Source organism: Cyanobium sp. WAJ14-Wanaka, assembly GCF_024345375.1.
Classification (GTDB): Bacteria; Cyanobacteriota; Cyanobacteriia; order PCC-6307; family Cyanobiaceae; genus Cyanobium_A.
The window spans coordinates 336,938-394,608 of sequence record NZ_JAGQAZ010000002.1 but is presented as its reverse complement, the minus strand read 5'-3'; the positions used below and the strand labels follow the sequence as shown (position 1 = coordinate 394,608).

46 protein-coding genes (2 of these 46 running past the window's edge) are annotated in these 57,671 nt (G+C 60.0%); 16 read left to right on the top strand and 30 right to left on the bottom strand.

Going from position 1 to position 57,671, the window contains the following annotated elements; translation table 11 throughout:
* Nucleotides 1-834, top strand: the 3' portion of a protein-coding gene (locus KBY49_RS08680) for a glycosyltransferase family 4 protein (RefSeq protein WP_254934390.1). Its footprint begins 327 nt before the window's first position; only the last 834 of its 1,161 coding nucleotides appear in the window; its start codon lies beyond the left edge, outside the window; it ends in the stop codon at nucleotides 832-834.
* Here KBY49_RS08680 and KBY49_RS08675 read toward each other — a convergent pair.
* From KBY49_RS08675 to KBY49_RS08660, 4 genes are read right to left on the bottom strand one after another with little or no spacing between them, the layout of a single operon-like run.
* On the bottom strand, nucleotides 818-2,086 hold the full coding sequence (locus KBY49_RS08675; RefSeq protein WP_254934389.1) for an HlyD family secretion protein: 1,269 nt from the start codon (nucleotides 2,084-2,086) through the stop codon (nucleotides 818-820). The two genes, KBY49_RS08680 and KBY49_RS08675, sit on opposite strands and share 17 nt — an antisense overlap.
* Nucleotides 2,079-5,063, bottom strand: coding sequence for a peptidase domain-containing ABC transporter (locus tag KBY49_RS08670; RefSeq protein WP_254934388.1), 2,985 nt, complete (start codon nucleotides 5,061-5,063; stop codon nucleotides 2,079-2,081). Before KBY49_RS08670 ends, KBY49_RS08675 begins: the two co-directional genes overlap by 8 nt.
* Nucleotides 5,060-5,788, bottom strand: coding sequence for a peptidylprolyl isomerase (locus KBY49_RS08665; protein ID WP_254934387.1), 729 nt, complete (start codon nucleotides 5,786-5,788; stop codon nucleotides 5,060-5,062). The genes KBY49_RS08670 and KBY49_RS08665 overlap by 4 nt, the downstream gene beginning before the upstream one ends.
* Nucleotides 5,785-7,563 (bottom strand): tetratricopeptide repeat protein, encoded by a 1,779-nt coding sequence (locus KBY49_RS08660; RefSeq protein WP_254934386.1) that lies wholly within the window; start codon nucleotides 7,561-7,563, stop codon nucleotides 5,785-5,787. The genes KBY49_RS08665 and KBY49_RS08660 overlap by 4 nt, the downstream gene beginning before the upstream one ends.
* Here KBY49_RS08660 and KBY49_RS08655 point away from each other — a divergent pair.
* Nucleotides 7,553-9,724, top strand: a complete 2,172-nt coding sequence (locus KBY49_RS08655; RefSeq protein WP_254934385.1) for a tetratricopeptide repeat protein — start codon at nucleotides 7,553-7,555, stop codon at nucleotides 9,722-9,724. The two genes, KBY49_RS08660 and KBY49_RS08655, sit on opposite strands and share 11 nt — an antisense overlap.
* Here the strand turns inward: KBY49_RS08655 and KBY49_RS08650 are convergent.
* From KBY49_RS08650 to KBY49_RS08625, 6 genes are all read right to left on the bottom strand, one after another.
* Nucleotides 9,711-11,786, bottom strand: a complete 2,076-nt coding sequence (locus tag KBY49_RS08650) for a hypothetical protein (RefSeq protein ID WP_254934384.1) — start codon at nucleotides 11,784-11,786, stop codon at nucleotides 9,711-9,713. The two genes, KBY49_RS08655 and KBY49_RS08650, sit on opposite strands and share 14 nt — an antisense overlap.
* A 128-nt stretch (nucleotides 11,787-11,914) precedes the next feature.
* Nucleotides 11,915-14,161, bottom strand: coding sequence for a calcium-binding protein (locus tag KBY49_RS08645; RefSeq protein WP_254934383.1), 2,247 nt, complete (start codon nucleotides 14,159-14,161; stop codon nucleotides 11,915-11,917).
* A 125-nt stretch (nucleotides 14,162-14,286) separates the two neighbouring features.
* Nucleotides 14,287-15,528: a glycosyltransferase gene (locus KBY49_RS08640; protein WP_254934382.1), complete on the bottom strand. Its 1,242-nt coding sequence runs from the start codon at nucleotides 15,526-15,528 to the stop codon at nucleotides 14,287-14,289.
* A 17-nt stretch (nucleotides 15,529-15,545) separates the two neighbouring features.
* Complete coding sequence (locus KBY49_RS08635) at nucleotides 15,546-16,466, bottom strand: hypothetical protein (RefSeq protein WP_254934381.1); 921 nt, start codon at nucleotides 16,464-16,466, stop codon at nucleotides 15,546-15,548.
* A 29-nt stretch (nucleotides 16,467-16,495) separates the two neighbouring features.
* Nucleotides 16,496-16,735, bottom strand: coding sequence for a hypothetical protein (locus tag KBY49_RS08630; RefSeq protein WP_254934380.1), 240 nt, complete (start codon nucleotides 16,733-16,735; stop codon nucleotides 16,496-16,498).
* A complete protein-coding gene (locus KBY49_RS08625) occupies nucleotides 16,732-18,291 on the bottom strand; it encodes a glycosyltransferase (protein WP_254934379.1) in 1,560 nt (519 codons plus the stop codon). The genes KBY49_RS08630 and KBY49_RS08625 overlap by 4 nt, the downstream gene beginning before the upstream one ends.
* A 52-nt stretch (nucleotides 18,292-18,343) precedes the next feature.
* Here KBY49_RS08625 and KBY49_RS08620 point away from each other — a divergent pair, with 52 nt between their 5' ends.
* Nucleotides 18,344-19,552, top strand: a complete 1,209-nt coding sequence (locus KBY49_RS08620; protein WP_254934378.1) for a glycosyltransferase family 4 protein — start codon at nucleotides 18,344-18,346, stop codon at nucleotides 19,550-19,552.
* Here the strand turns inward: KBY49_RS08620 and KBY49_RS08615 are convergent.
* Nucleotides 19,492-20,691, bottom strand: coding sequence for a glycosyltransferase (locus tag KBY49_RS08615; protein ID WP_254934645.1), 1,200 nt, complete (start codon nucleotides 20,689-20,691; stop codon nucleotides 19,492-19,494). The genes KBY49_RS08620 and KBY49_RS08615 overlap by 61 nt on opposite strands.
* A gap of 26 nt (nucleotides 20,692-20,717) precedes the next feature.
* Here KBY49_RS08615 and KBY49_RS08610 point away from each other — a divergent pair, with 26 nt between their 5' ends.
* Entirely contained in the window at nucleotides 20,718-21,782 is a 1,065-nt protein-coding gene (locus KBY49_RS08610) for a hypothetical protein (RefSeq protein ID WP_254934377.1), read from the top strand.
* On the opposite strand, the gene KBY49_RS08605 is transcribed toward KBY49_RS08610, so the two are convergent.
* Nucleotides 21,725-22,651, bottom strand: coding sequence for a hypothetical protein (locus KBY49_RS08605; RefSeq protein WP_254934376.1), 927 nt, complete (start codon nucleotides 22,649-22,651; stop codon nucleotides 21,725-21,727). The two genes, KBY49_RS08610 and KBY49_RS08605, sit on opposite strands and share 58 nt — an antisense overlap.
* A 99-nt stretch (nucleotides 22,652-22,750) precedes the next feature.
* On the opposite strand from KBY49_RS08605, the gene KBY49_RS08600 reads away from it, so the two are divergent.
* Nucleotides 22,751-23,968 (top strand): glycosyltransferase family 9 protein, encoded by a 1,218-nt coding sequence (locus KBY49_RS08600; protein WP_254934375.1) that lies wholly within the window; start codon nucleotides 22,751-22,753, stop codon nucleotides 23,966-23,968.
* Here KBY49_RS08600 and KBY49_RS08595 read toward each other — a convergent pair.
* The 7 genes from KBY49_RS08595 to rfbD form a co-directional block, all read right to left on the bottom strand.
* Nucleotides 23,916-24,803, bottom strand: coding sequence for a glycosyltransferase (locus KBY49_RS08595; protein WP_254934374.1), 888 nt, complete (start codon nucleotides 24,801-24,803; stop codon nucleotides 23,916-23,918). The genes KBY49_RS08600 and KBY49_RS08595 overlap by 53 nt on opposite strands.
* Complete coding sequence (locus KBY49_RS08590) at nucleotides 24,797-25,924, bottom strand: glycosyltransferase (RefSeq protein WP_254934373.1); 1,128 nt, start codon at nucleotides 25,922-25,924, stop codon at nucleotides 24,797-24,799. Before KBY49_RS08590 ends, KBY49_RS08595 begins: the two co-directional genes overlap by 7 nt.
* A 42-nt stretch (nucleotides 25,925-25,966) precedes the next feature.
* Nucleotides 25,967-26,662 (bottom strand): bifunctional 2-polyprenyl-6-hydroxyphenol methylase/3-demethylubiquinol 3-O-methyltransferase UbiG, encoded by a 696-nt coding sequence (locus KBY49_RS08585; protein ID WP_254934372.1) that lies wholly within the window; start codon nucleotides 26,660-26,662, stop codon nucleotides 25,967-25,969.
* Between the two features lie 8 nt (nucleotides 26,663-26,670).
* Nucleotides 26,671-28,047, bottom strand: coding sequence for a glycosyltransferase family 4 protein (locus tag KBY49_RS08580; RefSeq protein WP_254934371.1), 1,377 nt, complete (start codon nucleotides 28,045-28,047; stop codon nucleotides 26,671-26,673).
* A 329-nt stretch (nucleotides 28,048-28,376) separates the two neighbouring features.
* Nucleotides 28,377-29,657 carry a sugar transferase gene (locus KBY49_RS08575; RefSeq protein WP_254934370.1) on the bottom strand — a complete coding sequence of 427 codons (1,281 nt, stop codon included), beginning with the start codon at nucleotides 29,655-29,657 and terminating at the stop codon, nucleotides 28,377-28,379.
* A 151-nt stretch (nucleotides 29,658-29,808) separates the two neighbouring features.
* Nucleotides 29,809-30,885: a dTDP-glucose 4,6-dehydratase gene (gene rfbB, locus KBY49_RS08570; RefSeq protein WP_254934369.1), complete on the bottom strand. Its 1,077-nt coding sequence runs from the start codon at nucleotides 30,883-30,885 to the stop codon at nucleotides 29,809-29,811.
* 155 nt (nucleotides 30,886-31,040) lie between these two features.
* A complete protein-coding gene (gene rfbD, locus KBY49_RS08565) occupies nucleotides 31,041-31,982 on the bottom strand; it encodes a dTDP-4-dehydrorhamnose reductase (protein WP_254934368.1) in 942 nt (313 codons plus the stop codon).
* 107 nt (nucleotides 31,983-32,089) lie between these two features.
* Here rfbD and KBY49_RS08560 point away from each other — a divergent pair, with 107 nt between their 5' ends.
* Nucleotides 32,090-33,238, top strand: coding sequence for an ATP-binding protein (locus KBY49_RS08560; RefSeq protein WP_254934367.1), 1,149 nt, complete (start codon nucleotides 32,090-32,092; stop codon nucleotides 33,236-33,238).
* On the opposite strand, the gene rfbC is transcribed toward KBY49_RS08560, so the two are convergent.
* Both rfbC and rfbA read right to left on the bottom strand, forming a co-directional pair.
* Entirely contained in the window at nucleotides 33,228-33,848 is a 621-nt protein-coding gene (gene rfbC / locus KBY49_RS08555; RefSeq protein ID WP_254934366.1) for a dTDP-4-dehydrorhamnose 3,5-epimerase, read from the bottom strand. The genes KBY49_RS08560 and rfbC overlap by 11 nt on opposite strands.
* Nucleotides 33,838-34,758 (bottom strand): glucose-1-phosphate thymidylyltransferase RfbA, encoded by a 921-nt coding sequence (rfbA, locus tag KBY49_RS08550; RefSeq protein WP_254934365.1) that lies wholly within the window; start codon nucleotides 34,756-34,758, stop codon nucleotides 33,838-33,840. Before rfbA ends, rfbC begins: the two co-directional genes overlap by 11 nt.
* On the opposite strand from rfbA, the gene KBY49_RS08545 reads away from it, so the two are divergent.
* Entirely contained in the window at nucleotides 34,757-35,224 is a 468-nt protein-coding gene (locus tag KBY49_RS08545) for a GNAT family N-acetyltransferase (protein ID WP_254934364.1), read from the top strand. The genes rfbA and KBY49_RS08545 overlap by 2 nt on opposite strands.
* 160 nt (nucleotides 35,225-35,384) lie before the next feature.
* Here KBY49_RS08545 and ribH read toward each other — a convergent pair whose 3' ends face one another.
* Nucleotides 35,385-35,864 carry a 6,7-dimethyl-8-ribityllumazine synthase gene (ribH, locus tag KBY49_RS08540; RefSeq protein ID WP_254934363.1) on the bottom strand — a complete coding sequence of 160 codons (480 nt, stop codon included), beginning with the start codon at nucleotides 35,862-35,864 and terminating at the stop codon, nucleotides 35,385-35,387.
* A gap of 82 nt (nucleotides 35,865-35,946) precedes the next feature.
* Nucleotides 35,947-36,135: a photosystem II reaction center protein PsbZ gene (gene psbZ, locus KBY49_RS08535; protein WP_254934362.1), complete on the bottom strand. Its 189-nt coding sequence runs from the start codon at nucleotides 36,133-36,135 to the stop codon at nucleotides 35,947-35,949.
* A gap of 191 nt (nucleotides 36,136-36,326) precedes the next feature.
* Here psbZ and mutS point away from each other — a divergent pair, with 191 nt between their 5' ends.
* Complete coding sequence (gene mutS / locus KBY49_RS08530) at nucleotides 36,327-39,167, top strand: DNA mismatch repair protein MutS (protein WP_254934644.1); 2,841 nt, start codon at nucleotides 36,327-36,329, stop codon at nucleotides 39,165-39,167.
* Nucleotides 39,168-39,185: 18 nt separating this feature from the next.
* Here mutS and KBY49_RS08525 read toward each other — a convergent pair whose 3' ends face one another.
* The gene (locus KBY49_RS08525) at nucleotides 39,186-39,860 is read right to left on the bottom strand and encodes a precorrin-8X methylmutase (protein ID WP_396099799.1); all 675 of its coding nucleotides are present in this window, start codon (nucleotides 39,858-39,860) and stop codon (nucleotides 39,186-39,188) included.
* A gap of 301 nt (nucleotides 39,861-40,161) precedes the next feature.
* On the opposite strand from KBY49_RS08525, the gene KBY49_RS08520 reads away from it, so the two are divergent.
* The 3 genes from KBY49_RS08520 to KBY49_RS08510 are packed head-to-tail and all read left to right on the top strand — an operon-like array spanning nucleotide 40,162 to nucleotide 43,835.
* Nucleotides 40,162-40,947, top strand: a complete 786-nt coding sequence (locus tag KBY49_RS08520; protein WP_254934360.1) for a type II toxin-antitoxin system Phd/YefM family antitoxin — start codon at nucleotides 40,162-40,164, stop codon at nucleotides 40,945-40,947.
* Between the two features lie 11 nt (nucleotides 40,948-40,958).
* A complete protein-coding gene (gene holA / locus KBY49_RS08515; RefSeq protein WP_254934359.1) occupies nucleotides 40,959-41,966 on the top strand; it encodes a DNA polymerase III subunit delta in 1,008 nt (335 codons plus the stop codon).
* Nucleotides 41,967-41,996: 30 nt separating this feature from the next.
* Nucleotides 41,997-43,835 carry an aspartate kinase gene (locus KBY49_RS08510; protein WP_254934358.1) on the top strand — a complete coding sequence of 613 codons (1,839 nt, stop codon included), beginning with the start codon at nucleotides 41,997-41,999 and terminating at the stop codon, nucleotides 43,833-43,835.
* A 10-nt stretch (nucleotides 43,836-43,845) separates the two neighbouring features.
* On the opposite strand, the gene KBY49_RS08505 is transcribed toward KBY49_RS08510, so the two are convergent.
* From KBY49_RS08505 to KBY49_RS08495, 3 genes are all read right to left on the bottom strand, one after another.
* On the bottom strand, nucleotides 43,846-45,399 hold the full coding sequence (locus KBY49_RS08505; protein WP_254934357.1) for an alpha/beta fold hydrolase: 1,554 nt from the start codon (nucleotides 45,397-45,399) through the stop codon (nucleotides 43,846-43,848).
* A gap of 140 nt (nucleotides 45,400-45,539) precedes the next feature.
* A complete protein-coding gene (uvrB, locus tag KBY49_RS08500; protein WP_254934356.1) occupies nucleotides 45,540-47,546 on the bottom strand; it encodes an excinuclease ABC subunit UvrB in 2,007 nt (668 codons plus the stop codon).
* An 11-nt stretch (nucleotides 47,547-47,557) separates the two neighbouring features.
* Entirely contained in the window at nucleotides 47,558-48,328 is a 771-nt protein-coding gene (locus tag KBY49_RS08495; protein WP_254934355.1) for a DUF561 domain-containing protein, read from the bottom strand.
* Nucleotides 48,329-48,438: 110 nt separating this feature from the next.
* On the opposite strand from KBY49_RS08495, the gene tilS reads away from it, so the two are divergent.
* Together tilS and KBY49_RS08485 are read left to right on the top strand one after the other, a co-directional pair.
* Nucleotides 48,439-49,461 carry a tRNA lysidine(34) synthetase TilS gene (gene tilS, locus KBY49_RS08490; RefSeq protein ID WP_254934354.1) on the top strand — a complete coding sequence of 341 codons (1,023 nt, stop codon included), beginning with the start codon at nucleotides 48,439-48,441 and terminating at the stop codon, nucleotides 49,459-49,461.
* Between the two features lie 64 nt (nucleotides 49,462-49,525).
* A complete protein-coding gene (locus KBY49_RS08485) occupies nucleotides 49,526-49,939 on the top strand; it encodes a hypothetical protein (protein WP_254934353.1) in 414 nt (137 codons plus the stop codon).
* Here KBY49_RS08485 and KBY49_RS08480 read toward each other — a convergent pair.
* The 3 genes from KBY49_RS08480 to KBY49_RS08470 all read right to left on the bottom strand — a co-directional run bounded on the left by KBY49_RS08480 (nucleotide 49,936) and on the right by KBY49_RS08470 (nucleotide 54,038).
* The gene (locus tag KBY49_RS08480; protein WP_254934352.1) at nucleotides 49,936-51,969 is read right to left on the bottom strand and encodes a ribonuclease J; all 2,034 of its coding nucleotides are present in this window, start codon (nucleotides 51,967-51,969) and stop codon (nucleotides 49,936-49,938) included. The two genes, KBY49_RS08485 and KBY49_RS08480, sit on opposite strands and share 4 nt — an antisense overlap.
* Nucleotides 51,970-52,050: 81 nt before the next feature.
* Nucleotides 52,051-52,965: a 4-hydroxy-tetrahydrodipicolinate synthase gene (gene dapA / locus KBY49_RS08475; RefSeq protein WP_254934351.1), complete on the bottom strand. Its 915-nt coding sequence runs from the start codon at nucleotides 52,963-52,965 to the stop codon at nucleotides 52,051-52,053.
* On the bottom strand, nucleotides 52,962-54,038 hold the full coding sequence (locus tag KBY49_RS08470) for an aspartate-semialdehyde dehydrogenase (RefSeq protein ID WP_254934350.1): 1,077 nt from the start codon (nucleotides 54,036-54,038) through the stop codon (nucleotides 52,962-52,964). The genes dapA and KBY49_RS08470 overlap by 4 nt, the downstream gene beginning before the upstream one ends.
* Before the next feature lie 203 nt (nucleotides 54,039-54,241).
* Between KBY49_RS08470 and tig the strand changes: the two genes are divergently transcribed.
* The 3 genes from tig to clpX form a co-directional block, all read left to right on the top strand.
* Complete coding sequence (tig, locus tag KBY49_RS08465; RefSeq protein ID WP_254934349.1) at nucleotides 54,242-55,642, top strand: trigger factor; 1,401 nt, start codon at nucleotides 54,242-54,244, stop codon at nucleotides 55,640-55,642.
* Nucleotides 55,639-56,301 carry an ATP-dependent Clp endopeptidase proteolytic subunit ClpP gene (gene clpP, locus KBY49_RS08460; protein WP_396099678.1) on the top strand — a complete coding sequence of 221 codons (663 nt, stop codon included), beginning with the start codon at nucleotides 55,639-55,641 and terminating at the stop codon, nucleotides 56,299-56,301. The genes tig and clpP overlap by 4 nt, the downstream gene beginning before the upstream one ends.
* Nucleotides 56,302-56,393: 92 nt before the next feature.
* Nucleotides 56,394-57,671 carry the 5' portion of an ATP-dependent protease ATP-binding subunit ClpX gene (gene clpX / locus KBY49_RS08455; RefSeq protein WP_254934348.1) on the top strand. 90 nt of this gene lie beyond the right edge of the window, so only the first 1,278 of its 1,368 coding nucleotides appear in the window; it begins with the start codon at nucleotides 56,394-56,396; the stop codon falls past the right edge of the window.

Here is a 57,671-nt window from a genome sequence, read left to right as displayed (position 1 = left end):
GCCGCCCAGCCTCTTCTCGATCAATTGCGGGAACGCCGCCTTACGGTGATGCTCCCGAACGGCCACATCCAGGCCAGCGGAGATGGCAGCTGGGATCAATCTGGCCTAAGGCTGGTGGCCCATCTGCTTAAGGGGGTGGATGGTCTATTGCCAAACAGCTGGCTGGAGCTCCAGGCGGTTCGCAGCGATCTCCACTGGGATGGTGACTGCTTCGAGGTAGCGCATTACGGCGTAGATCCAAAACTATTTCTCGATGCTGACCCCTCGCCTTTTCGTGAACGTTTCGGCCTCACCCAGCCGTTTGTGTTGCAGGCGGGCCGCATCGAACCAGCCAAAAACCAAGCGATGCTCTGCTGGGCCTTACGGGAGACAAATCTACCAATCGTGTTGATCGGCAATGGTGACCACTGGCCCAGCTACCGAGAGCTCTGCCAGCGCATCTATGGCGAGAGGCTTCTGGTGATTGATCACCTGCCCCAAGAACAACTGGCATCTGCCTATGCGGCCGCTGCGGTTCATGTGCTGCCCAGTTGGATGGAAACCTGCGGTCTAGTGAGCCTGGAGGCAGCCCTCGCAGGCACTCCACTGGTGGGCAGCACCTTTGGCCATGAACTGGAGTATCTAGGCAAAGATGCCTGGTACGGAGATCCAGCAGACCCAACCAGCATTAAGCGAGCAGTGCTTGAGGCAATCAAGGCCGGCCCTCAAAGCCGCCAGGCCTTGAGCATGAAGAGAAAAGTGCTAGAAAAATTCAACTGGGAGAAAACCGTTGACGCTAGCGAGCGCCTATACCGCCGAGTATTACAGAAACGAAGCGCTAGCGAAAACGCTTAACACCATCTAACTGCTTAATGAACATATCGCTGAGCAGGGTAATGACTGGCCTAGAACGCAGCCTTATATTGGCAGTAACGCCCATACCACTCTGCAAATTCAACTTATTTTCCCCTGAAAATACGCCTTGCTGCCTTAAAGTAACAGTTGCAGGAAATCGGTATTGCTGGGACTTTGGATCAGGAGGAAGGGCGTCAGAGCCAATCTTAGTAAGCGTGCCATTTATGTAACCAAATTCTCCTGAGGGGAAAGAATCAATAGACACAGTTGCCGGCAGACCAAGCTTCATAAAGCCAATATCCGCATCACTAATTTCTACAGATGCCTGGAGGCGATTTGCAGGAACTAGCTTAAGCACTGTTTGATCTGCATTAATTACGGCGTATCTATAAAGCTTAGAATCAAAAACTTTTCCAGCAATTGGTGCTCGCACTGTGCGATAGGAAAGATTTTCTCGGGTAGCAACGAGCTCAGCCTTTAAATTGAGAAGTTGTCTATTAATTTCATTTAGCTGCCCAGCCGCCTGGCCAACACTTTTCACCCTTTCTTCCTCAAGGCTGATCACCTCTGTCCTGATTGCTTGAACCTGATCAAGCTGGGTAAGATACTGATTACGGGCTATACCACCATTTCGAAATAAAACCGTTAAGTCCTTGGCAATTCGCTCCTGAAGAAGCAGAGACTCTCTGCGACTGGCTAACCGCGCAGATATCTGGGAGAGCTGGGACCGCAATTGGGTGATTTGCTGACGAGCTGCACTAAGCTGGGAAAATAAAACAGGATTGTCAACCAAAGGAAGGGGGGGAATTGGCTTGAATTTGCGTGGATCACCCTCACTCTGCAGGATTCCCTTAATTCCTTGAGCCTGCAACTCCAATAGGCGAATAGTAGTAATGGTGGCCTGCCGACGGCTTGCCAGCCCCTTTGCCTCCACATCAAAAAGGGGGGTACCTACATTTACAATCTGGCCGTCCCTGACATATACCTTGCTAACAACGCCCCCACTGGGGGAATCCACCTCTCGGACACTGCCGGCTGGTTCTAGCCGCCCGCGCAGGGATACGGTTTGATCCAGTCTGGCCGTGAAGGCCCAAATCAAGCTGCCGCCCAAAAGCGCTGTACATAACCAAATCAAGGCGGAAGACCAATGGGTTCCCTGTTCTACATAGGAAGAACTTCCCTCCCAAAGTTGCAGCTGGGGGTTTGGGGTTTTTGGGTTGGTGTTGCCATCCGCAGGTGAGGGGTCAGTCAAGGTCGGCCTCCTGCTGGCTGTAAAGGGCAAAATAACGGCCCTGCTGGTCGAGCAGCTGTTGGTGGGTGCCCAACTCGACTAAGGCACCAGCCTCCATCATCAAGATCAAATCGGAGGAGCGTATTGTGCTGAGGCGATGGGTAATGAAAAACACGGTAGAACCTTCAAATACCTTCTTTAAATTGAGACATACTTGGCGTTCGGTAAGGTAATCAAGGGCACTAGTTGCTTCGTCCAAGATTAAAAGATCCGGGCGCTGAAGAACTGCGCGGGCAATGGCAATGCGCTGTCGCTGACCACCGGATAGGGCGCTACCCCTCTCACCAACCCGGCTTGCATAACCCTGGGGCAACTCCATGATGAAATCATGGGCACAGGCAACCTTGGCTGCAGCTGCTATTTCCTCACTGGTTGCATCTGGAGCAGTAAGGGCAATATTGTCGCGCACCGAGCCATCAAACAGCAGGCTGTCCTGGGGCACGATGCCAAGCTGGCGGCGAATTGAACCCAACTGCAACTTGGCGATGTCGTAGCCATCGATCAGGATTCGACCGGCCTCAGGTTCATAGAGGCGCGGCAACAATTTCATGATAGTGCTTTTGCCGCTGCCGCTCCGACCAACGATGCCCACAAAGGCTCCGGCAGGCACCTGAAAACTGACATTCTTCACCACCAACGGCGAGCCTTGGTTGAAGCGGAAATCGACATTCTGAAATACCACTTCTCCAGCAACAGGCGGAAGCGGTAGCTGATCAAGCTCCTCATCTGATCCCTCAGGAGCAGCATCCACCACATCGCTGAGGCGCTCGATCGAGAGGGCGACCCCTTGGAAACTCTGCCAACTAGTAGCTATATTTATCAAGGGGCCCACCACATAGCCTGAAATAATCCGAAAGGCAATCAATTGGCCGATGGTGAGCTGGCCCTTGATAACCAAAAAAGCACCTACCCAAAGGGTTATCAAACCACTCAACTGGCTGAGAAACTGACCGGCCGTACCCGTGGAAACTCCTATAAGCAAGGTACGAAAGCTTTCACTCATGAAAGAGGAATAGCTGCGCTGCCAACGCCAACGCACCGTATTTTCTGCATTCTGGGCCTTGATGGTTTGCACACCATTGAGGGCTTCCACCAACATGCTCTGGGTGGCGGCATTCTTCTCTGCCGCCTTCCTCAACTGGCTCTTGATAGCCGGAGAAGCCAAATATGTTAGCCCTAAAAACAGGGGGATTACACCCAGGCTTACGGCCGTTAGTACACCACTGTAAAAAACCATCACCGCCACGTAGATGATTGAAAAAACCCCATCCAGCGCCAGGGTCAGCAGGTTGCCAGTGAGAAAGTTGCGGATGTTGCCAAGCTCGCCCAGACGGGTTTGCAATTCCCCTACGGGCCGATGATCGAAATAGCGCAGGGGGAGGCGCAGCAGGTGCTGGATCACCTCGGCACCAAGCACGATATCAATCCTATTGGTAGTGTCTGCAAATAGGTAAGTGCGCACCGCACCCAGCAGGCCTTGGAATAGGCTAACAAATACTAAAACCAGGCCGAGGGTATAAAGAGTATCTAAATTCTGCTGGCCAATCACCTTGTCGAAAATCTGCTGCATCACCAGCGGCTGGGCCAAATTTAAAAGCTGCAGCACCAGGGATGCAACGAGCACTTCAATCAGACTGCGCCGATACTTACGAATTTGTGGGAAAAACCAAGAAAGACCCAGTTTTTTGCGTTGAGTATCGCGTCCAGGCTGTAATAGCAAGACCCGTGCCCCCCCACGATCTGAAGTGAGTTGACTGAGGGGCAACTTCACCCGGCCATATTCAGGTACAACTGCTTTTATCTCGCCCTTGCTGATTTCAAAGATGATCGCCGGCTGCTCCAACAGCAGGGCAAAGCAGGGGAAGGCTGCGCGGGACAGCTGGACCTCTGGCAGGTCAGCCATGGTGCCGGTGAATCCCATCAGGGTAGAGAGATTGCCAATCAACTCCAGACTTGCGGGCCGATCCTGAAGGGTGTCGCGGGCAGCCCGCTCGATCACATCCCTACGGAAGGGGGCGCCGTAAAATTGGGCCAGCATCTCGAGGCAGGCCATAGTTTGCCCTAGGGGGCCAGCCCCGGTGATTTCTGGCACCAAGCGGCCATTCAGCCGCAGGGGCTGGGCAGCGCCGTCTACTTGGGGTGCCGGTGCTGCAGCGGGCTGGGTAAGGTCTGCATAACGGTCGCCACTCCATAGGTCGGAGCTACTGGGCAGGGTCGCCAGTGTTGGTGATACAGGCGTCTCTACCAGCTCTTGCCACTGGGCGGATTCCACCCTCAACAACCGCAGGGGCTGTCCCACGGGGATGGCCGCCAACCGATCAGCGTCCACGGGCTCGCCTCTCGGCACGGACCCCTCCAGGGGCTGGGAATCCCAAAGCCAGATGGCCCCGTCCACGGGCAAGCTACGCAGCTGGGGGTCGGACACCACCCGAATGCCTGGCAACATGCGGCGCAGGACCTCCCGTTCATTGGGCTCGGCCTGGGCACGGGCCCGCAGAGCGGGCTGCAGCACTCCCATCAGCTCAGCGGGAGAATTAGAGCGAGCCAACCAGCTGCGAAATGCCTCGGATTCACCCTCAAGAGTGTAAAAATCTTCCGCAGCAAAGCCAATCAGTTTGAGCGGGGTGGCGGCAGTCAACCATTCACAGGGGTTGCGGCAAACCAGCCCAGCCCAGCCCACCAAATCTCCTGGCTGAGCGTAAGCCAGGGTCACCGGCCGGCGCAGACCTGGATCGTTATGCAGGAGGCGTCCTCGACCCTCCACGATGCAGAAGCATTGCTCGGGCATGCGGCCCGGGTGCAGCAGCTCCTGCCCCACCGTGCAATGGAAAGGTCGGGCCCGCTCGGCCAGCCAACGGAGCCAGTCTTCTCCCAGATCCTGGAATGCGGGGAAGCGACCGAGCAGCCCTTCAAAAGTGGCGGATGGGTTAGCAGTCATGCAGGTCGATCGTAATTGAGGGGGTCGAGGGGCTCCCCACGCAGATACCTCTGCACCCGATCTTCAAGCAGCTGATCCAACTTTTCCTGAAGCAGACGCTCACGCGTTACCTGATCAAAACGGGCAGGGGTGAGCTGCTCCAGGCGCAGCAAAATCTGCCATTGGCCAAACTGCTGAGGGGGGCTGAGCTGTCCTGGCCGAAGGCTGCGTAGCGAGGTGGCCAGCTCAGGGGGCTGCAGCCTGCCGATTTCCATGGGCCCCATCACCCCCTTGCGCTGGGCTTCAGGGCCCTCGCCAAATTGACTGGCCACTTCCGCAAAGGTGGTTTCCTGTTCCTCAAGGCGAATCCACAGTTCATGGGCCAGGGCCGCATCGCTCACCCGCAGGAGTGAGTAAATGACTTCATCACGGCTGCCCTGGCATGCCAAGAAGGCCTCCTCCAGGCCTGGCCCAAATAGCTGGCTCGCAAAGCGGCGCAGGGCTTCTGCCCGGCAGAGTTGCAAATCAAGATCAGTGGAGTGCCAGCCCTTTGCACGGAGATAGGCCTCCAAATCCTGGTCCCCCAATAGCTCCTGGCGCTGGGCATCTATCCAATCCTGGGGCAGGTCAACACAGTTAATGATTGCCTCCTCCTGCTGGCGTCGCACTAGTTGCGGCAAAAGCTCCATTCGCCTCACCAGGGCCAGGACCTCGTCATCCGCCAGGGGAGCGCTGGTTGTATTCAAAGTCGGCTACCTCTACTTTCAGCCACTAAGGCCCCCACATCCAAAAGCAGCATCTCATCTAGGGCAGCTTTGAGTTGCTCCACCACAGAGAACCAATCTCCATGGGCGGTTTGGCGAAAAAGCCGCATGGATGGATACCAGGGTGAATGCGAACGGCCCTTGAGCCATCGGAAATCTGCATTTTGAGGCAGCAGCAGCCAGATGGGGCGATTCAGGGCCCCGGCGAGATGGGCGACGGCCGTATCCACACTGATGATCAGATCAAGCTGTTGCAACACGTGGGCGGTATCGGAAAAATCACTGAGGCGATCACGCCAATCCGTGAGCCGAGGGTGGCCCAGCCATGGGCTCAGCTGCTCCGCATCGATGCCAAATTGGAGGCTATGGAGATCGATCAAATCGAGATCGGCAAGCTCAAGTAAGCGGGGTAGGAGCAGATCCGCGGGCAAGCTTTTGTTTTTATACATCGCCTTGTTATCCGGGTTTGAGGCCCATACCAGCCCTACTGCAAGCCCCCCTGGCGGGGGAGGTACCCGCAAATGATCCGGCGTGGGATCGTTGGCGCGCAGGTAGGGAACCTGGGCTGGCACCGAATGCAGCTCGGTGTTGTAGAGCATGGGCAGGCTCATCAGGGCCAAGTGGGGGCGCTGATCAGTGGCTGGATCGGTGCTCCCCAAGGGCAGTACCCGCTCACCCAAACCTGTCCAATCCTTAAACAGCTTGAGCATCTGGCGCCGAGCCAGAAACAAGTAGGGAACGCCAGATGCCTCCAGAAGGTTCAGATAGCGACAAAATTGAATTGAATCCCCCAAGCCCTGCTCGCTCCACACCACCACAGGCGGATCGCCGGCAAGGGGAAGCTGCTCAAACTGACGAATCTGAAGACCAGAAGTGGGGATCTGAACCTTTTCAAAATCCTTGCCGTTAAAACGGGCTTCGTAGTATTTCCAGCCCTCCTGGAAGCGGCCCAGCAGAAGGTATGCCAGAGCAAGATTCCAGAGGGAATTGGTAGAACTGGAATCCAGCTCCACACCCCTCTCCAGGAAGTGGATGGCCTGCTCTGGCTGCAAGACGCTGATCAGTGCATTGCCCAGATTTAGGTGGCTGGGGGCATGGTTGGCATCGAGACCAATGGTGAAGCGAAAGCAACGTTCTGCCTTCTCAAACTGCTCCAGGCCATAGAAAGCAAGGCCCAGGTTGCACCACACATCCGCCTCAGCCGGATCGAGCCGAAGGCTTGTGCGCAGGGGCGCTAGGGCCTCTTGGTGGCGGTTTTGGCTGCAGAGGGCAATGCCAAGGTTGTGCCAGCAGGCAGCTGCACAGGCATTAATGGTCAGGCTGCGGCGATAGCACTGTTCAGCCTCCTCGGGCTGGTCCTGCTTGAGCAGGTTGCCAAGGTTGTAGAGGGTGTCAGAACGATCGGGCTCCAGCTCGAGGGCACGGCGATAGGCCTGCAGGGCCCTGGCCTCCTGGCCAGGGAGCTGCCTTGCCACCATCCCGCAAATGTTATGATAATCCGCGATCGAAGCACAGGCCTCAATTGCGGAGGGCTGGACTAGGGCTTCAAGGGCTTCGCCGTAGCGCTGCTGAAACCAAAGGGCCAGAGCCTCGAGCATCGCCCAGCGGCCATCGCCTCCCGCAGCAAGGATTTTAGAGGCCTCGAGCTGGGCATCAATAGCCGTGAGTTTGCCCGCACAGAGATCCTCCATCCGCAGCAGGGGAGCAGGGTCCGCTCCATAGGATGCGGCTAGCTGTGGAGCCTGGGTGTCTAGCAATCCGGCGAAGGTAAGGGAAGAAGCCTGGCGAGCCCACAGCCAAGGGGATATGGCAACTGCGGAGCAGCATTACCGCGTGCTGCTGGAGCAGCATGCAGAAGTGGATGAGGCAGTGAATCTGGGGGCTCTGTTGCGGCAGGCCGGCAGAATTTCAGAAGCCAGTGCACATTATCACCACTGGCTCGGCCTATTTCCCGGCCACCAGGGCCTAGCCCTCAACGCCGTGAATTGCTGGCTGGAAAGCAAAGAGTTTGCCGCGGCCCAGGCCCTACTTGAACCCCTAATCCAGCAAAACCCTGGCGAACCAGCCCTTAGACAGGCCATGGCCCAAACCCTTTTGGCGGCTGGCCATCCCCAGCTGGCCGCCGACCTACTGAGGGTGCTGGTGCGGGAACAGCCCGACCGGTGTGAAGCCTGGATCAATCTGGGTATATGTCAGGCCCGACTGGGGCATCTGGGGGAAGCACTGGCCGCCTTTGAGCAGGCCCATGCCTTGGATCCAAGCGATGCCCGCATGGCTGCTAATCGCATCACCGTGCTGAAAGACCTCGGCAAACTCAAGGAGGCTGGCCAGCTCTGGAGCGAACTGCCATCGGAGCAACAAAACCAGGCGGACGTGCGGGGGGCCATGGCCGGGCTTTGGATGGCCCAGGCCAATTTTGAACAGGCAAGTCAACAATTAGCCCAGCTAGCCAAAGAGCAACCCCAGCAGGCGATCCATTGGCTCAACTGGGCGGCCTGCCTGAGGGGCCTAAAATTCAGCCTGGCTCCCCATCAGATCCTGCAAAGGGGCCTGCAATGGCAACCGGAAAACTCTGAATTGCAGCAGGCCCTCGGTCAGAGCCTGGCGGAACTTGGCCAACTGGCCGCCACCAGACGGCTCTGGGGGCTTTGGCCCCTCCAAGAAGACCAGCTCAAGGATGGGCAGCTATTTAGCCGCCAGTTTCTGGGGGCCAGCTATGACCTGATACAAGCGACAGCAAGGGCAGGACAAGCCCGCCAATGGGAAGATCGCCTGAAAAAAAAAGGAATCGGCAGGCTCTGGCCAGATTTGTTGTTGGAGCCGATTGAAGGCCGGCGGCTGAGGGTGGGCTACCTCTCCTCCGATTTTTGCAACCATCCAGTGGGCCGATTTCTGCTGCCGGTGCTGCAAAATCACCGCCAAGAGGAAGTGGAGCTATGGGCCCTGAGCTGCGGCCCCCATCAAGATTGGATCAGCGAACACCTACGCCACAGTGTCGAACACTGGCTGGATTTGCGCTTCCTCAACGACGGCCAGGCCGCCCGGCTGGTGGCTGATCAGCGGCTGGATGTGCTTGTGGAACTTGGCGGCTTCACCGGCCACAGCCGTTTGGGGCTGCTGGCCCAGCGCCCGGCACCAGTTCAGCTCAGCTACCTGGGTTATCCGGCCCCCACCTACCTAAGAGAAGTGGACGGCTGGCTGGGCGACAGCATCCTTTTCGGTGGACTAGGACCCACAGACAGCGAAGCCCATCGACTGTTGGAAATACCTGGCGGCTATATGGCCTTTGATCCCGGCGGTGAACTGCCGCTACCGGAGCGCTGCGACAGCCCAAAATTTCGCTTCGGCTGCTTTAACCACGCCCGCAAACTCACAGCGCCCACGATCGAACTGTTCTGCGCCGTAATGGCGGCGGTGCCCCAGGCCGAGCTGGTGATCAAGAGCATCAGCTTCCATGAGGAGGCTGAGCGGGATCGGATCCGCCGGCGCTTCGAAGCAGCTGGGCTGGTCCCAGAAAGATTACGGCTACTGCCCTGGGTAGAGGGAGGTCTGAACCACCTGCTGCGTTATAGCGAAATGGATGTGGCCCTCGATCCAATCCCCTATGGCGGAGCAACCACCACGGCGGAAGCCCTATGGATGGGAGTGCCGGTGGTGGCCCTAGCGGGTGCAGGCATGGTGGAGAGGCTGGCGGCCAGCCTGTTGGTGCATGGCAATCAGCCCCAGTGGCTTGCCCACAGTGAAGCTGAATATCTCCAGATCGCCCAAGAACTTGCCGCAGCGGGCCTGCGGCAGCGCAAACAAAGAATGGACCTTCGTCTAGAGCTACAGGCCTCACCCCTGGCTGATGGAGCCAGACTGGCCAGCCAACTCGAACAGCTCTACCGGCAAATGCGTCAGGAGGTTATCGGCCTGTGAGGGCCGCTACATGCATGGCGCTGAAGGCCTGCTCAAGGTGGTCCATCAGATCAACCGCATCCCCCAGGGGGCTCTCGGCAAGTCGACTGCGCCAGTGCTCCCGCCTGCTGCGCAGTTCCACCAGCCGAGCTGCCTGCTCCCGGGCCATCCGCACGTAATCAGCCTCGGAGGAGCAAACCCAGCTTCCCAAACCCGCCCCCCGCAGTACGGCGGTGCTCATGCGGCCCACGTAGGTGTGGCCCTCCAAGGTGATCACGGGCACCCCCATCCAGAGAGCTTCACAGGTGGTGGTGCAGCCCCCATTGGGCAGCGGATCCAAGGCGATATCGATGTGGCGGTATTGCTGGAGGTGCTCCTCCGGTGTAGGTGCTAACGGCAACCAGAGCACCCGTTCGGGATCCAGGCCAGCGCGCAACATGCGGCGTCGCAGCAGCTCCTGGGTGCTGTGGTCGCCTTTGGCGTTGGCCTTGAGCACCAGCTGGGCCCCAGGGACAGCCGAAAGCACTGCACCCCAGAGCCTCAGGGTGCGATCCGAGAGCTTGCGGTTGTGGTTGAAGCTGCCGAAATGCACCGGACCACCTGGCGGAGAGGCTATCTTCGCCATAGCCTCCGGCAAAGCGGCGGCGGGTTGCCAGGCCAGGAAGGGGCGAGGCAGGCGCCAGAGGGTTTCCGTATGCCACTCGCTGGGATTAGTTGGAAATAGCTCCCCATCCCCAAGCCAGTAATCCATCTCAGGAATGCCCGCAGAGGCGAAATAACCGAGGTAATTCACCTGCACCGGCGCCAAACGGGCAATAAAGCCAGCCATGAAATTGCCCCCGGTCCAGCCGGAAAGATCTATCGCCAAATCGGCCTGCAACTCGCGGATCGCCGCCACCCGCTCGTGATCACGCACGGATGAAACATCCACCAGCTCAAGATCCGGCAGAGCATGAAACAAATCGGCACAGGATTCGCTGCCATGGTCTGTCACGCTCACCACCTGATGGCTATGGCGGCGGCGGCCATTGGAGGCATCAAGGAAACCCAAAAGAAATCTGCTCACCGGGTGGGGGCAGAGATCGGCGGTGATCCAGGCGATGCGCAGGGGCCGATTAGTGTTCGCCACTGGGCATGGAAAACCGGGACCTGCATGACGGTGCTTGGCATAGGCCTCGGTGGGCTCGATCGCCGCCTGGATCCGGCACAAATGGGCTGGATAGCAAGGGGATTCAATGCTGGCCAGGTGCATGGCCAGGTTGCTGTGCAGTTGCAGATCGGCAAGAGGGTTTTCGGTGAACTTCGGTAGAAGGTGGGTCAACCAATCTGCATGGCCCATTTGCTCATAGGTGCTGATCTGGTTTGCCAGATTGATGGGGGTGGGCCGAACCGAAGCCCACGCCTGCTGAAGTAGGGCCGACCGGCGGGCCAAGCCAGGCTGACGTTGGTAAAGCTTCACGGTGGTGACATGGCATAGCAAATCAGGATGCTCGCCATGGCGTCCAATCGCTTCCCGGGCTAGGGGCACAACCAGGGGTGCCTCGCGGGCATCAATCACCAGCTCCAACAGCTGCCCCATCAGGGGGCGATGCTGGGGAACACGCTCCAGTAGGGGGCGCAACAGAGTCAGGGCACGGCGGTGCTCACCTTGCATGGCCAGGCTGCGGGCCTGCAGCATCATGGCCTCCATACTGGGCGGCTGGGGCAGCTGATCCAGGAGAGCTTGAGCCTCCCCAAAATGCAGCCGCTTGAGCAGCAGGGCGATGCGCGTGAGCCGCAACATCAAGGAGGAATCCTCCCCTGCCCAGATGGAAGATCCTGCAGCGTCAATTGAACTGAGATCACCCTGCTGCAGCCAGTGCTGTAACAGCAACCACCGGGTGTAAAGGGCCTGGGGGTGGGCCGCATTTAGGCGCTGCAGCAACAACTTAAAATTGCAGCGATCTCCCTGCTTAAAACGCAGCACGGCCAGCAGCGTTAGGGGTTCAAGGCCAGCCGGCTGCTGCCGCAGCCAATCGAGCAAATGCGTTTCAGCCACACTGGCCTCTCCGACTCGAACCAGCACTGCCAAGGACCGGAGCATCTCATGGGAAGGCTGAAGGGGCTTTGCCAAGGGTTCCCGGACCAGTTGATCTGGCCAGGCAAGCAGAATCGTTTCCAACAAAAAAGGGGCCCGAAGGCCCCCAAGTGTAATAAAGCGGGTGCAGTGGATCAGCCGAAGGCTGTGATCACACTGCTTGCAACAGTTGTGAAATTAATGTAAAGACCATTAACATTAGTGTTTCCGTTTGCACCACCAGTCATACCAGCAATGAAGATAGAACGCTGATCCGCACCAGAACCCATCGAAACCAATGAAGTACCAGCATTAAACGAGAAGGCTGAGGTTGACCCATAAGAGGAGTCAGCCGCAACTGTTAATACTAAGCCTGTACCAAAGGCATTTGTTGAAGCACCAGCCGTCCCAAACAAGAAGTTGAGAGTGTCGTTACCTGTATTAGAGCCAAAGTAGTAAGTTGCACCTGCCAAATTGTTTAGCGTAGACGAGCCCGTAATATTCGAGAAAGTAACACTATCGTTGCCAGCACCACCAACTATTGAGGTGTTTCCAGAAGCGAAATACGAAGATGTGCCAGCTGAAGCTACGCCACCAGAAATGAAGTTGAAACTATCACTACCGGCTCCACCTGTAAACAGGGATCCAGTAACTAGACCACCAAAGCTGAAGGTGTCGTTAGCAGTACCACCTATCAGCGAAGCCGCTGAGAAGGAGCCACTATTCGTGATCAACCCAGCTGTATCTGTGGAGCCATAGACGGAACTTGCGTTCACAGCAACACTGAAGGCCAAGGTGTCAGCACCAGCACCAGAGCGAATGGTGGAGTTGCTCACCGTTGCACCGAACTGGAGGGAGTCGATTCCAGCGCCTGAATCGATGGAAGCGCCTGTGACGCCGCCGCCGAAGGCAAAGGAGTCTGCACCAGCACCACCAAGCAATGTGCTGGCAGTGAAATTCGCACCACCGGATACAAAGTTTGCTCCTTCACCCATATCGACACGGCTACTACTTGCCGAAGTCACCAGGAGTACCGTGTCATCACCGGCTGCGCCATAAACGCTGGCTGCACTGATGGTGCCAAGGCTGATGGAGTCATTACCGCCAGCTGTATCGGTAGCGGATGTATCACCGAATACGCTGCCGCCCCAGAGCTGCTGGACCGTGATTAGGTCATTGCCAAGGCCAGCATAGAAGCCTGCAGAGGCATTGGCTCCAGCACCAGAACTATTGATGAAAATGGTGTCGTTACCGACTCCGGCATCAACAGTGCTACTTACAGCGGAGCCCTCAAAAAGCATGTAGTCATTACCAGCAAAACCAGAGACACTGGTCTGAATTATTTGACCAGTGGCACCAAAACCTACAAACAAAGTATCGGCACCTGCGCCACCAAAAATGCTTGAGGTTTGGATCGTGGAGTAACGAATATCGATTGAATCATCTCCGGTCAGAGTGCCGGTAGAATCACTACCATAAATCTGAGATCCAATAATAGTATTAGTACTACCGGACCCACCAAGTAGTATGGTGTCGGCGCCGAGGTTGCCCGAGATGGTGGAGGTGGCAATACTTGCGGAAACGGAAGAAGCAGCAGTGATCAGGTCGTTGCCCTGGCCGCCGTAAACCGAGCTCGCAAGCACACTCGAGGTGATGTTGATTTGGTCGTTACCGCCATTGCCCTGCACAAAGGAGGCCGTGACAGATCCAGCAATGGAGATGGTGTCTGATCCATCAGAGGATGTATCATCAATAGCACCGCCGTAAACAGTGGCAGCCCTGAGGTTGCTCAGGAAAGTCAGGGTGTCATTGCCCAGGTTTCCAGTAATGGTGGAAGAGCTGACGCTTGTAACTGCGCTGATCCAGTCGTTTCCTTGGCCGCCGTAAACGGCAGAGGCCCCAAGAATTTGACCGGCGACATAGAGCGTGTCAGCGCCGCCGTTGGCGTTGAACAGGGCTGCTGAGATCGATCCAGAAATGCTGATCGAATCAGCACCATCGGTGGAGGTGGCTGTGGAGTCACCGCCGTAGATCGTGCCGCCAATGAAATTGTTAGATACCTGAATCGTGTCGTTGCCGGCACCGCCAAAAAGGGCAGTGGCGGTGGGGGCAGAAGTAAGGAAAAGGGTGTCGTTACCATCGCCACCGCTCAGGGTGGAGGTGTTGAACGAAACAGTCAGACCGAGGGAGTCGTTGCCATCACCACCTAGCACTGATGCGGAGGTGGTGTCGGAAGTGAAGTTGACGGAGTCGTTGCCTGATCCGAGATTGACAATGTCGTTGGTGCCGCCACCGATCACAAGGTCGTCACCGGCTAAGGCAACAATGGAATCCGCTCCGGTTGCCCCCAACAGGGTATTGGCGGTGTCTGTTCCGAGAATGGTGTTGTAACTGGTGGTCATTTGCGTTTCGGTTGAATTTGGTGGGTGTTGTGGACTTGGGTCTCCTCACAACCGCACCCACCAAGGGGGCGGCGTGTGCGGCATGCAGACAGCACGCAGCAGCACATTTATACCTCATCAGCTTTCTAAAGAAAAGCTGAGTGGGCAGTTTGGTCACTGTTTAGAGACAAAAGCGCAGACCAAGAGGCCAGCCCCCCAATTGACGTGAATCCTAGCGCTGCCTGAGCCGCCCCCTTTGCGAGCCTCTCGCGTTGGGACTGGTCGTCGAGCAGCTCAGCAATGGCCTGGGCCTGGGCCTCGGGGCAAAAGAAATCAACCAACCTGGCACTCTTGCCATCAGTAAGCACCTCCTGCACCGGTGCGGTTGCACTCGCCACCAGGCAGCAGCCGGCTGCCATCGCTTCGATCAGGCTCCAACTCAGCACAAAGGGCACGGTGAGGTAAAGATGCACATCGCTGCAGGCAAGCAGCTGGTGATATTCCCCCTCCTGCAGGGGGCCTAGCCAATGGGTGCGGGCATCATCAAGGGGAAGCTCTTCACGGGCCCAGGCACCCCAGCTGCGCCCGTCGCTGCGACTGGCTCCATAGGCCACCTGGTCGGAGCCAGCGATCAATACGTGCAAGTTTGGCCTGCGCGCCTGGAGCAGGGCAATTGCCTGCATTGCCTGGGGAAAGCCGCGGTAATCCTCAAAACCCCGGCTTACGTAGGTGAGGATTTCCAAGGGAGAATCCTCAGGCAGGCAGGCAGGGCGGGGCAGCCCAGCGCTCCGCAGCTGGGAAAGCCTCTGAACGTCCACACCCTCGTGAATTACCTGCAGATGGCCACGAAGATGCTCGGGGAATTGTTGCCACTGCCATTGGGTTGGCACCACACCAATGTGGCAATGGGCTAACTCAAGCAGGATCTGGGCATTCCAGGTACGCAGGCGCATGGCCCGATCAGGTTCCACATCGCCGCGGCGAAGGAAATCCACATCGGCTCCATGGGAGTTGTAATACCACTCAAACAAGCCGATCCGGCGGGCTTGGGGGAATAGATCACTGAGGTAAAAGCCGTTACCAAAGCCCACATGGTTGAGAATGAAATCAGGCTGCCAACCTTCTTGGCTTAGGGCGTGGCAGGCGCGATAGGCGGCCTGACCCTGCAACACACAGGCCTCGAACCTTCTCAGATAGGGATGTAGGGCCTCAGAGCCACCGACCCGGTGGGGCTGGTAGGTGATCAGGCGCACTCCGGGCCCGGGGGCCTGGGCATGCCATTCCTGCTGTTGTGCCACAAATACCACCTCGTGGCCCTGTTCCGCCAGGGCAGGAGCCAGCCGGCGAAATTGGGATGGATAGTTGTTGTGGGATATCAGGATCCTCATGGCAGCTGCCCCAGCCCTCAGGCTTGGGCAGCCAAGGGCTGAACAAAAATTTCTTGATAGGGGCTAAGCAACCAACCAGGAATCTTCTGTTCCGCCCCGTCAACGCGCATGCTTCCAGGGGGAAAGAGCAACATCGCCGCCAGGAAAGCGTTGAGGCTGCCAGAGGTGCCAAAACCACCCCCTTGGCTAGGCTGCAGCCGCCCGGTGACCTGTTCCTTAATCCGCTCCTCCTCGGAGCCTAGGGCCTCATTCTGAACTCCCGATCGCACCATGGCCCAATAGCGATCACCCAGATCCGTGGCCCAGAGCTGCTCCAACTGGCCTTCAGAAGTGCGCAGAATGGAATTAATTAACTGCAGACGCAGCTGACGTAGTTCGTGGAGGATTTCCTGATCTTCGGGGTCGATGTAATAAAGGTTTGACAACCCCAGCATGCGATTGAGCTGGATCCGATTTCCCACCAATTCCTGCAAGGTTTCGGGAAAGCTGCCGAAATCTGGTTGGGGGAGCTGGGTGGCTGGTAACACCTGGCCGTCGCTGGCAGCTTGCTGAACAGGTGCTTGGGATCCCTGCCCCTCATAGAGTTCCAGATAGGCGGGCAGAAGCCAGGCGGGCAGGTTTTGCTGGGGGTTAGCGATCTTCATCAGGCCCGGTGCTGAATAGAGCCAGTTGGCCAGCAATAGCTGCAGGGCAAGGGGGGTCTGGAAACCTGCCTGCAGCCTTTCACCGATGGCATTACGCAATGCCACCTGCTCAGCAGTGAAGCTGCTCTGGGGGTGAAGCTGACGCACCAGTGCCTTTGTGGCTTCCCCTAGGGGGGAGGCCCAAAAACTGGGAAGAAGATCATCGGGAGCTGCCAGCCAAAAACTCGCCAAGGCGTCACGCTGATCCAGGGCTGCACAGCTGGTGGCAGACCAGGCCTGATGGGGTAGATGCACGTTTATGAAGCCGATATATCAAAGATAAATTATCGCCTGCGGCTGGTTCGAAATTCCTGTTCAGCCAGCCAAAAGGTCAGCAGGGCCATCAGCGCACCCATCAGCAGGGGTGCCAATAGCACCTGGGCCACCCAGTACAACCCCTTACTCAGCATCCAGGCCAGGCAAAGTAGGTAGGGCAGCAAGCACAGGCTGGGAAACCACCAGCGCTGCCAGCGGCTCAAAATCAGGCGATGGCGCAATCGCACAGGTAAGGGCAGATGGTTCATCGATGCTTCCGCCATAGGTCGTGCAAAAGAGCCGGTTGGTCGTGCTGGGAAGCGCTGGCTTGCAGCAAGCTCCATATGGGCTGGCGCTCCTGGCGCAAGGCCACCGGGAGGTCAGCAAGCATATTTTCATTGGCCCATCCGATCTCAGGTGGCGTCGTACTTGCATAGCCGCGGAAGGCCCGGACCGGATCCAGGGCCAAGGGAGGAGGCTGGGGGCTGCAATGGGCCACCTCCAGAAGCCGTCGATCGGCCAACTCCTCAAATAAGGCCTCGTATTGAGCCATCACCACTTGTTGGGCAAAGCTTTGTTCGGCCCGCTGGCGGGCGGCACGGCCCATGGCCGCCGCCATTGGCGCATCCTCAAGCAAGGAAAACAGCGCCGATTCAGCAGCCCGGCCATCCACCTGCACCAATTGGGCCAGGGCTCCGGCAACGGCAGGAAAACTCTGTAGGCCGGTGAACTGCTGCCAGGCCAGCTTGGTGGAAAGCGCCGGGGCGGAAGCCGCCCAACGGCATGGCACCAGAAAACCATCTAGCCCATCTCGCACTAGATCTCGATAACCATCCCAATTAGATGCCACCACAGGCAAACCCGCCGCCATGGCCTCAGCTACGGCTAAGCCGAAGGTTTCCTGGATGTTGTCCACCAGAGATAGGGCCACATCTGCGGCGGCCAGAGCCTGCCACTTCACGGCCTCCTCCACCGGCTGTTCTCCGCCAAGCCGCACAAACCGCACCCCAGGGCAGAGAGCCCGCAACTTTTCCAGCCCCGCCGCCGCGGGCTGGACATCATCTGGGCCGCACTCAATCAACACCAGGGGCCGTGCCAACCGACCCGCCAACCTCTCAAGCAAGGCATAGCTGGGCCAGGGGTCGAGCTTGGTGAGCCACGACAGCCGCCCTAGCCAGAGAATCACCGCGGCATTAGCCGGCAGATCGAGGGCGGCACGGCCAGCGGCACGGCTGGGGAGGTTGGCCCGCATCTGGCGAATCGGCAGGGGCAGGGGAATCACCGGCAATTGGGGTGAAATGGGCTCGCCGACGAGCTGACCCGGCGCCACACGGGAAGCCAACTGCTGCCAACGATCGTGGATTACGGCCCGCACGACCTCCCTGCCAGCGGTACTGCTGCAGATAAGGGCATCCCAGGGCTGGACAGGCTCGCTAACCAGATCCTGAAGATGGGCCTGGGCTGCGGGGGTGGAGAGCGTGTGGATCTGGCCAATAAGAGAGAAGGAGGCTGGGCCGGCCTGCTGCCGCCATTGGGCCCAACGGCCGATCGAGGGATCCGGCAGAAACAGGCCACCCCATGGGGCAATGGCTTGGGGTTCCAAAAGCCCCAGGCCATGCAGTTCACCGCTGAAGCCCGCCTGACGCAACATCGGCATCAGGCTCTGCAGGCTGCTGGGCTGGGCATGGGCAAGGGCCATTGGCCTTGCCCCAGATGCCTCGGCCCAGCCCAGGAGCAATTGCTGGCCCGCCCAACGGCGGCCATTGAGCAACCCACCCCCGGGCAAAAGATCTGCGCTGGTAATCAGCGCGGGCAGGGGCTGCAAAACATGAGATTTAATAGGTTATCGGGAAGCCTAAGGGGCCGTATTCGAGCGCATGGACCTACTGCTGATCACCAACCTCTATCCCCCCCAGGAGCTGGGGGGCTTTGGCCGCTGCATGGCCGATTTCTGCTGGGGACTCATGCAAAGGGGGCATCGGCTGCAGGTGATCAGCAGCGATGCCCCCTATTTGGGCCCCTCTAGCCATGGCCCCAGCGGCGAACCGGTGAACCGCTGCCTAACCCTCAAAGGAACCTTTGAAGGGGGGATGAGATTTTTGGGAGACCGGCCTAAATGCCTGAGCATTGACCATGACAATCAAAAACTGATCAAACATTGGCTGGGCCTCAAGGAATGGGATGGGATCCTTGTGGGCAATCTGGAAATGCTTGGCCCTGAGTTGCTTTTACCATTGGTATCGCAAGGCTGCTCTGTATTGCATCATGTTGGCTTCATAACCCCACCATATCCTGCGGAATTACAGCCAATTCACGCCAATTACTTACCTGTAGCCGCTAGTCGGTGCGTGCGCAAGAGCCTTGTTGCTTCAGGATTTAATCATCAACCGATTCCTGTGGTTTACCCGGGGGCTCGCGTTGGGCTATTCGAAACTTCCTTAACCACAAATGCCCTACCACCAAAGCCACTGGGAACAGCCGCATCCCCTCTAAAAGTTTGTTTCGCGGGGATCTTAATGTCCACAAAAGGAGTGCAAACCTTGGCAGACGCTATCGTCATTTTGCACAGACAAGGAATACGTGTACAGGCAAATTTTGCAGGAAAGCCTTACCAGAAAGGCCTCCAGCAGCTCTTGAGCGCAAACATGGCCGAGGGGGGGCTAGAGGAAAATTATTTTTTCGGAGAGCTCAGTAGAACCCAACTAGCCCGTTTTCTAAGAATTCACCATGTTTTAGTTTTCCCTTCGATTTACCCAGAAGCCTTCGGCATCGTGGCTGCTGAAGCAATGGCAAGTGGCCTGGCCCTGGTTAGCAGCGGCGTAGGCGGCGCCAGTGAACTGTTTGAAGACGGAGTAAGCGGCCTGCGCTTTGAGCCTGGCAACGCCCCCCATCTGGCCCAGCAATTGAAACGGCTGTTGGATGAGCCCGGGCTCCTGGAAAAGCTGCAAAGTGTAGGCAAAGCACGCGTGCATGAGCGCTTCAGCGTTACCCATTCTGCCCAACAATTGGAAAATCTGTTCATGCATTACGGCAAAGGGGATGCCGCCTCCACCAAGGCACCTAGCCTTGGGAGCGTTATCTTTTGATCCCAGGCCATGGAAGCCTGTCGAGCCCGCTGCCCCAGCTGATTGCGCAGGGTTGGATTGGCCAAAAGCTTAAGCACCGTTTGGCCAAGATTGTTTTGGTCCTGAATAGGAACCAGCAGTCCCTGTTGGCCGTTTTTAATCACTTCAGCCACCGGCATGCCCTCACTGCCAACGATGCAACAGCCACAGGCCATGGCTTCCAGTAGGCTCCAGCCGAGCACAAAGGGATAGCTCAGATATACATGCACCCAGCCGGCCTGGAGCAGGCGAATCAACACGGGGTGGGGCACCCGCCCTAGGAAATGGATGCGCTCAAGATCTAGCTGCCCCGCCAGCTCCTCCAATAACACCTGCTTGAGGGGTAAACCTGAACTGTGGGCTCCCCCATAGCCGCCTTCGTTATCCCCCACTATTAAGGCCCGTACGGTGGGGTGCTCCCTTTGAATCACAACTAGGGACCTAAGAAACTGATCAAATCCCCGTAATCGCTCCAAGTTGCGGTTTATAAAAGTGATTGTGGGGATATGGCGGTTGATCGCAATGCCCCGCACTTCGTAACTGGCCTGGGGATCCGGACAGGCCAACGCCGTGTCAATGCCTTCATGCACCACCTGCAGCCTGGCGCCTTGGAAGACAGCAGGAAAGCTGTTGGCCTGGTGCCTGGTGGGCAAAATCCACAGGCGGGCCTTAGCAAGCGCAGTGCGGGTAAGGGCATTGCGGCCAAGCTGGGCTAAATGTTCTTCCAACCCAGGCACTGGCAGCAGCGGATCATGACCATGGCCGCCATGGTGGGGTTGTACCCAGAGTTCGGGCCAGACGATCTGGGGCACATTCGGCCACACCTGATCAATGGCAATCGTTTCCCCCCAACCGCTGTGGGCCAGGATCCTGTCGGGCCGCCAGCCCTGGGCCTCCAACTGGGCACAAAGCCTTGCCACGGCAGCGGCTCGCTCCAGCCCCTCATGCCAGATCATGCTGCCCAAGGGCAACCCCGTAGGTTTGGCCGGCTCCTGATATCGCAATATCCTGCCCGTAAGAGCAACGGGCCGCTGGTGAGAACAAATCGCCACCAGCTCATGGCCCTGCTGGGCCAGGTATGGGGCCAGCTGCCGAAATTGGCCAGGGAAATTCTGATGCACCAGCAGCAATCTCACTGCCACCCCCGATGAACAGCTCCCATTCTCCCTGGCCCCTGTTCAGCAATGACCTGCCCCTGGCCCGGCAATGGCTCCAGCCCCAATTGGCGGCAATGCCTCCAAACATCCGCACAGGTCATGTGGCCCTGAATTTGGGGATGTACGGAGAGATCCGCACAATCCTCAACCAGCAGCAGCCCTTGGAAGCAGGTGCGGCCGCCCAATGGCGCTTCCGCCTGGCTCGCCACGACGGCCTTGCCAACCCCTATTGCCATCTTGTCCCTCCTGCGTGGCAGGAGCGGGCGGCCGGGGCAATAGCCCGGGCCATGGACCATGGGACGACCTTATTGGTAGCACTTAATGGTGGGCTAGGTGATCACTTGGAGGCCCTCAGCCTGGTGTTGCCTTGGGCCCAACAGAATCAAGTGCACCTCAAATTCAGCGCCAGCCAAGAGCGGCAGAGGCAATTCGCCGCTCTTGGCTGGCGGCAAGGCCCTTTGAAATGGAGCGAAGATCCCGCCGTGCCGGCGATGGCGATCCGCCATTGGCTTTTCAACCAATCTCCCGGCCCTGCCTACGGAAGCTGGATTGAACCAACGGCAACTGAACAGCTGGGGAAAAGGCCCCGATCAATGGGCCTGCTGTGTTGCTGGAGGGCCGCCGGGGCAGGAGATCGTCTCTCAGCCCATAGCCGCTCAGTGCCCTTTCAATTGGTGCGCCAGTTCTACAAACACACCCTGGCTAGGCAACCCGGATTGAGCATCACCGACATCAGCCTCTGGCAAGCATGGGAACAACAACAACTCTCTGGCCTGGGAGTCCAGCTGAAAAACCCCCAGCAGGGTGGCCTCCAGCAGCTTTCCGCGCTGATACATGCCAATCAAGTGCTCACAATCGATACCGCACTTGCCCACCTATGCGTGGCCCTTGGAGAAACTGGAATTGTGCTACTACCGCTGTTTTGTGATGAGCGATGGCAGGAATTAATGCAACCGCACAACAGCTACGCCAAGTTGCTGAGCATCAAACGCTCCACTCAATTTGGATCCTGGGATGAGCTGCTTGCCGGCCTAGATTGCAGCAAATTCTCATAGGCCTGCTCCAAAGACAGCGACTTCCCAATAAGGCCATGAAAGCTACGGCCCCAGTGCTGTAAATCCAACCAGGCCGCCTGCACCATCGCCGGCTTAAACAAACGAAATGTCTTGGAAATTCCCAAGGTGGCGGCGCTCTCTAAGGGAGACACCCAACTGCAATCTCCATCCTGCCAGCTGGGATGCTGAAGCCAATACTGAAGCTGGGCCGCACTTAGAAAAAAACAGCCAGCATGGGGATTGAGGGGAGACTCAAAAAAGATCCGTCCCCCCGGCCAATCAGCCGCCAGCGATGGTGCTGGATCTGCAATCACCTGCTGTAGTTCCAATTCATGCATTGGCCCATCAATATAAAATCTATCCACGGCATGGGGCTCATAATGCAATTCATAACGGTGGGGTAGCAATATGCAATCATCCCCTAGTTGGCTTCTAAACCAGTTGATCTTACGGAAAAACCAAGGGTCGTGAATCACCAGATCATCTTCCATATAACCATACATGTCATAACCTTGATCAAGGCGACTAACCAAAAACTTTTGGGCCTCAAATCCAAGATGCTTTGCTGTTTTGGGCTGGGTGATAACCATCTGAAATAGGCCCTTATATGGCTCAGCAACGCGATCCAGAACGTGGTGCTCACCATCGGTGATCACCTTGATATCTATTTGATGCTGCAGGGCCTGATTCGCTGGCTGCGCCTCCATGGCCGCAATGCTCAACTGCGCTTGCCTAGTGCCCAAGCGTTGCAAAGCCAACAATTGCTGCTGAAAGGCTTCAATCCGCGGGCTGGGATCGGGTCTCAAAGAAGCATGTTCGCCGCTCCCCTCCGGATTCCAGTGGTGAACGATGGCCAGCAGGATGCGCATGGTCACGCCCAATACCAACTAAGAATCTCATGCCAAGCAAAGGCTGGGAGATGATTTGATCGGGGCCTGCCCCACCCATGGCAAGCATTGGCGTAATCGATGAGCTGGACACCCGCCGATTGGATCAACCGCGGCGGCGAACTGCTGGCCACAAATCCAGCCATGGCCCAGCGTTGGCTAGGGCGGGGTATCCAAGCTCTACCCGCTCAGGCAGTGGGCTACTACAACCTGGCCATTGGCCTTCACCAGCAGGGCCACATAGCCGCCGCCATCCGCGCCTACCAAATTTGCCTCCAGCTGCCTGGTGCACCACTGCAGGAGGCCCACAACAACCTCAGCCAGGATCTGCTGTTGGCCGGGCGCTGGGAGGAGGGATGGGCTCTATATCGCCAGCGCTTCCAACGCAAGCCAGGTAATTACCCCCATTTTCTTCGGCTATTTGGCCCACCCCATTGGGGGCCTCTCAAGCCTGATGGCACCATGCTGCTGATGGGTGAGCAGGGCCTGGGCGATACCCTCCAATTCTGCAGATTCGCCCTGGAATTGCAGGCCAAAGGCATCAAGCCGATCCTGCTCTGCCAGCCAACCCTGGTGCCCCTGCTGAGGGAAGGTAGCGATCTACAGCATGTGGAAGCGGCCCTAGACGCCGAAAAACTCCAACCAGAGCAGCCCAATTGGCTGCCTTTGTTAGACCTACCAGCATGTCTGGGCTGCAACCCAAGGGAAATTGCCCACAGCCAGGGCTACCTGCGAGCTGATCCTGGTCGCATATCCCGCTGGCACCGGCTACTGCAAAGACGACCTGGGCACCGACTAATTGCCCTGCACTGGCAGGGAAATCCAAGCCATGAAAAAAGCCTTTACTCCCGGGGCCGCTCAATGGACTTCCACCACTGGCTAGGGCTAGCCCCAGTGGAGGGAGTGGAGTTTGTGTCTATTCAAAAGGGGGCGGGCAGCGACCAGCTGCGGCTGGATGCGGGCCTGCCCTTCGTGGACGGCCAGGCAGCCGTAGATGCCTCAATGGATTTCCGCGATACCGCCGCCGTGCTGGCCAATTGTGATTTGCTGATCTCCGCCGACAGCGGTGTGGTGCATCTGGCCGGAGCCCTCGGCCTGCCCACCTGGGTGGCCCTGCGCAAGGTTCCTGAATGGCGCTGGGGCCCCAGCGGCGAGCACACCCCCTGGTACAGCAGCCTGCGCCTGTTCCGCCAGCCCAGCGATGGGGATTGGGCCAGCGTGGTGGCGCAGATGCGCAGCCAACTACTCAGCACTGCAGATGGCGCCAGGTCGCCGGATTCAGCCGTATCTGGGGGGTAGTCCAATTAACCAGGCGGGGATGCACCCACAGCTCGGCACCGGCGCTGCGCAGTTGACCATGGAAGGCCACATGCTCGGCACACTGCCAGCGGATCAGGCGCACCCCCCCATCGCCGGTTTCAATCCAGCGACTACGGCTGCCCACATAGGCCACCTCTGGCAGCCGCCGTAGCCAGGAACCCCGGTAGAAACCCAAACCTCCGAAGGCGGATTCCACCGCCAACGGCTTCCCATCCAAAGGCAGGCTGAATTGCCTGGGCGTCAATACCGCCTCCAGCAGATCCTGATCGCTGAGTTCGGGCCGCTCTAGGTGAAGCTCCAGCTGCCGCTCCCAGATGTCGTCGGGGCAGAGCTGCGGATGCCGCAGGGCCCAAAGGTCGTAATAGGGCCCTCGCTGGTTTGCAAATACCGCCGCCGCCTGGGGCTTACCGGCAAACCATTGCAATACCTCAGCCACGGCCTCCAGCGACCAGGGGTCGGCATTCACCTCATCAAGATCCAGAATCATCAGCAGCGAATTTTCCGCCAGCAGCCCCCTTTGTCGCAGCCAGGCCAGGCCGCCGTTGCGCAGATGGGCTAAACGCTCCGTTTTTATAGGCAGGCGATCGGCTAATCCCGGCAGGGAAAAGGCGTGGTTGCCGGATCCGCCGCGGGCATAGGCCCGCAACACCTCGGCAGTGGCATCTTTGCTGTCGTTTTCCAGGATCAGCAGACCGGAGTTATCAAACCAGGGCCGCAGTCGATCAATGTTGGCCAGCACCGCTGGTAGCGCAGCGGCGCAGTTTTGGGCACAACCAAGCACCCACAAATCAGACCACGGCAACTGGATCACCATCGGCAGGGGATTCTCTCCATCAAATTCAGCATCCCCCTGGCGTAATGACCCCAGCTGCGCAGCGGGCGCTGGCGCACCTGCCCCTGGAGCTGGGCTAGCAGCTGCGGTTGGCGCTGCAGCTCGGCCAGGGCCAGGGCTAGCTCCTGCCAGGCCGTAGTACTCACCACCAGGCAGCCCCCGGGCATGGCCTGTTCCTGCAGGGCCGGCGCCTGCCCGACCAGACAGGGCTTACCCAGCCAGAGGCTCTCAAGCACCGGTAAGCCAAAGCCTTCCTCCAGGGAGGGATAAACGCTCAAATCACAGCGCTGGTAATAGGCCCGCAGGGCATGGTCATCGGCCTCGGCATCCCATGTAATCGGCAAGCCCAAGCCCTGGGCTCGCCGCACCAACTGCACCACACGGGGATCATTGGCCCATCCCACCAGTTGAAGCTCAAAACGCCCCGGACCCTGGGCCTGCAGCCAGGCCAAGGCCTGCAGCAGGCGGCGGTGATTCTTGCGGGGCTCTAGGGAGCCCACACTCAACAATCTCAAGGTTGATCTGGAGCCAGCATCTTCCAGCTGCTGGGGCCAGCGGCGGGGCACCCCAGGCAACTCGGCAGCCAAGGGCAGGATCTCTAGCCGGGCATATACCACCAAACCTTGGGCACGCCAAAACCCCTGCAACTGGCCGTGGCTGTATTCAGAAGTGGCGAAGACCAGGTCGTAGGAAGCCAACCCTTCCATGTAGGCCCCATGGCAGGCGGCCGCCTCTCCGCCCCAGGCCAGGGGGATTGCATCGTGGAAAACCGCCGCCAGCCGCCAGCAATAGCGCCTGGCGAGCTGCTGCAGCCAGGCCTGGCTGGGTTGGTGGGGTCCGCTGACCAGCTCCACAACCACCAGCCAACTGCCGGGGGCTAGGGGCTCCATGGTCCAGGAATCTGCCGGAGGACCATGCCAACTAGCTAAATGGGTCAGGGCTTCCGCCGAGGCCAGGGCCAGGCCATTTTTCTCCTCGCTCCACAGCAAAGGCACAATTGCTTCACCCGCATCAAGCAGCCCACGGGCCGTAGCCCTAAGGCAGCGCTGAATGCCCGTATTGCGCTGAAAGCGGCTGGTGTGGTGGCAATAGATCCCGATCATGGCGATCCACTACGCCCAACTACCCTCAGGGCCAGGCGCATCTCAGAACCACAACCGCCTGCCCAGCCGAAAACGGGCCATGGTTTGGGTCGGATGGCCGAAATCAGGCATCAAACTCATCCGATAGCCAGCCTGGCTAGCTACCGCTGCCAGCAAGGCTGGGGGGTAGTGGTAAGGATCTTGATGGGGGAAGGTGTCAAAAGCCTGACCCCACTTGTTCCGGCCCAGAGGTTGTAGCCAATTGGCGCCAGCCTCCAGGGAAAAGAAGGTGGAGTAATACACCCCACCAGGCACCAACACCTCCCGCAGCCTCAGCAGGCAAGTATGAATTGAGTTGAGATTTAGGTGGCTAAACAGGGAGTTAGAAAAGGCGATCTGAATCGGTCGATTTACGGCTGCGAGATCAAATTGATCAGAAGCAATCAAAGTATAATTTGAATCTGCGCCTATACCCACCTGCCGCAAGACTTCTTCTCCATAAACGAGGGTTTCCGGATTGAGATCCTGGCCGAAATACCAGCCGTTTTTAAGCAGCGGAATCAAAGCTGACCCCAGCCGCATTGGCCCACAGCCCAAATCCAAAACATTTGAACCAGGCCCCAAACCATGGCGCCTGAGGAACTGAAGCTGCATGCCCTGGTGCTCATGCCAAATCTTCTGGCTTTGCCGATCATCCAGGTGGCGCAAGTGATCTAGGAACACATGCTCCTGATAATCATTTTCCTGGTGGCTGCCCATGGGTTGGTTCATACAGGTTTTTGGCTAGGTAGCCAACGCACAAGTCCCATCTTTGCCAGCCAGCTCACCCCCATCGCCATGGCCTGATGGCGGTCAGGCTCTGCAGTAGCCAATAACTGACCAAGGGAACAGGGGCCCCTCCGGCCAAGATCCTCGAGCAACCGCTCCAATTCAGAACGTTGGCAATGGCAGCCTTCATAGCAGCGATCTAGGGCAGTGGGTCGGTCCAAGACCACTAGGGCCGCCTCAAGCTCCACTGCCAAGGCCAATGTGGTTGCGGGTGATAACTGGCTGCTGCCAAATCCGGCGAAGTCTTTGAAGGGATTGCCGCGCAGGGGATTGGGGCCGCTCTTTTGGGCCGCCGCCCCATGCCTGAGCTCATCAAGCTGCCCAAACAACTCCAAATACTGATTCACCACCACGGGCCAATCAAAGCGCTCCCGCACGCTTTGTCTGCCCGATTGACCCATGCGCCTGCGCAATTCAGGATCGACCGCCAAGGTGGCAATTGCCGCTGCCGCCGCCTCAACGTCCACCGCCGTGTGCTGGGCGACGGCCCCCACATAGTCCTGATAGCTGAATAGGCCTAGGCCATGGCGGGCTGCCAACTCATCGCCAATGCCCCCCTCCACTCCAGCAAGGGTGGGGATCCGAAACCCATCCAGGCCATCGCGCACGGTGTATTGGTAACCATCCCAGTCGCTAACAACCACGGCAATGCCACTGGCCATGGCCTCGATGGGGGAGAGGCCGAAGGTTTCCTGTGGATTATCAACTAAGGATAAAAACAAATCAGCTCCAGCCCAGCACCGATCTAACACCGCCTGGTTCCGACCATCCAAAAAATGCACTGGCACCGCAGGGCAATAACGCTCAGCAGACTCCCGATAGCGCTCTTGATCCTTTTCTCCCCCAGGAAACCAACCGGCCATCGCGAAATGAAGCCTCTGCCCCGCCGCCGCAGCCCTTTCCAGGGCTAAAAACATGGGCTGGGGAAAAGCCTTTTCATAATAGGAAAGCCTGCCCACCCAAAGCACCAACACATCCTGATCTGCCACTCCCAGCTGGTGGCGCAATTCCCGCCGATAATCCACATTGTCAGCGACTTTTTTAATGCCCTCAAGGTTTACACCAAGGGGTATCAGGGGTAGCTGGGGCCGGGGGAAAGTCCTAGCCCCAAGCCGCTGTTGAAGATGGAGTTCCCACTGGTCAAACATTGCCTCAAGGGCATTTTTGACACTCGGAGAGGTACAAATCAAGGCGTCCCAGGGTTGCACGGGGGCAATTGTGGTCGCACCAATTTGTTCACGAACTGCCGGTGGTGCCAGGGTGTGAATCAAGCCCACCAAGCTATAGGCCCCATGGCTACGAAATGCACTCCTCATCCACGCCAATTCAGCCAAATAGGGCTGCCCCCTAAGCAACAATCCACTTTGGCAAGGTGCGTAAAGATCCAGCAAATCCGAGCTGGCAAGCCTGGTACTACTGCCCACAGGTAAGTAGGCGCTCTCTAGATCTTCTCTGTCTAATGATTGGGCAGAAAGCCAATGGACGGACGAAAATTTTCCATGCTGGACCAGCGCTCGAAACAGGCCCAAATTTGCCACATCTTTGCCAAATGCTTCCCTTGGAAGCTCAAGGCCCAATGATGGAGCGTAAATAGTTAGCTTGGTACAACCAGCTAGAGATTGAGCAGGATTATTAGGCAACTGTTTTAGACGCCCCTAAGCTTAAGCAATGTCTTTAAAGTTTTGAAGAATATTAGTAGATCTAGGCTTAAATTCCAGTTGCGCAGGTAATAGAGGTCGTAGCTCAGCTTTAGCTCAGACTCATCAGTGGTGGATGGATAGGCCGGACCGCACACCTGGGCCCAACCACTCAACCCTGGCAACATCCAGTAGCGCTTGCGGTAATGGGGAATCTGCTCGGCCAGCTGATCGTCCAGCCGAGGCTGCTCGGGCCTTGGACCTATCAAACTCATTTCGCCCCGCAGCACATTGATGAGCTGGGGCAATTCATCCAGGCGCGTGCGTCGCATCCAGGCGCCCACATTGGTAACCCTGAGATCTCCCTTTGTGGTCCAGGGAGTAGCCGCATTAGCCCCTGCTACCCGCATGGTGCGCAGCTTAAAAAGATCAAAACTCTGGCCCATCCAGCCAGTACGCTTCTGCACATACAGAATTGGCCCCCTATCTTCGAGCCAAATAGCAAAGCTAAGTATCAAAAAGATTGGCATGCTAATCAACAGCATCGGCATAGCAAGGGCCACATCCGCAGTTCGCTTCAGCTTGCGCTGAAAGCTCAATTCATTGGTCCAGGGAAGATCAGAGAGATCTAGCCATTCCTCTGGAAGCAATCTGGGTGGAATCCGCTCAAGCTGCCGCTGGGCAAGATCTTCAATTGTTGTAACTACAACTCCCTGGGAGCGCAAAGTACCAATTTGGCTGCGCTGATGATCGCTCAAATCAATGTCGTGGGCCACCGCTAGGGAAAAAGGGCGGCGTAATACCGAAGAATCTAGCGAGGAGGAATTGGTTAGTTTTCTAGGATTTAGGAGTTTTGGAGGGCGTACGAAGGGATTACGTTGCCACTCCCGCAACACATCATTCTGGTGATGGGGGGCAGCCATCAGCTGCCAGACCGGCCTGGAAAGGCTACGGCTAATTATTCTCAAAATAAGCCTTATAAAAAGCGCAAAAGCGGATTGCAATCCAAGCAGCTCAACCAAAACGATACGATCTAATAAAATAAAGGAATATCGATCAAGGTCAAGCATCCATCCCAGCAAAATCAAGCTAGATAATGTGGCCAGGCCTGTAATTAAAAGCCTTTGTATTACAAGCCTTAAGCGCAGCCAGGGCCAGCGCAGAAGTGTATATCCCCCAAGCAGCCAAGAAAACAGCACATAGGTGCTCCCCACGGCAAAAATTAGCCAGGAAGGCTGCAATAGATTCGGCCCATGGAGCAGATTGAGCAATAAAGCTGCAAAGCCCATCGCCACAAGGTCCAGACCTGCGCAGAGAAACAACAATTTTCTCGGGCTACGCCAGGGCAAAAACGGCTCTCGCAACTCGTCAAATCTTAAGCTCCGCCGCTGGTTTTAGAAACCGCGTTGCCGCAGCTGATCTGCTGGCACAGGCAATTTCTCAGTTGCCGTGATACTCCAGATACCAACGCAAGGTGGCTTCCAGCCCCTGCTCGAAGCTGTGGCCAGGCCTCCAGCCCAGCTCCGCCGTGATCTTGCTGGCATCGATGGCATAGCGGCGATCGTGGCCGGCCCTGTCTTTCACCGGCGTTATCAACCTTGAGTGGGGCGCCCCCTCGGGCCGCAGCTGGTCCATCAGTGCACAGATCGCCTGCACCACCTCAGTGTTTGTGCGCTCACTGGGCATACCGTGATCGCCTGCGCCTCCCACGCAGTAGCTCTCCCCCAGCCGGCCGCGCGTAGCAGCCAGCAACAGGGCCTCCACGTGGTCTTCCACATAGAGCCAATCACGCACGTTCTGGCCGTCGCCATAGAGCGGTATCGGCTCACCGGCAGCTGCCTTGAGGATCACCACCGGGATCAGCTTCTCGGGGAACTGCCAGGGGCCGTAATTGTTGGAGCAGTTGGTGAGAACCACCGGCAAGCCGTAGGTGTGGTGCCAGGCACTCACCAGATGGTCGCTGGCCGCCTTGCTGGCGGAATAGGGGCTGCGGGGGTCATAGGGGGTGGTTTCCGAGAAGCGACCCTCGGGCCCCAGGGAGCCAAACACCTCATCGGTGCTGATGTGATGAAAGCGGAAGCCGGCTTGGCGCTCCTCTGGCAGCTGCTCCCAGTGGGCCCGCACCGCCTGGAGCAAGTTGAAGGTGCCGTTGATATTGTTCTCGATAAAGGCGCCAGGGCCTGTAATCGAGCGATCCACGTGGCTTTCCGCTGCCAGGTGCATCACCAGATCTGGATCAGCCTGCTTCAATGCCGCGGCCGTTGCCTCGGCATCCGTGAGATCCACCCTTAGGAGTTGGTGGCGGCAATCTCCACTGGCAGTGAAACCCCTTTGCTCCAGCTCGGCGAGACTGAGCTCAATGCTGCTGAGATCACTGGCGTAGCCGAGCTTGTCGAGGTTGAACACCAGCGCTTCGCTGCCAGTCAGCAGGCGGCGCACCACCGCCCCACCGATAAAACCGGCACCACCGGTAACCAACACCCGCTGGATGCAGGGGGGAAGGAGAGCTGCGTCCACAGCGACCTGATCAGTCGTCCCAGCCTATGGGCTTGCAGGGGCGTTAATGAAGTTGGTCAATTGACCAAATTGCTGGAGAGAAGCGAGATAGACGGCTTTGTCGTCCTGCGTACGGGAGAACCCCAATTTCGCCGAAGCCACTGGCTGGTAAGCGCCTAGGCCACAACTTGATCCGCAACCTGGGTCAAAACCTCCTGCAATGCCTGACGCCAATGCAAAGCCTCCAGCCCCAGGGCCGCACGGCTGGCGGTGCAATCGAGCAGGGAGTAACTGGGCCGCTGGGCGGGGGTGGGATATTCGGCGGTGGTGAGCGGTTGCACCTGGGCCGCATGGTCCAGCAGCCCTGCCGTCACGCCTAGTTCACCAATGGCGAGCGCGAAGTCGTACCAACTGGCGGCACCGGCATCGCTCCAATGCAGGACCTGCGGCAAAGCAGCTGCCGCAGCAGGCTCCAGGCCCACCCCCAGCGCCCGCCAACCGGCCGCAGCAAAGGTCAGGGTGCTGGTGGGGCAGCCCACCTGGTCGGCAATAACGCCAAGGGCATCGCCAGCCGCGGCCTTGAGGCGATGCAGCCGCAGCATCGTGAGGCAAAAGTTTTTACCCACTGGCCCATACACCCAGCCCGTACGCAACACCCGCGCCCCCGGCAGCTGCAGCGCCGCCGTTTCCCCCGCCGCCTTGCTGGCGCCGTACACCCCCAGGGGATCCAAGGCTTGCCCTGGCTTGTAGGGGCTGCCCTGGGCGCCGTTAAACACAAAATCGGTGCTCACCTGCAGCAGCCGGCCAGTTTTGCCATCAGCCAGGGAAAGCTCAGCCAGGGCAGAGGCAAAGGCCGCCGGGGCTCCGGCATTAACTGCCATTGCTAGCTCGGGCTCGCTTTCTGCCCTATCCACTGCCGTGCAGGCGCCAGCATTCAGCACCCAATCGGGCCTGTGCTGCAGCACGGCCTCTCTGCAGGCGGCGGCGTCCGCCAAATCCAACGCCACCAAGCCATCGCCCCCATTGCGGCTCGTCGCAACCAAATCAACCCCTGGGGGCCTGGAGGCGATCAGGGCCCTCCCCAGTTGGCCAGCAGCTCCAGTGAGCAGCACCTTCATGGCTGGAGCAGGGCTAGGCGAATTGCAATTGTGGCAGCCGAGAAGCCAGCTCCCCACGGCACCAGCAGTGCCAGAATGGCGCTGAAAACTCCATTTCAGCAGCGGAAATGGCGATTGTTACGCGCTTTTTGCGACCCCCCGCCGGGAGCTTCTTTCTGTTTGGCCCACGCGGCACAGGCAAATCGACCTGGCTGCAGCAGGTTTTTCCAACGGCATTGCGACTCGACCTGTTGGCCCCGGAGATCCTGCGGGCCTATCAGGCACGGCCAGAGCGCCTACGGGAACGGGTGGATGCAGTGATCGGCCAGGGCAATGGACCGACCACCGTGGTGATCGATGAAATTCAGAAGGCACCGGAGCTGCTCAACGTGGTGCACGCACTGGTGGAGGCGCAACCTGGATTGCGCTTCGTACTGACGGGTTCAAGTGCCCGCAAGCTGCGCCATGGCGCAGCCAATTTGCTGGGTGGTCGACTGGTGGCCGCCCACATGCCGCCCTTCCTGGCCGCCGAACTTGAGGATGAATTCAACCTTGAACGGGCATTGCAAATCGGATTAGTGCCCCTGGTCTGGCAGGCCCCAGACCCCCAGGCCACTCTCGCCGCCTACGCCGCGCTCTATCTCCAGGAAGAAGTGCAGGCTGAAGCTTTGGTGCGCCAGATCGGCGCCTTCGCGAGATTTCTCGAAGTAATCAGCTTTTCCCATGGCAGCCAGCTGAATTTGGCAGAACTGGCCCGAGAAGCCGAGATCCCCCGTAAACGGGCGGAAAGTTACCTGGGCGTCCTGGAGGATCTACTGCTGGGATACCGCCTGCCCGTGTTCCAGCGCCGGGCACAACGCCAATTGGTGCAACACCAAAAATTCTTTTTTTTCGATGCCGGTGTATTCCGCTCACTGCGCCCCCGCGGCCCGCTCGATTCACCTGCAGAAATTGATGGCCTGGCCCTTGAAGGCCTAGTGGCCCAGCATCTCCAGGCCCTCTGCCAACTGCGTCAGGGGGGAGCAAAGCTCTGCTTTTGGCGCACCCGTGCAGGCCTGGAAGTGGATTTCGTGGTGTACGGCCCCGACATCTTTCTGGCGGTGGAGGTGAAACGCAGCAGCAGGATTGATCGGCGTGATCTCACCGGCCTCAAGGCGTTTGGCGTCGACTATCCAGAAGCCGAGCGGGTGCTGCTTTCGTTCATGCCAGAACCACTGCTAATCGATGGCATTCGCTGCGAACCAATCGGCCCGTGGCTAATCACACTCAAGCCGTAACAACTCCATAACCCGCCTCAGCCAACAGGGGCGCTTCCGCATCCTTAGCCGAGAGCTGCGGCTCAATCAACCAGCCCTCAGCCCCAAGGGGCCAGTCGATCGCCAGTTGGGGATCGTCCCAGCGGATCGCCCGCTCGCAGTCCTTGCTCCAGAAGTCGGTGGTCTTGTAGAGCACTTCGGCCTGCTCACTCAGGGTGAGAAAGCCATGGGCAAATCCGGCCGGCACCCACAGCTGCTGGTGGTTGGCCTCACTGAGGCGGGCCCCCACCCACTGGCCAAAACTCGCCGAATCACGGCGAATATCCACCGCCACATCGAAGATTTCACCGATCACACATCGCACCAACTTGCCCTGGGGGTGGGGCGGCAGCTGGAAATGCAGGCCCCGCAGCACCCCACGGCTGGAGCGGGAGTGGTTGTCTTGCACGAACTCAGGCGCCGGCTGGCCATCAGCCACCAGGGCCTCAGCAAAAACCTGCTGGTTCCAACTCTCAAAGAAGAAGCCCCGCCCGTCGCCAAAAACCTTCGGCGTAATCAACAACGGCCCCTGCATAAGGGCACCACTGCCATTGGCGCCGGCAGTGGAGCTGGTAAGCCGTTCAGCCCGCATTGGGATTCTCCAGCAATTGCAGTAGATAGTCGCCGTAGCCACTTTTACGTAGGGGGGTCGCCAAGGCCCCTAGCTCAGCAGCCGTAATCCACCCCATGCGCCAGGCCACCTCCTCGGGGCAGCCCACCTTCAGACCCTGGCGGTGCTCCAGGGTGCGGATGTAACTGCCGGCCTCGTGCAGCGAGTCGCAGGTGCCCGTATCCAGCCAGGCCATGCCCCGGCCCATCAGCTCCACCTGCAGTAACCCTTCATCCAGATACTGCTGATTGAGGTCGGTGATCTCCAGCTCACCGCGGGCCGAAGGAACCACCCGCCGGGCCCGCTCCACCACTGAATCGTCGTAGAAGTAGAGGCCCGTCACCGCATAGCGCGACTTGGGCCGAGTGGGTTTTTCCTCCAGGCTCAGCACCCGCCCATCGGCTGCAAACTCCACCACCCCGTAGCGCTCGGGATCACGCACTGGATAGGCAAACACCGTGGCGCCACTGCTATCGCCATTACAGAACTGCAGTTGGGGGCTCAGATCATGGCCATGGAACAGGTTGTCTCCCAGCACCAAGGCCGCGGCCGCCCCGGCCAAAAAGTCTGCTCCGATCAAAAAGGCCTGGGCCAATCCGTCGGGGCTGGGTTGGATGGCGTATTGAATTGCCATGCCCCAGTTGCTGCCATCTCCCAGCAAGCGCTCAAATGCCTGCCGATCTTCCGGGGTGGTGATGATCAGCACTTCCCGGATCCCCGCCAGCATCAACGTGGTGAGCGGGTAATAGATCATTGGCTTGTCGTAGACAGGCAGCAACTGCTTGCTCACCGCCCGGGTGATCGGGTGCAAGCGGGTGCCGCTGCCCCCGGCCAAGACGATGCCCTTGCGACCTTGCAGTTGAGGCTCTCTCCACTGAGAGAATGCTGCCATGGCAGCGGTACAACTACTGATCCATGCCCCCGGAGCTCCCGGTCTGCGCTGGCTAGGCCTGGGCCCCGGGCTGCTTCCCACCCGGGGCCTGTGGAAGCTCCAACGGCTACTTGATCAGCACACCTTCTGGGCCCAGGGGCGAAGCCGCAGCCAGCTCCGCCAGATGCTGGCCGGCAGTGCAGCGGTGGCGAGTCTCTGGCGCGGTAAACGGCTGGTGGGTTTCGGCAGGGCCAGTAGCGACGGCGTATTTCGGGCCGTGCTTTGGGATGTGGTGATCCCGGAAGACCTCCAGGGCCAGGGCCTGGGCCGCCAGCTTGTGGAGGCCCTGCTGCAGTCGCCCAAGCTGCGCGCCGTTGAAAGGATTTATCTAATGACAACCAACAGCGCCAACTTCTATGGCCAACTGGGCTTTCAAAATGCCGGCCAACAGCGACTGCTCTTGAAGCCAGGCCCCTCCGCGGGATAGCCCAGCGCCACAGTTGAGGGTGGATAGGGCGGGTGCGGCTTAGGAGGGTGGTTGGCGTGTCTTAGGGAAGTTGGTCAATTGACCAATCTCCTTAAGCGTCTTGAAAACCACCAAGCACCCACCAACTAGTTCCCCACCCCGATCACATCACCAAACCAGCTCAACCTGGAAGCGCCTTCATCAAGCTGCCCATCTCCAGGGCCTGGAGGCCGTAGCTCCAGCCGAGGTTGCTCTTGATGCCTGCGCGCTCCAGGGCCTGCTGCATGGTGTCTGTGGTGAGTACCCCAAAAATCACCGGCACGCCGGAGGCGCGGGAAACCGCTGCCACACCCTTACTCACCTCTGCGACCACCACATCAAAATGGGGGGTGTCGCCGCGAATTACGGCTCCGAGGGTGATCACGGCCTGGTAGCGGCCGCTGGCCGCCATGCGCTGGGCCACCAGGGGAATTTCAAAACTGCCGGGCACCCAAGCCACGTCCACCTGGCTGCTGGTGTCAGAGGTGTCGATGCCGTGGCGCGATAGGCAATCAAGGCAAGCACTCAGGAGCTTGGCCGTTACCAAATCGTTGAAGCGGGCCACCACCACGCCAATGCGCAGGCTTGAGGCCTCCGTGAACCGTCCTTCAAAAATCGCCACGGCTGGAAGGGTCTGCTGGGGGAGGTTGGCGCCCTAAAGCACCTCAGGTATCAAGCCTAGCCAGCCACACCCCTGGGCCCCTTCAGACCACGAAAAAGCTCATGCCCCAGTTGACCAGCACCAGAGCCACCCAGGCGATGCCGCCCAGCAGGATCAGGCGGTTGGAGCGGCCGGAATCTTCGCTGCTGGCGTAGAGCACGGGCACGGCCACGATCAACGCAAACGACATCACCACTAGGGCGAGAACGGTGAGGGTATTGAGGATCTGCATCGGGCCATTTCAGGCAGTGGCAGGATTCTCACATGGGGGCAAGGCCATAGGCGACCGGTGCTGCGGATGCTTCACAAGTTGTGGGGCTGGCAAGGAACCATCGGTGACAACAGGGCAACTCACCTAAGCTTCAGCCCCCTCCAAGTTCTCCAGCCGTGGCCGCGCCAGTCGAGCAGCAGCCTGAGCTGGCCATGCAGGGCAGCCTGTTTGGCGAACCGGAGCCACCCGGCAAACAACCCGGCAGCCCGCCCCCCCCAAATTCGATTCCAGAGCTGGATGAGCAGGCACTGCTCAGAGATGCAGCCCAAAGGCCCCGTGAGAGACCGCGCCAGAGACCACATCCAAAGCCTCTACAAAAACCCAGCCAAGAGCTCCCTTCAGAAGAAGCCATTCCCGCCGAGACCAGCACCAACGACCTGCCCCCCTGGCACCACCACGGCCTGGTGCAAGCAGAACAACTCACGCCGATGCTGCGCCACTACGTGGAGCTCAAGGCAGCCCATCCGGAGCGGGTGTTGCTCTATCGGCTGGGTGACTTTTTTGAGTGTTTCTTCGAAGACGCCATCACCCTCTCGCGGCTACTGGAGTTAACCCTCACCGGCAAGGAAGCGGGCAAGGCGATTGGTCGGGTGCCGATGGCGGGCATTCCCCACCATGCAGCTGAGCGCTATTGCGCTGAATTGGTGCGCCGCGGCCTCAGCGTGGCGCTATGCGATCAGCTCGAAGAAGCCGGCAGCAGAAACCCAGCCAAAGGTGAGCTGCTCAAGCGGGGCATCACCCGGGTAATCACCCCCGGCACGGTGCTCGAAGAGGAAATGCTCAGCGCCCGCCGCAACAACTGGCTTTGCGCCGTGGTGCTGGCGCCCCAGGGCCTGGGGGGCCGCTGGGGTTTGGCCGTGGCCGATGTGAGTACGGGGGAATTTCGAATAACGGAAAGGGAAGGCTCAGACCTGCTGCACCAGGAGCTGCTGCAGGTGGAGGCCGCAGAAGTGCTCTGGCCGGAAAAATTGGGTCTTCCGGCGGAAGCGGCTCAAGGCGCTGCCAATAGCAAGCCCGCCTGGTGCCCGGAAGGCCTGCACCTCACCCACCTACCCCGGACTCCGTTTGAAACTCCCGAGGCCAGCGCCACCTTGAAAGGACGCTTTGGCCTGGCCAGCCTCGATGGCCTGGGGCTTGGTGAATTGCCCCTGGGCCTTAGGGCCGCAGGGGGGTTGGTGGCCTACCTCGATGCCACCCAGAGCTCGGGCGAAGCAACTCCCGCCCAACAGGTGCCCCTGGATCTGCCAATCACCTGGCATGCCGGCGATCAACTGGTGATTGATGCCCAAACCCGCCGCAACCTGGAGCTCACCAAAACCCAGGTCGGTGGCCAGATCCACGGCTCCCTGCTCTGGGCCCTCGATCGCACCTGCACCGCCATGGGTGGCCGTTGCCTCAGACGCTGGATCGAAGCGCCCCTGATCGACCTCGAAGCAATCCTCAACCGCCAGGCGGGGGTGAGCGAACTGGTGGCGGGCCGGCAGCTGCGCCAGGCGCTGCGCAGGCTGCTTAGGCCCATGGGGGATTTGGAGCGCCTGGCCGGGCGGGCCGGTGCTGGCACCGCGTCCGCCCGGGATCTGGTGAGCCTGGCCGATGGCCTGGAGCGATTGCCCCCATTGGCTGGCCTGGTGGCCAAGAGCGTTAGTCCGCCGCTAAGGGCCCTGGCCCAACCCTGGCCCGAGCTCGCCAGCCTCGCGACCCTGCTGCGCCACACCCTGGTGGAGTCGCCGCCGATGGGCCTAAGCGAAGGCGGCCTAATCCACGACGGCGTGGACCCCCAACTCGACGGCCTGCGCAACCAGCTCGACGACCAGGAGGCCTGGCTGGGTCAGCAGGAAACCCTGGAGCGCCAAATCAGCGGCATTTCAACCCTCAAACTCCAGTACCACCGCACCTTTGGCTACTTCCTGGCGGTCTCAAAGGCCAAGGCGGCCTCGGTGCCCGAGCACTGGATGCGGCGCCAAACCCTGGCCAATGAGGAGCGCTTCGTTACGCCGGATCTCAAGGCCCGTGAGGGCAAGATCCTCCAGCTCAAGGCCCGAACTGCCCAGCGCGAATACGAACTGTTCGGCCAGCTGCGCGCCCAAGTAGGAGAGCAGGCCAGCTCCATTCGGGTGGCGGCGCGGCTTGTGGCCGAACTAGATGGGGTCACCTGTCTGGCCGAAGTGGCCGCCACCGGGGGCTACTGCTGCCCCGAAATCAGCGAAGGCCGCGAACTGCTGATCGAGGGGGGTCGCCACCCGGTGGTCGAGCAGCTGCTGGTGGAGAAAGGCTTCACCGCCAACGACCTGGCCCTGGGTTCAGGGCCCATCAGTAGCGCAGGTCATCCAGATTTGATCGTGCTGACCGGCCCCAATGCCAGCGGCAAAAGTTGCTATCTACGCCAGGCGGGCCTGCTGCAACTGATGGCCCAAATGGGCAGCTGGATCCCTGCCAAAGCAGCGCGGATCGGCATTGCCGATCGAATTTTCACCAGGGTTGGCGCCGGAGACGACCTCGCCGCAGGCCAATCCACCTTCATGGTCGAAATGGCCGAAACCGCCAACATCCTTCACCACGCCAGCGAACGCTCCCTGGTGTTGCTCGATGAGATCGGTCGGGGCACCGCCACCTTCGATGGCCTCTCGATTGCCTGGGCCGTGGCCGAACACCTGGCCAGCCCAGAACTCAGAGCCCGCAGTGTGTTTGCCACCCACTACCACGAACTAAACGAGCTGGCCGCACTCCTACCCAACGTGGCCAACGCCCAGGTGCTGGTGGAGGAAACGGGGGAAGAGCTGCTGTTCTTGCACCGGGTAGTGCCCGGTGGAGCCAGCCGCAGCTACGGCATTGAGGCCGCCCGCCTGGCGGGGGTGCCCCCCTCGGTGGTGCTGCGAGCCCGGCAGGTGCTCAGCCGCATCGAGGCCAACAGCCATGTGGCCGTGGGAATCCAGCCCGAAAGCCAGCAACCCGCCAAATCGCAAAGGCACGCCAAATCGCAAATGGTTGCCTAGACGAGCTCAAGATCTGCTTTAGGCCTGCTCTGCCGCCGCCAAAAACCCGTGGCGCAGCAGGGCATTACAGGCAGCAGCCACCAATCCGGCTCCGCCCTTGGAGCCCCCGAGCCCCAGGTGCACTAGGCCACTGGCGCCCAGGTGACGCTTGCTCTGTTCCACCCCCACAAACCCCACGGGCATGCCCACCACCAGGGCCGGCGACGGACAGGCCCCAGCTGCCACCAACTCCAGCAGTCGCTCCAAGGCAGTGGGAGCACTGCCAATCAACACAACAACGCCAGTGCCGCCTAATCGAACCTGACCTAGATCCGCCAGGGCCAGCGCCATCCCCGCAGCCGTTCTGGTGCTGCCGGCTGGGGGTTGGGCAGGGGCCCAATCGAGCACGCTGGCCACCCGATTAGCGAAGGTGCGCCGTGCCATTGGAGCCACCGCCGCCGCCGCCATGGCCGTGTCGGTGAGGATCACTGCGCCGGCTGAAAGGGCCGCCGCTCCGGCTTCGCAGGCCCCAGGGGAAAACTGGAGATCATTCGCCAGGCTGAGGTCGCCACTGCTATGGATCAATCGCAGCAGCACATCACTTTCCAATGGGGAAAGCGGAGAAAGCAGATCCACCGGCTCCTGGGCCAAAGCTGAGCGGATCAAGGCGATGCTTTCACTAAAAATCGGATGGTCGAAAGCCTGGGGTACCACTGCCTGGGGTGACGGTGAAGGATCAGGTAACTGATCGGGCAACTGATCAGAAAATTGATCGGGCAGACGGTGGACTGACAACGGCCCTAGCCACTTCAAAGCTGTTTACCAATTCTGTACATCCTGTAGGCCTTACATAAGCTGTACAGCCTGTACATAATTTCCATAGGCTTCAAAAAAGACCCAACCAAGCCCTAAAGGAAAACCAAAAAGCAAGCTAAAAAGCAAATCAAAAAACAAGACCTCCCAACAAAACCTCAAACCAAAAACCAAGCAAACCCCCCTGGGCCCTGCCATCACCATGAATCCGACTCCCCAGCCCCAGCCCAAGTGCCAACCAAGCTCAGCCTTTGAAATGGCTGACAGTGTCGGTGTGGAGGCCGCACGACGTCGCCTACCGGAGCTGCTTGACCGCGCCGCAGGCGGGGAACGGATATTGATCAAAAGACATCACAAACCCGTTGCCGCCCTGGTACCCCTCGCCGATCAACCGCCGGCGGATCCGATCCGTCGTCAACGGCAGATCCAATCACTCTTGGGCCTGCAGGGCAGCGGTCGTCACTGCTGGAACCGCGATTCACCACGTCCCGCCCGGCCCGTACCCGCAACCCCGGCCTATGTGCAGTCCGTGCAACGGGACCAGGCCTTTGCACCCCACCTGCTGCGTCGCGGCTCGAAGGTGGCCCTCGATGGCAGTGCCCTAGTGGCCTACATCTGTGATGCCAAGGGCACTGGCAAATATCTCGGGCCCCTAATCGAAGGGATCGCCCAGGGCTATTGGCTGGGGGTGTTGAGCACGGTCAGCCTGATGCGCGTGCTGGAAGGTCCCCTGGCCTGCGGCGATGAAGCCCTGGTCCAGCGCTACAGCCAGGCCTTTGCCGATGGTCGCCACTGGCAACTGATCAGTCCTGATGCGGCCATGGCTGCGGCCGCCGTTCGTCTGCGCCGCCAGGAACCACAGCTCGATGAAATCGGCGCCATCGAGCTGGCCACGGCCATCCAAAGCGGTGCGGCCGTGCTGGTGACCGATCACCCCGCCCTGGCCCACACTGGCCAGCACCCGGTGCTGAGCGCCCTGCGGATCTGAGGCCCAAGCCCATGCCGATTCACCTCTACTGGGGCGACGATGAAGCCGCCCGGCAGAGGGCCGTCGATGGCCTGATCGCCCAGCTGGTGGATCCGGCCTGGAGCAGCATCAACCTCAGTCGCCTCGATGGCAACGACGCCGGCCAGGCGGCCCAGGCCCTGGGTGAAGTCCGCACGCCCCCCTTTGGCAGAGGTGCCCGGGTGGTGGTGCTGCAGCGCAGCCCCTTTTGCAACCAATGTCCGACAGAACTGGCCGAGCAGTGGGAGGCAAATTTGGAGCTCGTGGCCGAGCAATGCCACCTGGTTTTGGTCAATCCCGGCAAGCCCGATGCCCGGTTGCGCACCACCAAAAGCTTGCAAAAACTGATTAAGTCTGGGGAAGCTTTCGAAAAATCCTTCCCATTGCCGGCCATTTGGGATGGGGCCGGCCAGGTGGAGTTGGTGCAACGCACGGCCAGGGAGCTTGGCCTATCAATCGAGCCAGAAGCCGCTGAAGCCCTTTCCGAGGCAATCGGCAGCGATAGCGCCCGCCTAGCAAGCGAGCTGGAAAAACTCTCGCTCTATGCCAATGGCAAAAGCATCAAAGCAGAAGCGGTAGCAGCCCTAATCGGCAGCCAAGCCACCAACAGTCTGGCGGTGGGCGATGCCCTGCTGGCTGGCCAACCGGCCAAGGCCATTGCCCTGGTGGATGCCCTGCTGGAGGCCAATGAACCTGCCCTGCGAATCGTGGCTGCCCTATCGAGCCAAATCCGAGGCTGGCTCTGGGTGAGCCTGCTGGAAAAGGCCGGGGAACAGGACGTGGCCGTAATTGCCAAGGCAGCAGGCATCGGCAACCCCAAACGCATCTACGTGATGCGCAAGCAAATTCGAGCCAAGCCAGCCAAGCTTTTTCTCCAACTCCTGGGCCAGGTGCTGGATGTGGAGGCAGCCCTGAAGCGGGGCACCGACGGGGGCGATGCCTTCCGCGATGGCTTTTTACTGGCCGGCTCCCGCCAATCTGACCCTGGCAGCCAGCAATAATCAGCCCTTACTGCGCGCACGCAGCCACCCATGGCCCTGCTGGTTCAGAAGTTCGGGGGCACCTCGGTGGCCGATGCGGCGCGTATCCAGGCGGTGGCTAAACGCATCGTCCGCTGCCGCGATCAGGGCAACGACCTGGTGGTGGTGGTCTCCGCCATGGGCCACACCACCGACGAGCTCACCGGACTAGCAGCCGCCATCAACCCCAATCCTCCCCAACGGGAGATGGACATGCTGCTCGCCACCGGCGAACAGGTCTCGATTGCCCTTTTGGCGATGGCCCTCCATCGCGAGGGGGTGCCGGCGGTATCGATGACCGGTACCCAGGCAGGGATCATCACCGAATCTGCCCATGGTCGGGCCCGCATTCTCGAGATCCGCACCGAGCGAATTCAGCGGCTACTGGCCGATGGTCAGGTGGTGGTGGTGGCCGGATTCCAGGGCACCAGCTCGGGAGCTGCAGGCACCCCCGAAATCACCACCCTGGGCCGGGGCGGCTCCGACACCTCAGCGGTGGCCCTGGCTGCAGCTCTTGGGGCCAGCGCCTGCGAGATCTATACCGATGTGCCCGGGGTGCTGACCACCGATCCGCGCAAGGTGGCAGATGCCCAATTGATGGAGCAGGTGAGTTGCGACGAAATGCTGGAGCTAGCCAGCCTGGGGGCGGCGGTGCTCCATCCCCGCGCCGTGGAGATTGCCCGCAACTACGGCGTGCCCCTGGTGGTGCGTTCCAGCTGGGGCGAAGGGCCCGGCACCCTGCTCACCAGCAACCGCCGCCAGCCCCTGGGTCATGGGGGCCTGGAGCTGACCAAACCCGTCGATGGGGCAGAGCTGGAGAGCAACCAGGCCCTAATCGCCCTGGCCCATGTACCCGATAGCCCCGGGGTGGCGGCCCAACTGTTTGAAGCCCTCGGCAGCGCTGGGCTGAATGTGGACCTGATAGTGCAGGCCACCCACGAAGGCAGCACCAACGACATTGCCTTCACCCTGGCCGCAGATCAATTGGACCGGGCCCAGTTGGTGTGCCGGGAAGTGTTGGCGGCCTTGGGTGCTGATCCGGAAGAGGGGGGCGCCCAACTGAGCGCTGAGTCGGGGCTGGCCAAATTGAGCATCTCCGGAGCCGGCATTCTTGGTCGCCCTGGCGTGGCGGCGCGCCTATTCGACACCCTGGCCAAAAGTGGCATCAACCTGCGCCTAATTGCCACCAGTGAGGTGAAGGTGAGCTGCCTGGTGGCCGGCCATCAGGGGCAGAAGGCGCTGCGCGCAGCAGCTGAAGTATTTGAGCTGGGCGAAAACCAATTGCGCCACAACCCCGCCCCCTCCAAGTTGGGTGAACCGGCCGTGCGCGGCGTGGCCCTCGATCGTGACCAGGCCCAGGTCGCAGTGCGGCGGCTACCGGATCGGCCTGGCACTGCAGCAGCCGTTTGCCGAGCCATGGCCGATGCACAAATCAGCCTCGATGCGATTGTTCAATCGGAACGCACCCATGGCAGCGGCGAGCAACTCAGCCGCGACATGAGCTTCACCCTACGCAAGGAAGATCTGAGCCGAGCCGAAGTTGCCCTCAAGGCCCTTCTCAAGCAATGGCCCGGTGCCCGCTTTGAGCCGGGGGCAGCTATCGCCAGGATCAGTGCCGTCGGAGCGGGAATGCCCTGCACTCCAGGTACGGCCGCCAAGATGTTTAAGGCCCTGGCTGCAGAAAAAATCAACATCGAGCTAATCGCCACAAGCGAAATTCGCACCAGTTGTGTGGTGCCAGAGGCCGACGGCGTTAGGGCCCTCCAGGCAGTGCATGAAGCCTTTGGCCTAGGTGGGGCAATCCAGCACCACGCCAAGGGCTCTGAATCACCCCTCGAGCAAACCGCCTAGTAGATCCTGCCTATTTGGTGGCTGGCTGGTTAGCTCCTGCCAGCTGGGGACTGACATCCACCAGCACCATGCCATCACGGCCCCAGCCGGAAGCCGGCAACAGGCTGGGGGCACCTGGAGCGGGGGCAGCCTGGGAGCCGGCGGCAAAGGTGCCATTGACCCAAGCCAAAATCAGGGGCGCCAACACGGGCAGCTTGGTTGGTTGGGATGGGGTGCTGGTCTTCGGGCCAGTGGTGGAAGAACTCTTGGCGGCCGGAGCCCGCAGGTTGAAATGATCGCCACCTTGTACTAGCACCAGGCGATGACCAAGGGCCGGAGACTGGGAAAAGACTGCCAGGGCCTCTGGATCGGGCGGCACCACCCAATCCTTGCTGCCGCTAACTAGCAACACCCGGGCCTGGATCTCCTTGGCCGCATCCGGATCAAACAACAAGCCAATGGGGGGGCTCACCGCAATCACCGATGTGACCCGTGGATCCGCCTGGGAAGGCGAATCAGCCACGGAGACAAAGCTGCACTGGAGGATCCAGCTGAAGTTGCGATCGGAGCCGGTTAGATCACCACAGTTCTTTTGCAAGGGCTCTGCCCTAGAACGCCCGCCAGCCAATTGCAGGGCAGTGATTGCCCCCCAGGAGTGGCCCACCACCACGGTGGATTTCACCTGAACCCCATTCAAGCCAGGCAGTTTCCCCCCCTGAATTGCATCGAGCACCGCGCTCACATCCATCGGCCGCAGGCGCAACTCCTGGGGCGTGGGGGGCGGCGATTCGCCGGCGAGCATGGCCCGTTGCTGATCCTGATCACTGCCGGGATGTTCGGGCAGCACCACGGTGTAGCCATAGCTGGCCAGGTGGCGAGCCCAACCCTCAAAGTTCTTCGGTGAATCCCAGAGCCCGTGGGAAATCACCACCAACCTGCCATTGGGAGATTTAGTCGGCTGGATCACCACTAAAGAGAGCGGAACAGATCGATGGCTAACCACCAGTTCCAACTCCCGGCGCTCCACGGATGCAGGCCCAGGCTTGCTGAACCCGGGTGCAGCCGCCACAGAAGGCAGGCTTGCCAACAATTTATTGGTGAGCTCCCGCTGCTGGGCATTGCGGTTTATCGCCCGCACAACCAGGGGCAAATTGATGCGAATTGCCTGGCCCGGCAGCGCCTGTAGCAGGGAATAAAATGTAATCTTACCGTCTACTGATGCCTTGTCAATAACATTTGCCAACACATCCGCTGAAATATCCTTAGTCTTAAAACCTTCCAGCTCCCCCAGGGAGGAAAGCACCAAAATCACCTGCTGCAACAGGGGCGAACCTGAATCCTTATCAAAAGCACCCTCACTGAGGGGCAGGGGATTGTGGAGAACCTGAATCAACTGCCTGCCAATCGAGCCATCTAGGGCCCGATCTAAATCGGCAAGATCGCTTTTACCCGCAAGCAACGCCTTGGGATCGGCCAATTCCGAAAGGGCAATTGAGTGGGTCTCCCCTGAAAATGGAGCCACCAAATCAACCCTCTCAACGGCCCGCCCGGGCCTTGCCAGGGGAGCAATCGCAAGCGCTGCCAATAGACCCGGCAAGGCAAGCAAAGCTCCTGCCGAACAGGCGGCCGAAAGGCGATTCGGTTTGCGATTAAGCTTGCGACTGAGTTTGCGATCAAGTTTTTGCACTGCGGTGCCGCCATGCCGAAAGAACTTATCTCCCAATTTTAGCACTTGCCAACTAATTTTTGGCGCAGTGTTTTGATTTTGTCGCGCAGATTCGCCGCATCCTCAAACTCTAGATTCTTGGCGGCAGCCTTCATCTTCTCCTCCAACTGTTGGATTAGCTCGGGCAGGGCATCCAGGGGCACCAGGTTGTATTCGGCCTTATCGACCACTGGCTCAATCTGCTCGTCGTTGAGGCGGCGGGAAACCTCCAAAAACGACAAAATTGAATTGCCCGCCCGCTTGCCCGCTGGGCTTGGGGTGATGCCGTGCTTGACGTTGTAGGCATGCTGAATTGCCCGGCGGCGCTCCGTTTCTGAAATCGCCTTGGCCATCGAATCGGTGAGGTTGTCGCCATAGAGCAGGGCCTTGCCATCAACGTGGCGGGCAGCACGGCCAATCGTTTGGATTAGGGAGCGTTCGGCCCGCAGAAAACCTTCCTTATCCGCATCCAGAATCGCCACCAGCGAAACCTCGGGCAAGTCCAGGCCTTCACGCAGCAGGTTCACACCCACCAGCACGTCGTATTCACCATTGCGTAGATCCTGAATAATCTCAATTCGCTCCAGTGAATGAATTTCAGAGTGCAAGTAACGCACCCTCACCCCATTTTCCGCCAGGTAGTCGGTGAGGTCTTCCGCCATGCGCTTGGTCAGGGTCGTCACCAAAACCCGCTCCTGCCTATCAGAGCGCTCACGGATTTCACCGAGCAGGTCGTCGACCTGGCCATCGGTGGGGCGCACCTCCACAATCGGATCCAGCACCCCGGTGGGCCTAATCACCTGCTCCACTATCTGGCCCTTACTCTGCGCCATCTCCCAATTACCAGGGGTAGCGCTCACAAAGATTGTCTGACCAGCTTTTTGCCAAAATTCATCACCTTTTAAGGGCCGATTATCCGCCGCACTGGGTAAACGGAAACCGTGCTCAATCAGCACCCCCTTGCGGGATTGGTCGCCGTTGTACATCGCCTGCAATTGGGAGCAGGTGACATGGCTTTCATCCACCACCAAAAGCCAATCCTTAGGGAAATAATCAATCAAACATTCCGGTGGCGTGCCAGCTTCCCTGCCCGTCAAATGGCGGGCGTAGTTTTCAACCCCATTGCAATAGCCCACCTGTTCCAACATTTCGAGGTCGTAGGTGGTGCGCTGCTCCAGTCGTTGGGCCTCCAGCAGGCGCCCCTGGCCCTGGAGCAGTTCTAGGCGCGCCTTGAGCTCTGAGCGGATCGCCTTAATGGCATCACCCAGCCGCTCCTTGGGGGTCACAAAGTGCTTGGCCGGGTAAATATTGATGGCATCCATACTCTGCAGAATTTCGCCGGTGGTGGGGTCCACGTAGCGAATCGCCTCAACCTCATCGCCAAAGAGCTCAATGCGCACCAGCCGATCTTCATAGGCCGGGCCAATCTCGAGCACATCCCCCCGCACCCGAAAACGGCCCCGAGTGATCTCCAGATCATTGCGAGAGTATTGATTATTGACTAAATCCCTGAGGGAGCCCCGCAGATTTAGGGTGGATCCCACCTCAAATTTGACCGCAGCTTTTAGGTATTCCGAAGGAATTCCTAAGCCGTATATACAACTGATTGAGGCCACCACAATCACATCCTTACGCTCAAATAACGACCGCGTCGCCGAGTGGCGCAGCATGTCTATTTCTTCGTTGATTGAAGCTGTTTTAGCGATATAGGTGTCCGAGACGGGCACATAGGCCTCGGGCTGGTAGTAGTCGTAGTAGGAAATAAAATATTCAACGGCATTGTTTGGGAAAAATTCCCGCAGCTCATTGCAGAGCTGGGCCGCCAGGGTTTTGTTGTGGGCCAAGACCAAGGTGGGGCGCCCGGTTTGGGCGATCACATTGGCAATCGAAAAGGTCTTGCCAGTGCCCGTTGCACCCAAAAGCGTTTGGTAGCGCTCGCCTTGATTGACGCCAGCAACCATCGCCTTAATGGCGCTGGGCTGGTCGCCCTTGGGCTCGTAGGGGGCGTGGAGTTGGAAGGGGACCATGGCCCCCATTCTCATGGGGCCACAGCCACCATGCGAGGCAGGGATTCCCGCAGCCCACGCACCACCGCCAGCATCGCCAATTCATCCTGGAGGCGGTTCACCGCCGAACCCACGCCCACGCCAGCAGCGCCGGAGGCAATCGCCATCGGTGCCGTGACAGCCGAGAGGCCGGAAGCACAGAGCACCGGATTGGCCAGATCGGCGGCCCGCAGGGCAGAACTAATGGCATGGGATGCCGCCAAGGTGGGGGCTGCCTTCTCAATCAGGCCCAGGCTGCCGGCGCTGAAGGGTTTGGCACTGGTGCCGCCCTCCGTTTGGATGATGTCGGCACCGGCCTGGATCAGGTCGATCGCCAACTGCTCCTGCTGATCGAGGGGCAGCACGTGGGGCACGGTCACGCTGAGCACCACTTCGGGCAGGAGCTCCCGGGTGCGGCGGGTAATGGCCAACACCTCTGGGGCATCGAAGATGCGACCGAGGGGATAGAAGGCGTCGTAATTGCCGATTTCCACCAGGGCAGCGCCAGCAGCCACCGCTGCAGGGAATAGCTCGGGATCCACCGCTGACACGCAGATCGGCAGGCCACTCTCAGCCGCAGCCAAACGAACCAGCTCGGGGTCACAGGCCACGTCGATCAGGTCTGCCCCACCAAGCCCTGCCGCCCGGCTAATCCGCTGCACAGAAGAGGCCTCAAAATTGGTGAGGCCGGCAATCACCTTGAGCAGGCGGCGCTCAGCCAGGGCGGCTTGCAACTGGCTGGAGAGGCGATCAAAGCGCGACATGGAAGGCCTGCATTAATGAATTGATTCTCCCATTGGATGGGGTTAATCAAAACTGCCGGCAAAGATGCATCGATGATGGAAAGCATTCCCGATCCGGCCACCCTGGAGCGATGAGCGCCCGCTGGAGCCCCGATCACCTGCGTCTGCACCGGCTCTTGCTGCGCCGCCCCAAGCTCTTGCCCCAGGGGGCCCGGCTACTGGTGGCCGTTTCCGGCGGCCAGGATTCGATGGCCCTAACCGCCCTACTGCAAGACCTCAGGCGTCTCCATGGCTGGGAGCTGGGCCTTTGGCATGGCGACCATCGCTGGCGGCCCCAATCAAGGGAAGTTGCAGCCGAATTGGCCCTCTGGGCCCAAGGGCAAGGGCTGCCCCTCGAAATCGATGGCTGGGCCGCACCCCAGCTAAATGAATCCGCAGCCCGCAACTGGCGCTACGGCTGCCTGGCCAGGCGCGCCCAGGCCTGGAGATGCGGCCATGTGCTGACGGCCCACACCGCCAGCGATCGGGCCGAAACCCTGCTGATGCACGCCTCCAGGGGCAGTCATCGCCGCGGCCTGGCCAGCCTGGGCTGGTGCAGGGAGCTGGTGCCAGCCCAAGCCCAGGGCCAAGCCAACCCCAACGCGGCCAGGATTTGCCTGGTGAGACCGCTGCTGCACTTTTCGCGGCAAGACACAGCACGCATCTGCCAGGAGCTGGCCCTGCCGATCTGGTTAGATCCCTCCAATGACGATCTAACCCTGAGCCGCAATCGAATTCGCAGCCAGGTGTTGCCCGTGCTCGAAGCGCTCCACCCAGGCGCCAGCCAACGGATCAGTGCCCTAGGCGAGCGAATCGCGGAAGAGCAAATCTGCACAACGGAGTTGGTTGGGCTGGCCCTAGCCAGCCTGCGGGCCCCCACAGGCATTGCCCTGCTGCGCCGGCAGCTCACCCAACTGGCACCAGCCACCCAGCGCCAGCTGTTGCAACATTGGCTGGAAAGCCATAGCGGCCATGGCCTGAGCGCTTCCCAGCTCAGCGAGCTGGTGCTTCGCCTCGCGCCAGGGCGGGGGCCAGGCCAACTGGATTTGCAGGGGGGCTGGCAATTGGCCTGGAACCGGGAGCAGCTGGACCTGGCGCCTCCAGGACCTGCCTAAACCCCCTAGTCATGGTTTTAATTAATCCCATAATCCCTCCGGCACCAGCGAGGAGCAGCCCTTCGTGGAGATCAACCAGCAGCGCTATGCCCAGTTGGAGAAGCTCTACAGCTCGGGCCAATGGGCCGAGCTTGAGGCCTCTGTTGGGGAGTGGCTGCAGGAAAAAGATCTGGCCAGTTGGCGCCCAAGGCTCCTGCTGCTGATGGGTCACAGCCGGCTCTATGGCAGCCAGGATCCTGCTGGCGCAGCCGATTTCTACGACCAGGTTTTAGCCAGCTCCAGTGGCGAACAAGCCAGCCTTTGGCGGGAGATCGCCACAGCCGGCCTAAGCGACTGCCAAAAAGCCATGCCAGTTCCAAAAGCAGATGGCCTGGCCCCAATTAGCCAGCCAAATCCAAACGAAACAGACGAGTTGGCAAAGGGGCTACTGCGGGTGGTGATTGAGGCCAACCCCCCGCAGCAACAGCTCCCCAATTAACCAGCTGCAGCTGAGCGGCGGCGCCGGATGCGACCGGCGGGCTCGAGCTCGGGTTCGGGCTCTGGTGCCTGTTTGGCCACCACAGGAGCCGCCACCACCACAGGGGCAGGCGGAGCAATCACGGCAGTGGCAGCTGCACCGTTGGAAAGGGGGACAGCATCTGAAGTTGCTGAAGCCGCTTGCCTTTGGGGTGCGGCGGGCCGGCCGTTGTCATCGCGAACCGCATCGCGGCCGCCATCCCTGCCGCCGCGACCCCGGGGTGCGGGGCGGCTATCGGGCTCAGCATCGGCACGGCCCTTGTAGGCCGGGGTGCCGGCGGGGGCAGGCTGCACCAGACAAATAATCAAAGGCTCCACTTGCAGCTCACGCCGCAACCGGCGTTGGAGGCCCACCTCCACTTCCCGTTGGACTCCCACCCAATCCACATCGGGGGCCTTGCCACCGGTGTTGCGGCAAAGCTGGCTCCAGCGATTTTCGAGCACCCAGCCAATTTCCCGCTCGGCCCAGAGCGAGAGCTTGCGGGCATCGGCGCTGGTGACCACACCCCGCAGGTTCACCCGGGGCGGGGCGGCCATCACGCCATCGGTGCTGATCACCGCCAACAGGGTGATCACGCCATCTTCCGCCAGTTGCTGGCGCTCCTTGAGCACCCTGGCGTCAACGATGCCGTTGCGGGATGCATCAAGCAGCTCAATACCGGCCTTAACCGGATCGCCCTTGGTGATCGAATCGGGGCTGAGCTCGACCACATCGCCGTTGTCGATGATCAGGATGTTGTCTGCAGGCACGCCCAGGGATTGGGCGGTTTTGCTGTGGGCCACGAGCATGCGGTGCTCGCCGTGCACCGGCACGAAGTACTTGGGCTTGGTGAGGGCCAGCATCAACTTCTGGTCTTCCTGGAAGCCATGGCCTGAAACGTGGATGCCCTCGCCCTTGCCATAGACAACCTTGGCGCCGAGCATCATCAGGCGATCGATCGTGTTCACCACCGAGATGGTGTTCCCGGGGATCGGGCTGGCCGAGAAGATGATCGTGTCGGTGGATTTCACCTGCACCTGGGGGTGCTCGCCACGGGAAATCCGGCTCAGGGCCGCCAGCGGTTCACCCTGGCTGCCGGTCATTAGCAACAGGGTCTCGCGGTCGGGCAGGTCCCGGATCTGCTTGATCGGCACAAATAGGTCGTCAGGGGCACGCATGTAACCCAACTCCCGTGCCTTGGCGATCACGTTGAGCATTGAGCGGCCCAAGAGGCCCACCTTGCGGCCGTTCTTAAGCGCCAACTCGAGGATCATCGCCACGCGATGGATCGAGCTGGCAAAGGTGGTGATGATCACCCGGCCCTCAGCCTGGGAGATGTGGCGATCCAGGCAGGGGAACACCGAGCGCTCCGGCGGGCAGAAGCCAGGTACTTCCGAGTTGGTGGAGTCGGAGAACAGGCACAGCACCCCCTGTTCGCCGTAATGGGCCAGGCGGGCCATGTCGAAGTATTCGCCATCGACCGGGGTGTGGTCGAACTTGAAGTCACCGGTGAAGATCACCGTTCCCACTGGGGTGGTGATGGCCAGCGAGAAGCTGTCGGCCATCGAGTGGGTGTTGCGGATGAACTCCACGGAAAAGTGCTGGCCCACCTTCACCACATCGCGGGGTGCGACGGTTTGGAGGATGGTGCGATCCATCACACCGGCCTCCTCCATTTTTCCGGTGAGCATCGCCAGGGCCAGGCGGGGCCCATGGATCACGGGGATGCTGAAGTTCTTGAGGTGGTGGGCAATGCCACCGATGTGATCTTCGTGACCGTGGGTCACGATCATGCCGCGAATGCGCTTCTGGTTCTCGCGCAGGTAGCTGGTGTCGGGCATCACGACGTTTACGCCGTGCATGCCATCACTGGGGAAAGCCAGGCCGGCATCCACCAGCATGATGTCGTCGCCGTACTCGAACACACAGGTGTTCTTGCCGATCTCATGCAGGCCGCCGAGGGGAATGACCCTTAGGGCAGGTTTCTTGGTGATGGCGTTGGAACTGGTCATGAAGGGGGGGTAAAAAAGGGAAAAATCTCGGAGCTTTAAAAAACAGACCGTCGAAAGACAGTCAGGACAACAGCCTTGGCGTCATGTGGGACGCAGGGCGGCCAGGGTGGAGGTCAGTCGTTTTCTCACGTCGGCTTCGGCAGAAATCAAGGGAAGACGGGGGGCACCCACCGGCCAGCCACTGAGCTCGAGGGCTGCTTTCACAGGGATCGGGTTGGTAGTACAAAACAGGGCCTTGCCCAGGGGCAGCAACTGCTCATGCAGGGCTAGGGCGCCAGCCAGGTCGCCGGCGAAAAAGGCAGCAACCATGGCGCTGATCTGGGGCCCCACCAGGTGGCTGGCCACGCTGACCACACCGACGGCACCCACGGCCAGCATCGGCAGGGTGAGGGCGTCATCACCGCTGTAAATCGCCAGGCGATCGCCACAGAGGGCCCGCAAGGCGCTCACTTCCTCGGTGGTGCCGCTGGCTGCCTTGAAGCTGACCACATTGGGACAGTCGAGCAGGCGGGCGGTCGTTTCTGGGGCCAGGCTGGCGCCGGTGCGGCCAGGAATGTTGTAGAGCATCAGCGACAAGCCAGGGGCTGCCTCGGCGATGGCTCGGAAATGGGCCTCCAGGCCTGCCTGGGGAGGCTTGTTGTAGTAGGGCACCACCACCAGGGCACCATCGGCCCCCAGGGAAGCCGCCTTCTGGGTGGCCTCCACCGCCTCTGCGGTGCAGTTGCTGCCGCTGCCCGCCACCAACTTGGCCCGACTGCCCACGGCCCCCTTCACAGCGGCAAACAGCTCGTGTTGCTCCTGCCAGCTGAGGGTGGGCGATTCGCCAGTGGTGCCGCAAAGCACCAGGCCATCGGAACCGTTGTCGACCAAATGGACAGCCAGCCGGGCCGCCAAATCGAGATCCAGGGATCCATCGGCAGCGAAGGGGGTCACCATGGCGGTGACTACCCGGCCAAAGGGGGCGTTTAGCCAGGGCTGTTGGCTGGCGCTACTCAAGCGACACCTCCGGCGGCTGGCGGCCCTGCGATCAACAGTTCGGCAATTTGGATGGCGTTTAGGGCCGCACCCTTGCGGATCTGGTCGCCGCAGAGCCAGAGCTCCAGGGCATTGGGGTCACTGAGGTCCTGGCGGATCCGACCCACGGCCACCGGATCGCGGCCGGTCACGTCGGTGGGCATCGGAAAGCGGTTGGCTTCGAAGTCATCGCGCAACTCGACACCCGGGGCCTGGGCCAATAGGGCCCGAGCTTCTGAAACCGGGAAGGGCTCCTCAAATTCAATATTTACTGCTTCCGAATGGGCCCGCAGCACCGGCACCCGCACGCAGGTGGCCGATAGCCGCAATTCGGGCAGCCCCATGATCTTGCGGGTTTCATGGAGCATCTTGAGCTCCTCCTCGCAGTAGCCATTGGGCTGCAGGGGCGAGTTGTGCAGAAACAGGTTGAAGGCCAGGGAATGGGGCAGCACTGTGCTGATCGGTTCACCGCCATCGAGCACGGTGCGGCTAAGGCTGCGCAGCTCCTCCATTGCCCTTGCTCCAGCCCCACTGGCCGACTGATAGGTACTCACCACCACTCGCCGGATCGCCCGCCTGGCGGCAAGGGGCGCCAGGGCCAAGGTGAGCAGGATTGTCGTGCAGTTGGGGTTGGCAATGATGCCGCCGTGGCCAAAGGCGGCCTCCGGGTTCACCTCAGGCACCACCAGGGGCACCGCCGGATCCATCCGAAAGGCACTGGAGTTGTCGATCACCACGGCACCGGCCTGGGCCGCAATCGGGGCCCACTGCTTGGAGGCCGCCCCACCAGCGGAGGCCAGCACCAGATCAACCCCCACAAATAGGGCCTGGTCGGCCACCTGCAGGGTGAACTCCTGGCCCTGCCAGGCCAGCTTTTGGCCGGCCGAGCGTGGAGAGGCCAGGGGAATCAATTCCGCCACGGGAAAGCTGCGCTCTGCCAGCAGCTCCAACAACTCCTGGCCCACCGCACCGGTGGCACCAAGGATGGCCACCCGCAGGGGTCGCTTAGGCAGGGTTGTGGATAGGGGGGAAGGGGCGGTCTGGGCGGCGGTCAAGGGGAGTGAAAGGAAATCAAAGCTTTGGTTTAGGGGCGGGCCATGGAACCTGGATGGAAAACGGACTTTGCATCTTGCCCGTTTCAACAGCTAATTGGTACCTATTGCCTTCTTTCTGCGCCAAGCAAACCTTAGCCGAGCCCAGGCTGGTCAAAGGGGTGGAACGGTCACTTTCTAGGATCGGGGGCTGACTACCTATGCCCATGAGCCCTGCTGCCGCCAAATCCACCGCCAAGACTGCCAGTTTGGCCAAAACTGCCAGTTTGAAGGTGAAGGCCAGCTCCCGTCCGGGCAGCCGCATGGCCCTTGAAGTGGCGATTCCGGGTGAGCGCAGCCAGGCCAGCTACGAGGCGGCAGTCGCAAAATTGAGCCGCAGCGTCAAGTTGCCAGGTTTTCGCCAGGGCAAGGTGCCCAAGGCGGTGCTGCTGCAGCAAATCGGCCCCCTGCGGATTCGGGCCACCGCCCTGGAAGACCTGGTGGATGAGGCGTGCCGCGATGCCCTCGCACAGGAAACCGTGGCAGCGATCGGCCGGCCCGAGCTGAGCGAAGGATTTGATGTGGTATTGGAGCGCTTTGCCCCCGGCAGCGACCTCACCATCACCCTGGAGCTCGATGTCGAGCCCACACCCAAGCTGAAGACCACCAAGGGGCTTAAGGCCGAGGCCGAAGGCGTTAACTACGACCCTGCCAAAGTTGATGAACTGATCGAGCAATCCCGCAAACAAATGGCGGCCCTGGTGCCCGTGGAGGGCAGGCCCGCCCAGGCCGCCGACGTGGCGGTGCTCAGCTTCAGCGGCACTTATTTAGATACGAAAGAAGCCATCAGCGGTGGCAGCAGCGACGCCATGGAAGTGGAGCTGGAGGAAGGCCGGATGATCCCTGGCTTCGTGGAGGGGGTAATCGGCATGGCGATTGGCGACAACAAAACAATCGAATGCGAATTCCCCGAGAGCTACCCCCAGGAGGAGTCGGCCGGCCGCAAGGCCAGCTTTGAGATCAGCCTCAAGGAACTCAAGGCCCGGGAACTGCCAGCCCTCGACGACGCCTTTGCCCAACAGGCCAGCGACAAGGCCAGCCTGGCCGAACTGCGCACCGACCTGGAGGCCCGCCTCAAGGACGACAGCGAGCGCCGCGCCAAGACCAACCGCCACGACGCCCTGCTCAACGCCCTGGTGGAGGAGCTGGAGGTGGAGCTGCCCGAGACCCTGGTGCAGCAAGAAATCCGCAACCTGATCGAACAAACCGCTGGCCAAATTGCCCAGCAGGGCATGGATGTGAAAAAACTGTTCACCCCCGACCTGGTGCGCAGCCTGATGGACACCTCCCGCCCCGAGGCTGAGCAGCGTCTCAAGCGCAGCTTGGCCCTCAAGGCCCTGGCCAGCGCCGAAAAAATCGAGGTGGATGCCAAGGATCTGGAGGCCAAGATCAAGGAGGTCAGCCGCGGCATCAGCAAGGAGGGCAACATCGACCCTGAGCGCCTGAGGCTGGCCGTGGCCGACGACCTGCTGCAGGAGAAATTGCTGGATTGGCTGGAAGCCAACAGCACCATCACCGAAAAGGCTCCCGCCAATAGATTGGAGTCACAACCAAGCATCAGCGCGTGATCGAAGCCAACTCGCCCACGGCACTGCGCCACCATCCGATCCACAACCACTGGAGTCCCAGTGGTAGCCCGGGGATCCTGCCCACGGTGGTGGAGCAATCGGGCAAGGGTGACCGGGCCTTTGATATCTATTCGCGCCTGCTGCGCGAGCGGATCATCTTTATGGGCACCGGCATCGACGACGCCGTGGCCGATGCCGTGGTGGCCCAGCTGCTTTTTCTCGAGGCTGAAGATCCCGAGAAGGACATCCAGATCTACATCAACTCACCCGGTGGCTCTGTAACCGCCGGGCTGGCGATCTACGACACCATGCAGCAGGTCGCCCCTGACGTGGTGACCATCTGCTACGGCCTGGCGGCCAGCATGGGCGCCTTCCTGCTTTCAGGAGGCACAAAGGGCAAGCGCCTGGCCCTGCCCAACGCCCGGATCATGATCCACCAGCCCCTTGGCGGGGCCCAGGGCCAGGCCGTTGACATCGAAATCCAGGCCAAGGAAATCCTCTACCTAAAAGACACCCTTAATGGGCTGATGGCGGAGCACACCGGCCAACCCCTGGACAAAATTGCAGATGACACCGACCGCGACTACTTCCTTTCTCCGGCAGAAGCGGTTGAATACGGCCTGATCGACCAAGTGGTGACCGACACCTCTCCGGTTTGATCGTTAAGGACGGCTGACGAACCCCAGGTTTGGGTCGATCCTGATCACAACGATCCTGATCTCCTGGCTCACCTGCCCCGCAGCCCCCGCCGATGGCCAAATTTGACGCCCACCTGAAATGCTCGTTCTGCGGCAAATCGCAGGAACAGGTGCGCAAATTGATTGCGGGCCCTGGGGTTTATATCTGCGATGAATGCATCGATCTCTGCAACGAGATCCTGGATGAGGAGTTGGTAGACGGCCAAGCAAACACCGGCTCCAGCGGCCGCACCCAGGCGGAACAGGGCCGCAGCAAGGCCCCCACCAAGAAAGTTTCCAAGCCGGCTCCAACCCTGGCCGAAGTGCCCAAACCCCAAGCTATTAAGGCCTTCCTTGACCGCCAGGTGGTAGGTCAGGAGGAGGCCAAGAAAAGCCTCTCCGTTGCGGTCTATAACCACTACAAACGCCTGGCCTGGCAGGGGGATGGCAAGGGGGAAACCGACCAAACGGCGACCCGGCTGCACAAGTCCAACATCCTGTTGATCGGTCCGACGGGCTGCGGCAAAACCCTGCTGGCCCAAACCCTGGCCGAAATGCTCGACGTGCCCTTCGCGGTGGCCGATGCCACCACCCTCACGGAAGCGGGTTACGTGGGCGAAGACGTGGAAAACATCCTGCTGCGCCTGCTCCAAAAGGCCGACATGGATGTGGAGCAAGCCCAGCGGGGAATCATCTACATCGACGAAATCGACAAGATCGCCCGCAAGAGCGAAAACCCATCCATCACCCGTGATGTTTCAGGGGAAGGGGTCCAGCAGGCCCTGCTGAAGATGCTGGAAGGCACCGTGGCCAATGTGCCCCCCCAGGGCGGCCGCAAGCACCCCTACCAGGACTGCATCCAGATCGACACCAGCCAGATTTTGTTCATCTGTGGCGGTGCCTTTGTGGGCCTCGAGGACCTGGTGCAAAAACGGATGGGCCGCAACTCGATCGGCTTCATCAGCGCCGATGGCAGCAGCAGGCCCCGCAGCGCCAAGAACAAACACGCCGCCGATGTGTTGCGCAACCTGGAGCCCGACGATCTGGTGCGCTATGGCCTGATCCCCGAGTTCATTGGTCGCCTGCCGGTCAGTGCGGTGCTGGAGCCCCTAGACACCCAGGCCCTGGAATCGATTCTCACCGAACCCCGCGATGCCCTGGTCAAGCAGTTCCAGACCCTGCTGAGCATGGACAATGTGCGCCTGGAATTTGAAACTGGCGCCATTGAGGCCATCGCCATCGAGGCCCATCGGCGCAAAACCGGCGCCCGGGCCCTGCGCGGCATCGTGGAGGAGCTGATGCTCGATTTGATGTACGACCTGCCCTCCCGCAAGGACGTCAAGAGCTTCACC

Bases quoted from the DNA above. Each gene is read 5' to 3' on its own strand.
- KBY49_RS08650 (WP_254934384.1), bottom strand. From the start codon at position 11,786: ATGCTCCGGTCCTTGGCAGTGCTGGTTCGAGTCGGAGAGGCCAGTGTG.
- KBY49_RS08630 (WP_254934380.1), bottom strand. From the start codon at position 16,735: ATGAACCATCTGCCCTTACCTGTGCGATTGCGCCATCGCCTGATTTTG.
- KBY49_RS08670 (WP_254934388.1), bottom strand. From the start codon at position 5,063: ATGACTGCTAACCCATCCGCCACTTTTGAAGGGCTGCTCGGTCGCTTC.
- tig (WP_254934349.1), top strand. From the start codon at position 54,242: ATGAGCCCTGCTGCCGCCAAATCCACCGCCAAGACTGCCAGTTTGGCC.
- KBY49_RS08545 (WP_254934364.1), top strand. From the start codon at position 34,757: ATGGCAGCGGTACAACTACTGATCCATGCCCCCGGAGCTCCCGGTCTG.
- KBY49_RS08610 (WP_254934377.1), top strand. From the start codon at position 20,718: ATGAACAGCTCCCATTCTCCCTGGCCCCTGTTCAGCAATGACCTGCCC.
- tilS (WP_254934354.1), top strand. From the start codon at position 48,439: ATGAGCGCCCGCTGGAGCCCCGATCACCTGCGTCTGCACCGGCTCTTG.
- psbZ (WP_254934362.1), bottom strand. From the start codon at position 36,135: ATGCAGATCCTCAATACCCTCACCGTTCTCGCCCTAGTGGTGATGTCG.
- KBY49_RS08595 (WP_254934374.1), bottom strand. From the start codon at position 24,803: ATGGTGATCCAGTTGCCGTGGTCTGATTTGTGGGTGCTTGGTTGTGCC.
- KBY49_RS08480 (WP_254934352.1), bottom strand. From the start codon at position 51,969: ATGACCAGTTCCAACGCCATCACCAAGAAACCTGCCCTAAGGGTCATT.
- KBY49_RS08510 (WP_254934358.1), top strand. From the start codon at position 41,997: ATGGCCCTGCTGGTTCAGAAGTTCGGGGGCACCTCGGTGGCCGATGCG.
- KBY49_RS08580 (WP_254934371.1), bottom strand. From the start codon at position 28,047: ATGAGGAGTGCATTTCGTAGCCATGGGGCCTATAGCTTGGTGGGCTTG.
- KBY49_RS08520 (WP_254934360.1), top strand. From the start codon at position 40,162: ATGAATCCGACTCCCCAGCCCCAGCCCAAGTGCCAACCAAGCTCAGCC.
- KBY49_RS08590 (WP_254934373.1), bottom strand. From the start codon at position 25,924: ATGATCGGGATCTATTGCCACCACACCAGCCGCTTTCAGCGCAATACG.
- KBY49_RS08620 (WP_254934378.1), top strand. From the start codon at position 18,344: ATGGACCTACTGCTGATCACCAACCTCTATCCCCCCCAGGAGCTGGGG.
- rfbA (WP_254934365.1), bottom strand. From the start codon at position 34,758: ATGGCAGCATTCTCTCAGTGGAGAGAGCCTCAACTGCAAGGTCGCAAG.
- KBY49_RS08575 (WP_254934370.1), bottom strand. From the start codon at position 29,657: ATGGGCTTTGCAGCTTTATTGCTCAATCTGCTCCATGGGCCGAATCTA.
- KBY49_RS08560 (WP_254934367.1), top strand. From the start codon at position 32,090: ATGGCGATTGTTACGCGCTTTTTGCGACCCCCCGCCGGGAGCTTCTTT.
- KBY49_RS08585 (WP_254934372.1), bottom strand. From the start codon at position 26,662: ATGGGCAGCCACCAGGAAAATGATTATCAGGAGCATGTGTTCCTAGAT.
- uvrB (WP_254934356.1), bottom strand. From the start codon at position 47,546: ATGGTCCCCTTCCAACTCCACGCCCCCTACGAGCCCAAGGGCGACCAG.
- KBY49_RS08605 (WP_254934376.1), bottom strand. From the start codon at position 22,651: ATGCGCATCCTGCTGGCCATCGTTCACCACTGGAATCCGGAGGGGAGC.
- holA (WP_254934359.1), top strand. From the start codon at position 40,959: ATGCCGATTCACCTCTACTGGGGCGACGATGAAGCCGCCCGGCAGAGG.
- KBY49_RS08495 (WP_254934355.1), bottom strand. From the start codon at position 48,328: ATGTCGCGCTTTGATCGCCTCTCCAGCCAGTTGCAAGCCGCCCTGGCT.
- rfbC (WP_254934366.1), bottom strand. From the start codon at position 33,848: ATGCGGGCTGAACGGCTTACCAGCTCCACTGCCGGCGCCAATGGCAGT.
- mutS (WP_254934644.1), top strand. From the start codon at position 36,327: ATGCAGGGCAGCCTGTTTGGCGAACCGGAGCCACCCGGCAAACAACCC.
- KBY49_RS08645 (WP_254934383.1), bottom strand. From the start codon at position 14,161: ATGACCACCAGTTACAACACCATTCTCGGAACAGACACCGCCAATACC.
- KBY49_RS08640 (WP_254934382.1), bottom strand. From the start codon at position 15,528: ATGAGGATCCTGATATCCCACAACAACTATCCATCCCAATTTCGCCGG.
- KBY49_RS08600 (WP_254934375.1), top strand. From the start codon at position 22,751: ATGAGCTGGACACCCGCCGATTGGATCAACCGCGGCGGCGAACTGCTG.
- rfbD (WP_254934368.1), bottom strand. From the start codon at position 31,982: ATGAAGGTGCTGCTCACTGGAGCTGCTGGCCAACTGGGGAGGGCCCTG.